Origin of the sequence: Rhizobium sp. L43, assembly GCF_002531725.1 — a bacterium.
GTDB lineage: Bacteria > Pseudomonadota > Alphaproteobacteria > Rhizobiales > Rhizobiaceae > Rhizobium.
Window position 1 is genome coordinate 343,329 of record NZ_NWSQ01000005.1, and the last position, 57,120, is coordinate 400,448.

At 62.0% G+C, this 57,120-nt stretch carries 52 protein-coding genes and 1 riboswitch (2 of these 53 running past the window's edge); of the genes, 36 read left to right on the plus strand and 16 right to left on the minus strand.

The window, feature by feature from the left end; genetic code table 11:
• The 16 genes from sdhA to CO667_RS08825 all read left to right on the plus strand — a co-directional run.
• Nucleotides 1–1,018: the 3' portion of a succinate dehydrogenase flavoprotein subunit gene (gene sdhA, locus CO667_RS08750; RefSeq protein WP_097617993.1), read on the plus strand. Its footprint begins 824 nt before the window's first position; the window shows 1,018 of its 1,842 coding nt (coding positions 825–1,842); its start codon lies off the left edge, out of view; the stop codon is at nt 1,016–1,018.
• Between the two features lie 18 nt (nt 1,019–1,036).
• On the plus strand, nt 1,037–1,816 hold the full coding sequence (locus tag CO667_RS08755) for a succinate dehydrogenase iron-sulfur subunit (protein ID WP_003567268.1): 780 nt from the start codon (nt 1,037–1,039) through the stop codon (nt 1,814–1,816).
• Between the two features lie 5 nt (nt 1,817–1,821).
• On the plus strand, nt 1,822–2,640 hold the full coding sequence (locus CO667_RS08760; protein ID WP_097618104.1) for a nucleotidyltransferase domain-containing protein: 819 nt from the start codon (nt 1,822–1,824) through the stop codon (nt 2,638–2,640).
• 136 nt (nt 2,641–2,776) lie between these two features.
• Nucleotides 2,777–3,292: a protease inhibitor Inh/omp19 family protein gene (locus tag CO667_RS08765; protein WP_097617994.1), complete on the plus strand. Its 516-nt coding sequence runs from the start codon at nt 2,777–2,779 to the stop codon at nt 3,290–3,292.
• Between the two features lie 65 nt (nt 3,293–3,357).
• Nucleotides 3,358–4,521: a cell division protein ZapE gene (zapE, locus tag CO667_RS08770; protein WP_097617995.1), complete on the plus strand. Its 1,164-nt coding sequence runs from the start codon at nt 3,358–3,360 to the stop codon at nt 4,519–4,521.
• A 178-nt stretch (nt 4,522–4,699) separates the two neighbouring features.
• Entirely contained in the window at nt 4,700–5,662 is a 963-nt protein-coding gene (gene mdh, locus CO667_RS08775; RefSeq protein ID WP_003543522.1) for a malate dehydrogenase, read from the plus strand.
• A 35-nt stretch (nt 5,663–5,697) separates the two neighbouring features.
• Nucleotides 5,698–6,891, plus strand: coding sequence for an ADP-forming succinate--CoA ligase subunit beta (sucC, locus tag CO667_RS08780; protein ID WP_097617996.1), 1,194 nt, complete (start codon nt 5,698–5,700; stop codon nt 6,889–6,891).
• 19 nt (nt 6,892–6,910) lie between these two features.
• Nucleotides 6,911–7,813, plus strand: a complete 903-nt coding sequence (sucD, locus tag CO667_RS08785; RefSeq protein WP_097617997.1) for a succinate--CoA ligase subunit alpha — start codon at nt 6,911–6,913, stop codon at nt 7,811–7,813.
• Nucleotides 7,814–7,985: 172 nt separating this feature from the next.
• Nucleotides 7,986–10,970, plus strand: coding sequence for a 2-oxoglutarate dehydrogenase E1 component (locus CO667_RS08790; protein ID WP_097617998.1), 2,985 nt, complete (start codon nt 7,986–7,988; stop codon nt 10,968–10,970).
• 15 nt (nt 10,971–10,985) lie between these two features.
• Complete coding sequence (locus tag CO667_RS08795; RefSeq protein ID WP_097617999.1) at nt 10,986–11,294, plus strand: YciI family protein; 309 nt, start codon at nt 10,986–10,988, stop codon at nt 11,292–11,294.
• 39 nt (nt 11,295–11,333) lie between these two features.
• Nucleotides 11,334–12,596 (plus strand): 2-oxoglutarate dehydrogenase complex dihydrolipoyllysine-residue succinyltransferase, encoded by a 1,263-nt coding sequence (gene odhB, locus CO667_RS08800; RefSeq protein ID WP_097618000.1) that lies wholly within the window; start codon nt 11,334–11,336, stop codon nt 12,594–12,596.
• Between the two features lie 12 nt (nt 12,597–12,608).
• Entirely contained in the window at nt 12,609–13,358 is a 750-nt protein-coding gene (locus tag CO667_RS08805) for a DUF4241 domain-containing protein (protein ID WP_097618001.1), read from the plus strand.
• Nucleotides 13,355–13,885, plus strand: coding sequence for a hypothetical protein (locus CO667_RS08810; protein WP_097618002.1), 531 nt, complete (start codon nt 13,355–13,357; stop codon nt 13,883–13,885). Before CO667_RS08805 ends, CO667_RS08810 begins: the two co-directional genes overlap by 4 nt.
• Complete coding sequence (locus tag CO667_RS08815; protein WP_097618003.1) at nt 13,882–14,634, plus strand: glucose 1-dehydrogenase; 753 nt, start codon at nt 13,882–13,884, stop codon at nt 14,632–14,634. Before CO667_RS08810 ends, CO667_RS08815 begins: the two co-directional genes overlap by 4 nt.
• Nucleotides 14,635–14,731: 97 nt before the next feature.
• Nucleotides 14,732–16,138: a dihydrolipoyl dehydrogenase gene (gene lpdA, locus CO667_RS08820; RefSeq protein ID WP_097618004.1), complete on the plus strand. Its 1,407-nt coding sequence runs from the start codon at nt 14,732–14,734 to the stop codon at nt 16,136–16,138.
• Between the two features lie 103 nt (nt 16,139–16,241).
• The gene (locus CO667_RS08825; RefSeq protein ID WP_097618005.1) at nt 16,242–16,742 is read left to right on the plus strand and encodes a cytochrome b/b6 domain-containing protein; all 501 of its coding nucleotides are present in this window, start codon (nt 16,242–16,244) and stop codon (nt 16,740–16,742) included.
• A gap of 12 nt (nt 16,743–16,754) precedes the next feature.
• Here CO667_RS08825 and CO667_RS08830 read toward each other — a convergent pair whose 3' ends face one another.
• The 3 genes from CO667_RS08830 to CO667_RS08840 all read right to left on the minus strand — a co-directional run bounded on the left by CO667_RS08830 (nt 16,755) and on the right by CO667_RS08840 (nt 20,135).
• The gene (locus CO667_RS08830; RefSeq protein ID WP_097618006.1) at nt 16,755–17,810 is read right to left on the minus strand and encodes a TraB/GumN family protein; all 1,056 of its coding nucleotides are present in this window, start codon (nt 17,808–17,810) and stop codon (nt 16,755–16,757) included.
• A 210-nt stretch (nt 17,811–18,020) separates the two neighbouring features.
• Entirely contained in the window at nt 18,021–19,097 is a 1,077-nt protein-coding gene (locus CO667_RS08835) for a TraB/GumN family protein (RefSeq protein WP_097618007.1), read from the minus strand.
• A gap of 102 nt (nt 19,098–19,199) precedes the next feature.
• A complete protein-coding gene (locus CO667_RS08840) occupies nt 19,200–20,135 on the minus strand; it encodes a tyrosine recombinase XerC (RefSeq protein WP_097618008.1) in 936 nt (311 codons plus the stop codon).
• Nucleotides 20,136–20,275: 140 nt separating this feature from the next.
• Here CO667_RS08840 and CO667_RS08845 point away from each other — a divergent pair, with 140 nt between their 5' ends.
• Together CO667_RS08845 and CO667_RS08850 are read left to right on the plus strand one after the other, a co-directional pair.
• The gene (locus CO667_RS08845) at nt 20,276–21,226 is read left to right on the plus strand and encodes a GNAT family N-acetyltransferase (RefSeq protein ID WP_097618009.1); all 951 of its coding nucleotides are present in this window, start codon (nt 20,276–20,278) and stop codon (nt 21,224–21,226) included.
• A 16-nt stretch (nt 21,227–21,242) separates the two neighbouring features.
• Nucleotides 21,243–21,707 carry a GNAT family N-acetyltransferase gene (locus tag CO667_RS08850; RefSeq protein ID WP_097618010.1) on the plus strand — a complete coding sequence of 155 codons (465 nt, stop codon included), beginning with the start codon at nt 21,243–21,245 and terminating at the stop codon, nt 21,705–21,707.
• Here CO667_RS08850 and CO667_RS08855 read toward each other — a convergent pair.
• On the minus strand, nt 21,688–22,620 hold the full coding sequence (locus CO667_RS08855; protein ID WP_097618011.1) for a dihydrodipicolinate synthase family protein: 933 nt from the start codon (nt 22,618–22,620) through the stop codon (nt 21,688–21,690). The two genes, CO667_RS08850 and CO667_RS08855, sit on opposite strands and share 20 nt — an antisense overlap.
• 211 nt (nt 22,621–22,831) lie before the next feature.
• On the opposite strand from CO667_RS08855, the gene CO667_RS08860 reads away from it, so the two are divergent.
• From CO667_RS08860 to CO667_RS08895, 8 genes are all read left to right on the plus strand, one after another.
• Nucleotides 22,832–25,048: a primosomal protein N' gene (locus CO667_RS08860; RefSeq protein WP_097618012.1), complete on the plus strand. Its 2,217-nt coding sequence runs from the start codon at nt 22,832–22,834 to the stop codon at nt 25,046–25,048.
• Nucleotides 25,049–25,126: 78 nt separating this feature from the next.
• Entirely contained in the window at nt 25,127–25,516 is a 390-nt protein-coding gene (locus CO667_RS08865) for a DUF4345 family protein (RefSeq protein ID WP_097618013.1), read from the plus strand.
• A gap of 255 nt (nt 25,517–25,771) precedes the next feature.
• A complete protein-coding gene (locus CO667_RS08870; RefSeq protein WP_179874103.1) occupies nt 25,772–26,338 on the plus strand; it encodes a F0F1 ATP synthase subunit delta in 567 nt (188 codons plus the stop codon).
• Nucleotides 26,338–27,867 (plus strand): F0F1 ATP synthase subunit alpha, encoded by a 1,530-nt coding sequence (gene atpA / locus CO667_RS08875; protein WP_097618015.1) that lies wholly within the window; start codon nt 26,338–26,340, stop codon nt 27,865–27,867. Before CO667_RS08870 ends, atpA begins: the two co-directional genes overlap by 1 nt.
• Nucleotides 27,868–27,895: 28 nt before the next feature.
• Nucleotides 27,896–28,780, plus strand: coding sequence for a F0F1 ATP synthase subunit gamma (locus CO667_RS08880; protein ID WP_097618016.1), 885 nt, complete (start codon nt 27,896–27,898; stop codon nt 28,778–28,780).
• Nucleotides 28,781–28,803: 23 nt separating this feature from the next.
• Complete coding sequence (gene atpD / locus CO667_RS08885; protein ID WP_017966276.1) at nt 28,804–30,240, plus strand: F0F1 ATP synthase subunit beta; 1,437 nt, start codon at nt 28,804–28,806, stop codon at nt 30,238–30,240.
• A complete protein-coding gene (locus tag CO667_RS08890) occupies nt 30,240–30,479 on the plus strand; it encodes a hypothetical protein (RefSeq protein ID WP_027682592.1) in 240 nt (79 codons plus the stop codon). The genes atpD and CO667_RS08890 overlap by 1 nt, the downstream gene beginning before the upstream one ends.
• A complete protein-coding gene (locus tag CO667_RS08895) occupies nt 30,479–30,886 on the plus strand; it encodes a F0F1 ATP synthase subunit epsilon (protein ID WP_012759246.1) in 408 nt (135 codons plus the stop codon). The genes CO667_RS08890 and CO667_RS08895 overlap by 1 nt, the downstream gene beginning before the upstream one ends.
• A gap of 137 nt (nt 30,887–31,023) precedes the next feature.
• Here the strand turns inward: CO667_RS08895 and CO667_RS08900 are convergent, their stop codons facing one another.
• The 7 genes from CO667_RS08900 to CO667_RS08935 form a co-directional block, all read right to left on the minus strand.
• Nucleotides 31,024–31,761, minus strand: coding sequence for a sugar transferase (locus CO667_RS08900; protein ID WP_097618017.1), 738 nt, complete (start codon nt 31,759–31,761; stop codon nt 31,024–31,026).
• A gap of 167 nt (nt 31,762–31,928) precedes the next feature.
• The gene (locus CO667_RS08905) at nt 31,929–33,149 is read right to left on the minus strand and encodes an acyltransferase (protein ID WP_097618018.1); all 1,221 of its coding nucleotides are present in this window, start codon (nt 33,147–33,149) and stop codon (nt 31,929–31,931) included.
• A 220-nt stretch (nt 33,150–33,369) separates the two neighbouring features.
• On the minus strand, nt 33,370–34,380 hold the full coding sequence (locus CO667_RS08915; RefSeq protein WP_097618020.1) for an ABC transporter substrate-binding protein: 1,011 nt from the start codon (nt 34,378–34,380) through the stop codon (nt 33,370–33,372).
• A gap of 68 nt (nt 34,381–34,448) precedes the next feature.
• Entirely contained in the window at nt 34,449–35,261 is an 813-nt protein-coding gene (locus CO667_RS08920) for an ABC transporter ATP-binding protein (RefSeq protein ID WP_097618021.1), read from the minus strand.
• Nucleotides 35,258–36,064 carry an ABC transporter permease gene (locus CO667_RS08925; protein WP_097618022.1) on the minus strand — a complete coding sequence of 269 codons (807 nt, stop codon included), beginning with the start codon at nt 36,062–36,064 and terminating at the stop codon, nt 35,258–35,260. Before CO667_RS08925 ends, CO667_RS08920 begins: the two co-directional genes overlap by 4 nt.
• Before the next feature lie 10 nt (nt 36,065–36,074).
• The gene (locus CO667_RS08930) at nt 36,075–36,683 is read right to left on the minus strand and encodes a YkoF family thiamine/hydroxymethylpyrimidine-binding protein (RefSeq protein ID WP_097618023.1); all 609 of its coding nucleotides are present in this window, start codon (nt 36,681–36,683) and stop codon (nt 36,075–36,077) included.
• A riboswitch (TPP riboswitch) is annotated at nt 36,674–36,787 on the minus strand. (Overlaps the previous gene by 10 nt.)
• Nucleotides 36,788–36,953: 166 nt before the next feature.
• A complete protein-coding gene (locus tag CO667_RS08935) occupies nt 36,954–37,529 on the minus strand; it encodes an NAD(P)H-dependent oxidoreductase (protein ID WP_097618024.1) in 576 nt (191 codons plus the stop codon).
• Nucleotides 37,530–37,612: 83 nt separating this feature from the next.
• Between CO667_RS08935 and soxR the strand changes: the two genes are divergently transcribed.
• From soxR to CO667_RS08980, 9 genes are all read left to right on the plus strand, one after another.
• The gene (gene soxR / locus CO667_RS08940) at nt 37,613–38,077 is read left to right on the plus strand and encodes a redox-sensitive transcriptional activator SoxR (RefSeq protein ID WP_097618025.1); all 465 of its coding nucleotides are present in this window, start codon (nt 37,613–37,615) and stop codon (nt 38,075–38,077) included.
• 233 nt (nt 38,078–38,310) lie between these two features.
• The gene (locus tag CO667_RS08945; RefSeq protein ID WP_097618026.1) at nt 38,311–39,081 is read left to right on the plus strand and encodes an SDR family oxidoreductase; all 771 of its coding nucleotides are present in this window, start codon (nt 38,311–38,313) and stop codon (nt 39,079–39,081) included.
• A 102-nt stretch (nt 39,082–39,183) separates the two neighbouring features.
• Nucleotides 39,184–39,525: a metalloregulator ArsR/SmtB family transcription factor gene (locus CO667_RS08950; protein WP_097618027.1), complete on the plus strand. Its 342-nt coding sequence runs from the start codon at nt 39,184–39,186 to the stop codon at nt 39,523–39,525.
• A 128-nt stretch (nt 39,526–39,653) separates the two neighbouring features.
• Nucleotides 39,654–40,547, plus strand: a complete 894-nt coding sequence (locus CO667_RS08955) for a LysR family transcriptional regulator (RefSeq protein ID WP_003589869.1) — start codon at nt 39,654–39,656, stop codon at nt 40,545–40,547.
• 135 nt (nt 40,548–40,682) lie between these two features.
• Complete coding sequence (locus tag CO667_RS08960) at nt 40,683–41,162, plus strand: formate dehydrogenase subunit gamma (protein WP_097618028.1); 480 nt, start codon at nt 40,683–40,685, stop codon at nt 41,160–41,162.
• Nucleotides 41,159–42,715, plus strand: a complete 1,557-nt coding sequence (locus tag CO667_RS08965) for an NADH-quinone oxidoreductase subunit NuoF (protein ID WP_097618029.1) — start codon at nt 41,159–41,161, stop codon at nt 42,713–42,715. Before CO667_RS08960 ends, CO667_RS08965 begins: the two co-directional genes overlap by 4 nt.
• A gap of 69 nt (nt 42,716–42,784) precedes the next feature.
• Nucleotides 42,785–45,664 carry a formate dehydrogenase subunit alpha gene (gene fdhF / locus CO667_RS08970; RefSeq protein ID WP_097618030.1) on the plus strand — a complete coding sequence of 960 codons (2,880 nt, stop codon included), beginning with the start codon at nt 42,785–42,787 and terminating at the stop codon, nt 45,662–45,664.
• Nucleotides 45,665–45,887: 223 nt separating this feature from the next.
• Nucleotides 45,888–46,715: a formate dehydrogenase accessory sulfurtransferase FdhD gene (gene fdhD, locus CO667_RS08975; protein WP_097618031.1), complete on the plus strand. Its 828-nt coding sequence runs from the start codon at nt 45,888–45,890 to the stop codon at nt 46,713–46,715.
• Nucleotides 46,705–46,950, plus strand: a complete 246-nt coding sequence (locus tag CO667_RS08980; protein ID WP_097618032.1) for a formate dehydrogenase subunit delta — start codon at nt 46,705–46,707, stop codon at nt 46,948–46,950. Before fdhD ends, CO667_RS08980 begins: the two co-directional genes overlap by 11 nt.
• 33 nt (nt 46,951–46,983) lie before the next feature.
• Here CO667_RS08980 and CO667_RS08985 read toward each other — a convergent pair whose 3' ends face one another.
• From CO667_RS08985 to rocF, 4 genes are all read right to left on the minus strand, one after another.
• Nucleotides 46,984–48,756 (minus strand): PAS domain-containing methyl-accepting chemotaxis protein, encoded by a 1,773-nt coding sequence (locus tag CO667_RS08985; RefSeq protein WP_097618033.1) that lies wholly within the window; start codon nt 48,754–48,756, stop codon nt 46,984–46,986.
• A 279-nt stretch (nt 48,757–49,035) separates the two neighbouring features.
• A complete protein-coding gene (locus tag CO667_RS08990; RefSeq protein ID WP_088677608.1) occupies nt 49,036–49,512 on the minus strand; it encodes a chemotaxis protein CheW in 477 nt (158 codons plus the stop codon).
• A gap of 197 nt (nt 49,513–49,709) precedes the next feature.
• Nucleotides 49,710–50,909 carry an ornithine--oxo-acid transaminase gene (gene rocD, locus CO667_RS08995; RefSeq protein ID WP_097618105.1) on the minus strand — a complete coding sequence of 400 codons (1,200 nt, stop codon included), beginning with the start codon at nt 50,907–50,909 and terminating at the stop codon, nt 49,710–49,712.
• A 27-nt stretch (nt 50,910–50,936) separates the two neighbouring features.
• Nucleotides 50,937–51,872, minus strand: a complete 936-nt coding sequence (gene rocF / locus CO667_RS09000; RefSeq protein WP_097618034.1) for an arginase — start codon at nt 51,870–51,872, stop codon at nt 50,937–50,939.
• Nucleotides 51,873–51,995: 123 nt separating this feature from the next.
• Here rocF and CO667_RS09005 point away from each other — a divergent pair, with 123 nt between their 5' ends.
• Entirely contained in the window at nt 51,996–52,433 is a 438-nt protein-coding gene (locus CO667_RS09005; protein ID WP_179874097.1) for an Lrp/AsnC family transcriptional regulator, read from the plus strand.
• A gap of 47 nt (nt 52,434–52,480) precedes the next feature.
• Here CO667_RS09005 and CO667_RS09010 read toward each other — a convergent pair whose 3' ends face one another.
• Nucleotides 52,481–57,120, minus strand: the 3' portion of a protein-coding gene (locus CO667_RS09010) for a translocation/assembly module TamB domain-containing protein (RefSeq protein ID WP_097618035.1). The gene runs 1,783 nt beyond the window's last position; the window shows 4,640 of its 6,423 coding nt (coding positions 1,784–6,423); the start codon falls outside the window, past its right edge — the gene reads right to left on this strand; it ends in the stop codon at nt 52,481–52,483.

Here is a 57,120-nt window from a genome sequence, read left to right on the forward strand (position 1 = left end):
CGGTTACCTCGTCAACTCCGAGGGCGAACGCTTCATGGAGCGTTACGCGCCTTCGGCCAAGGACCTTGCCTCGCGCGACGTCGTTTCGCGCTGCATGACGCTTGAGATCCGCGAAGGCCGCGGCGTCGGCAAGAACAAGGACCACATCTTCCTGCATCTCGATCACCTCGATCCGGCCGTTCTGCATGAACGGCTGCCGGGCATTTCCGAGAGCGCCAAGATTTTCGCGGGCGTCGACGTCACGCGCGAGCCGATCCCGGTTCTGCCGACCGTTCACTACAATATGGGCGGCATTCCCACGAACTATTGGGGCGAAGTGCTGAACGCCGACAGCGCCAATCCGGAACGGATCATCCCCGGCCTGATGGCCGTGGGCGAGGCCGGCTGCGCCTCGGTGCACGGCGCCAACCGCCTCGGCTCCAACTCGCTGATCGACCTCGTGGTCTTCGGCCGCGCCGCGGCGATCCGCGCCGGCGAGGTGATCGACCGGGCAGCGCCGATCCCGCACCTCAACGTCGCAGCCTGCGACAGGATCATGGACCGCTTCGACGGTCTGCGTCACGCCAGCGGCGGCACGCCGACGGCTGATCTGCGCGAAAAGATGCAGCGCGCCATGCAGGAAGACGCCGCCGTCTTCCGCACGCAGGAATCGCTGGAATCCGGCTGCCGGCGCATCTCGGCAATCTGGGGCGAAATGAAGGATATCAAGGTCACCGACCGTTCGATGGTCTGGAATTCCGACCTCGTGGAAACGCTCGAATTGCAGAACCTGATGGCCAACGCCATCACGACGATCTACGGCGCCGAGGCCCGCAAGGAGAGCCGCGGTTCGCATGCACGCGAGGATTATACCGAGGGTGCATTCGCCGGCCGCGACGACCTCAACTGGCGCAAGCACACGCTTGCCTGGGTGAGCGAAGCGGGCGATGTGAAGCTCGATTACCGGCCGGTTCACACCGAGCTCATCGCGGAAGGCATCGATCCGCATAAGATCGAGCCGAAAGCTCGCGTCTACTGATCTCAAGAGGAACCCGGCATGGTTGAACTCGCTCTCCCCAAGAATTCCCAGATGCGCGAAGGCAAGGTCTGGCCGAAGCCGGCGGGTGCCAAGAACACCCGCGAATTCCGCGTCTACCGCTGGAGCCCGGACGACGGCCAGAACCCGTCGATCGACACCTTCTACATCGATGTCGACGATTGCGGGCCGATGGTGCTCGACGGCCTGCTCTACATCAAGAACAAGATCGACCCGACGCTGACGCTGCGGCGCTCCTGTCGCGAGGGCATCTGCGGCTCCTGCGCGATGAATATCGACGGCACGAATACGCTCGCCTGCACCAAGGGCCTCGACGATATCAAGGGTGCGGTGAAGATCTATCCGCTGCCGCATCTGCCCGTCGTCAAGGATCTGGTGCCAGACCTCACCAACTTCTATGCCCAGCATCGTTCGATCGAGCCATGGCTGAAGACGGTGTCGCCGGCGCCGGCCAAGGAATGGAAGCAGAGCCACGAGGACCGTCAGAAGCTCGACGGTCTCTATGAATGCATCCTCTGCGCCTGCTGCTCGACCTCCTGTCCGAGCTACTGGTGGAACGGCGACCGTTATCTCGGTCCGGCCGTTCTGCTGCAGGCCTATCGCTGGCTGATCGATTCCAGAGACGAGGCGACCGGCGAGCGTCTCGACAATCTCGAGGATCCGTTCCGCCTCTATCGCTGCCACACGATCATGAACTGTGCGCAGACCTGCCCGAAGGGCCTCAACCCGGCCAAGGCGATCGCCGAAATCAAGAAGATGATGGTCGAGCGCCGGGTTTGATCAGCATGCATGCCGACGGCGGAATAGGCGGCTTCGATCCCGAAGCCGTCAAGGAGATCAGGTCGCGGCTCGCCTCGGTGCGCGAGCAGGACATCCGCATCGGTTTTGCAATTGAAAGCGGCAGCCGCGCCTGGGGTTTTCCGTCTCCCGACAGCGACTATGATTGCCGCTTTGTCTATATCCGTCCTGTCGAACATCATCTCTCCCTCGTTCCGGTGCGCGATGTCATCGAGTTTCCGATCGTCGGCGATATCGATACGGGCGGCTGGGATCTGCGAAAGGCGCTGCAGCTTGCGCTGAAGGGCAATGCGGTGGTGGTCGAGTGGTTGAAATCGCCGATCGCCTACGAAGAGGAGGCCGGTTTTCGCTCTCGCCTCGGCGCGCTGCTTGATCTCATCATGGTGCCCGAGAAGGTTGCCGCCCATTATATCGGGCTGATGCGGCAACATTTTCAGAACCAGGGCGACGGCGCGATCAAGCTGAAGAAGCTGCTTTATGCCGTGCGGCCGGCCATCGCGCTCGAATGGATGCGACAGCGTTCGTTTCGTGCGCTGCCGCCGATGAACATGCTGGAATGCCTCGAGGCGATTAACATTGCCGGGGAACTTCGAACGGCGATTCTCGATCTCGTGCAGGTCAAGAAGCAGACGCGCGAGATGGGGCAGGGTCTGCCGCCGATGTTGGTGCAATCCTTTCTGCAGAGTTCGTTCGAGCATTATTCCGAGACATTGCGGGATTTCGGCAGTGATCCGGACAGAGATCAACGCGCGCAACACCTTGCTGACAAATTCTATGTGCAGGAAGTTTTGCAGCGGGACAGTTGAACTGTATCGTTTTTCGGTTAGTTGTTGTCACGGGCAATTTGTGCAGCCCGACTTGATTAACCAAAGCGAATTACGATAATCGGACTTGTCTCACGCCCGTTTCTCTGCGGCGCTAGCCGAATTCAGGAGTATGATGATGCAGTTGCGATATGCGATGACAGGTCTGGTGGTGGCTCTCGCGCTAGCCGGTTGTCAGCGTACGGCATATGATTACAGCTCCAGCCCGAATGCCGGGCCGGCGCCGTTGACGGCGCAGCCGGTTCCCTCGGTGCAGGGCGGGCAGCTCCCGCCGGTCAACAATTCGCAGTTTCCGGCGGCACCGACGGCGACGCCGGCATCGATGCCGGGTGCTCAGGCCGGCGCAATGGCGGCGAATGCGCTTGACGTCACCAAGGAATCGATGGTCGGAAGCTGGCGTGTCAACGGCAGCTGCGACATGTTCCTGACGCTGACCAATCTCGGCAGCGGTTCGCGCGGCGGTACCCGCGGCTGCGTCGGCGAGTTGACGGCGATGGGCTCCTGGGAGGTCTCCGGCAAGCAGGTGCTGCTCAAGGATCGCTCGGGCAACCAGCTCGGCAGCGTCTACAAGACGGCCGACAACCGCTTCGACGGACAGACGAGCACAGGCCAGCAGATCAGCCTCAGCCGTTAAAGGAACTCGGCGCGGTAAACGATCCGGCGGGTCTCCGCCGCTGACTGACAGGCGGACATGCCCTCATGCAACCAATGCCGGATTATGCGCTCAGCGTCTGCGAACAGCTTAAAGCGCTGACCGCATCGGGCGCGCTTCAGGTCGATTCCGCCCAGATGGACGTGGCAAAGAGCCTCGACCGGGTGCTTGCCGGATTGAAACAGCGGCGGCCGGCGGCAAAATCGAGCGCGCTCGGCTGGCTGTTTGCCGCCAAGAAGAAATCCGCCGACGGCACCAAAGGGCTTTACATCCATGGCAGCGTCGGTCGCGGCAAGACCATGCTGATGGACATGTTCTTCTCGATGGCGCCGTGCCGGAAGAAACGCCGGGCGCATTTTCACGAATTCATGGCGGATGTGCACAACCGCATCGCGGCGCACCGGCTGAAGCTCAAGAACGGCGAGACGAAGCAGGCCGATCCGATGCCGCCGGTTGCCGCAGCGCTTTACGAGGAAGCGGAGCTGCTCTGCTTCGACGAATTCACCGTCACCGACATCGCCGATGCGATGATCCTGTCGCGGCTGTTTTCCGAGCTGTTCGCGCGCGGCTGCGTGCTGGTCGCGACCTCGAACGTCGAACCCGACAATCTCTACAGGGATGGTCTCAATCGCGGCCTCTTCCTGCCCTTCGTTGCCCTGCTCAAGCAGCATGTCGATGTCGTCACTCTGGATTCGCCGACCGATTACCGGATGGAGAAGCTGAACAGCCAGCCGGTCTATCTGGTGCCGATCAACGAGCACAACGACATGGCGATGGAAGCGTCGTGGACGCAGGCGCTGCATGGGCGCAAGGCGCAGCCGCTGGATATTCCGATGAAGGGCCGCCACATCCATGTGCCGCTCGCCAGCGACCGGATGGCGCGGTTCTCTTTCGCCGATCTCTGCGACAAGCCGCTCGGGGCGGCCGACTTCCTGGCCATCGCCCGGCGTTTCGATATGGTCTTCGTCGATCACATTCCCTTGCTCGGGCCGGAAAAGCGGAACCAGATCAAACGGTTCATCATTCTGGTCGATACGTTCTACGATCATGCCGTGCGGCTCTACATTTCCGCAGCCGCCATGCCGGAGGAACTGCTGGTGCAGCGCCGGGGCACCGAGGGCTTCGAATTCGACCGCACGGCATCCCGCCTGTTCGAGATGCGCAGTGCCGAATATCTTGCGCTGCACCATGAGAAACGCGCCGCAGAGTAACAAATCGGTGACAGAATATCTTACGTTTACGTAAGAATTTTTGTATCTAAACGATTGAAAACGCTGCATCAAAATTAATGGATTGCCATTTTTTGGCTTTCAGTCTATGCGATTGCGTCATTGGGCGGTGCCTTGCTGCGCGCTGCTCGACGAATTTGATCGCAAAGGAAACAGCGAAATGGCGCGTAACAAGATCGCACTCATTGGTTCTGGCATGATTGGTGGCACGCTGGCGCACCTCGCCGGCCTGAAGGAACTGGGCGACATCGTCCTCTTCGATATTGCGGACGGCATTCCCCAGGGCAAGGGTCTCGACATTTCCCAGTCCTCGCCGGTCGAAGGCTTCGACGTCAACCTGACGGGCGCCAGCGACTATTCCGCGATCGAAGGCGCCGATGTCTGCATCGTCACCGCCGGTGTCGCCCGCAAGCCGGGCATGAGCCGCGACGACCTTCTCGGCATCAACCTCAAGGTCATGGAGCAGGTCGGCGCCGGCATCAAGAAATATGCGCCGAACGCCTTCGTGATCTGCATTACCAATCCGCTCGACGCCATGGTCTGGGCGCTGCAGAAGTTCTCCGGCCTTCCGGCCAACAAGGTCGTCGGCATGGCCGGCGTTCTCGACTCCTCGCGCTTCCGTCTTTTCCTCGCCAAGGAATTCAACGTCTCCGTCCAGGACGTCACGGCCTTCGTGCTCGGCGGCCACGGCGACACGATGGTGCCGCTTGCCCGTTACTCCACCGTCGGCGGCATTCCGCTGACCGACCTCGTCACCATGGGCTGGGTCACCAAGGAACGCCTCGAAGAGATCATTCAGCGCACCCGTGACGGCGGCGCCGAAATCGTCGGCCTGCTGAAAACCGGCTCGGCCTATTACGCTCCGGCCGCCTCGGCGATCGAAATGGCCGAATCCTACCTCAAGGACAAGAAGCGCGTTCTGCCCTGCGCTGCGCATCTTTCCGGCCAGTACGGCGTCAAGGACATGTATGTCGGCGTTCCCACCGTCATCGGTGCCGGCGGCGTCGAGCGCATCATCGAGATCGACCTCAACAAGACCGAGAAGGAAGCCTTCGACAAGTCCGTCGGCGCCGTCGCCGGTCTCTGCGAAGCCTGCATCAACATCGCGCCTGCCCTCAAGTAGTCGTTGGGCTGAACTAATCGAAATAGGATAGACCCATGAACATTCATGAATATCAAGCCAAGGCTCTGCTGAAGGGCTATGGCGCGCCGGTTGCCGAGGGTGTGGCTATTCTCAAGGTCGAAGAGGCCGAGGCTGCCGCCAAATCGCTTCCCGGCCCGCTTTACGTGGTCAAGAGCCAGATCCATGCTGGCGGCCGCGGCAAGGGCAAGTTTAAGGAACTCGGCCCTGACGCCAAGGGCGGTGTGCGTCTCGCCAAGTCGATCGACGAAGTGGTCGCCCATGCCAAGGAAATGCTGGGTCATACGCTGGTGACGGCGCAGACCGGCGACGCCGGCAAGCAGGTCAATCGCCTTTACATCGAAGACGGCGCCGACATTGCCCGCGAACTCTACTGCTCGATCCTTGTCGACCGCTCGGTCGGTCGTGTGGCTTTCGTGGTTTCCACCGAAGGCGGCATGGACATCGAAGCTGTCGCCCACGACACGCCCGAGAAGATCCAGACGATCGCCATCGATCCGGAAGCCGGCGTGACGGCTGCCGACATTGCCGCGATCTCCAAGGCCCTGCAACTCGAGGGTGCTGCCGCCGAAGATGCCAAGTCGCTCTTCCCGGCACTCTATAGGGCCTTCAACGAGAAGGACATGGCGTTGCTCGAGGTCAATCCGCTGATCGTCATGAAGGATGGTCACCTGCGCGTTCTCGACGCCAAGATGTCCTTCGACGGCAATGCACTCTTCCGCCACGACGACGTCAAGCTGCTGCGCGACGAGACCGAAGAAGACGCCAAGGAAATCGAGGCCTCGAAGTGGGACCTCGCCTATGTCGCGCTCGACGGCAATATCGGCTGCATGGTCAACGGTGCCGGTCTTGCCATGGCGACGATGGATATCATCAAGCTCTACGGTAAGGAGCCGGCTAACTTCTGCGACGTCGGCGGCGGCGCCGGCAAGGAGAAGGTGGCTGCGGCTTTCAAGATCATCACCGCGGACCCCAAGGTCGAAGGCATTCTCGTCAACATCTTCGGCGGCATCATGAAGTGCGATGTCATTGCCGAGGGCGTGATTGCCGCGGTCAAGGAAGTCGGCCTCAAGGTTCCGCTCGTCGTGCGCCTTGAAGGCACCAATGTCGAGCTCGGCAAGAAGATCCTGAACGAGTCGGGTCTGGCGATCACGGCGGCTGACGACTTGGACGATGCGGCCAAGAAGATCGTCGCGGCGATCAACGGCTAATTTTGAAGGATCTGAAAGAATGTCTATTCTCGTCAATAAAGACACCAAGATCCTTGTTCAGGGTCTGACCGGCAAGACCGGCACGTTCCACACCGAACAGGCGCTCGCCTACTACGGCACGCAGATGGTCGGCGGTATCCACCCGAAGAAGGGCGGCGAAACCTGGGCCGGCTCGAAGGGCGAAAGCCTGCCGATCTTCGCAACCGTTGCCGAGGGCAAGGAAAAGACCGGCGCCAATGCATCCGTCATCTATGTTCCGCCGGCCGGAGCCGCCGATGCGATCATCGAGGCGATCGACGCCGAGATCCCGTTCATCACCTGCATCACCGAAGGCATCCCGGTCATGGACATGGTGCGCGTCAAGGCCCGCCTCGACCGCTCCAAGTCGCGACTGCTTGGGCCCAACTGCCCGGGCATCATGACGCCGGAAGAGTGCAAGATCGGCATCATGCCGGGCTCGATCTTCCGCAAGGGTTCGGTCGGTATCGTGTCCCGCTCCGGCACGCTGACCTATGAAGCCGTGTTCCAGACATCGAACGAAGGCCTCGGCCAGACGACGGCCGTCGGCATCGGCGGCGACCCGGTCAAGGGCACCGAGTTCATCGACGTGCTGGAATTGTTCCTGGCCGACGAAGCCACGACCTCGATCATCATGATCGGCGAAATCGGCGGTGCGGCTGAAGAAGACGCAGCCCAGTTCCTCAAGGACGAAGCCAAGAAGGGCCGCAAGAAGCCGATGGCCGGCTTCATTGCCGGCCGTACGGCGCCGAAGGGCCGCACCATGGGTCATGCCGGTGCTGTGGTGTCCGGCGGCAAGGGCGATGCGGAATCGAAGATCGCGGCAATGGAATCGGCCGGCATCAAGGTGTCGCCGTCTCCGGCCCGCCTCGGCAAGACGCTGGTTGAAGTCCTCAAGGGCTAAAACCACTTAAAGACCCGGGCGGAGGAACGGCATCTGCGCCTTCCGCCCGGTCTTGACGGTACGAGACGAGCAGATGCGCCGCGGACAGGCGGCAATCGGAATGCGGCAGCCGGCGATCAAGCCGGCAAATTCATCAAAGTCAGGAGGCGGGCGGAAGCGTCCGCGTAAAACCATGGCACGGCAAGAAGCCAACGAGCAATTTCAGATCACCTCGTTTCTGGATGGCGCCAATGCTGCCTATATCGAGCAGCTCCACGCCCGTTATGAAGACGATCCCAACTCGGTCGACGAGCAGTGGCGGTCCTTCTTCAAGGCGCTGGAAGAGGATCCCAGCGATGTGAAGAGGGCGGCCAAGGGCGCTTCCTGGCGCAAGAAGAACTGGCCGCTGCAGGCAAGCGGCGATCTGGTATCGGCGCTGGATGGCGACTGGGGCATCGTCGAGAAGGTCATCGAGACCAAGGTCAAGGCCAAGGCCGAAGCTCAAGGCAAGCCTGCCGACAGCACCGAGGTGTTACAGGCGACGCGCGATTCCGTGCGCGCCATCATGATGATCCGTGCCTACCGCATGCGCGGCCACCTGCATGCCAAGCTCGACCCGCTTGGCATCGCCGCTCCCGTCGACGACTATCGTGAGCTGTCGGCGGAGAATTACGGTTTCACGGCCGCCGACTACGACCGCAAGATCTTCATCGACAACGTGCTCGGCTTGGAATACGCGACCATCCCAGAGATGATCGAAATCCTCGAGCGCACCTATTGCTCGACGCTCGGCGTCGAATTCATGCATATCTCCAATCCTGAAGAGAAGGCCTGGATCCAGGAGCGCATCGAAGGACCGGACAAGGGTGTGGCCTTCACGCCGGAAGGCAAGAAGGCGATCCTTGCCAAGCTCGTCGAAGCCGAAGGCTACGAACAGTTCCTCGACGTCAAATTCAAGGGCACGAAGCGTTTCGGCCTCGACGGTGGCGAATCCCTGATCCCGGCGCTGGAACAGATCCTCAAGCGCGGCGGCCATCTCGGCCTCAAGGAAGCCGTGTTCGGCATGGCCCATCGCGGCCGCCTGAACGTGCTCTCCCAGGTCATGGGCAAGCCGCACCGGGCGATCTTCCACGAATTCAAGGGCGGCTCGGCCGCTCCCGATGAGGTCGAGGGCTCGGGTGACGTCAAGTACCATCTCGGCGCCTCCTCCGACCGCGAATTCGACGGCAACAAGATCCACGTTTCGCTGACGGCGAACCCGTCCCATCTTGAAATCGTCGATCCTGTCGTCATGGGCAAGGCCCGCGCCAAGCAGGACATGAATGCCGCGGTCTGGGACGGCGACATCATCCCGCTTTCCGAACGCGCCAAGGTTCTGCCGCTGCTGATCCATGGCGACGCGGCTTTTGCCGGCCAGGGCGTCATTGCCGAAATCCTCGGCCTTTCCGGTCTGCGCGGCCACCGCGTCGCCGGCACCATGCATGTGATCATCAACAACCAGATCGGCTTCACCACGAACCCGGCCTTCTCGCGCTCGTCGCCCTATCCGTCCGACGTCGCCAAGATGATCGAGGCGCCGATCCTGCACGTCAACGGCGACGATCCGGAAGCGGTCGTTTATGGGGCCAAGATCGCCACCGAATTCCGCATGAAGTTCCACAAGCCTGTGGTGCTCGACCTGTTCTGCTACCGCCGCTACGGCCATAACGAAGGCGATGAACCGTCCTTCACGCAGCCGAAGATGTACAAGGTGATCCGCGCCCACAAGACCGTGCTGCAGCTCTACGCGGCCCGTCTCGTCGCCGAGGGCCTGCTCACCGAAGGTGAGGTCGAGAAGATGAAGGCTGATTGGCGCCTCCACCTCGAGCAGGAGTTCGAAGCCGGCCAGCAGTACAAGCCGAATAAGGCCGACTGGCTTGATGGTGAGTGGTCGGGCCTGCGTACGGCCGACAATGCCGATGAGCAGCGCCGCGGCAAGACCGCCGTGCCGATGAAGACGCTGAAGGAGATCGGCCGCAAGCTGTCGGAGATCCCGGCGGGCTTCAATGCGCATCGCACGATCCAGCGCTTCATGGAAAACCGCGCCAATATGATCGCCACCGGCGAGGGTATCGACTGGGCGATGGCCGAAGCGCTCTCCTTCGGCGCGCTCTGCGTCGAAGGCAGCAAGATCCGTCTGTCCGGCCAGGATTGCGAACGCGGCACCTTCTCGCAGCGCCATTCCGTGCTCTACGATCAGGAAACCGAAGAACGCTACATCCCGCTTGCCAATCTCTCGCCGACGCAGGGACGCTACGAAGTCATCAATTCGATGCTTTCGGAAGAGGCCGTGCTCGGTTTCGAATACGGCTATTCGCTCGCCCGCCCGAATGCGCTGACGCTCTGGGAAGCGCAGTTCGGCGATTTCGCCAACGGCGCGCAGGTGGTCTTCGACCAGTTCATCTCGTCGGGTGAACGCAAGTGGCTGCGCATGTCGGGCCTCGTCTGCCTGCTGCCGCATGGCTATGAAGGTCAGGGTCCGGAACATTCCTCGGCCCGCCTCGAGCGTTTCCTGCAGCTTTGCGCCGAAGACAATATGCAGGTCGCCAACGTCACGACGCCGGCGAACTACTTCCACATCCTGCGCCGGCAGCTGAAGCGCGACTTCCGCAAGCCGCTGATCCTGATGACGCCGAAGTCGCTGCTGCGCCACAAGCGGGCGGTCTCGACGCTTGCCGAAATGGCCGGCGAATCCGCCTTCCATCGCCTGCTCTGGGACGATGCCGAGGTGATCAAGGACGGCCCGATCAAGCTGCAGAAGGACAACAAGATCCGCCGCGTCGTCATGTGTTCCGGCAAGGTCTATTACGATCTTCTGGAAGAGCGCGAAAAGCGCGGCATCGACGACATCTATCTCCTGCGTGTCGAACAGCTGTATCCGTTCCCGGCAAAGGCGCTGATCAACGAGCTGTCGCGCTTCCGCAATGCCGAGATGGTCTGGTGCCAGGAAGAGCCGAAGAACATGGGCGCGTGGTCGTTCATCGACCCCTTCCTCGAATGGGTGCTCGCCCATATCGACGCGAAGTACCAGCGCGTCCGCTATACCGGCCGTCCGGCCGCCGCCTCGCCGGCAACCGGCCTGATGTCCAAGCATCTGTCGCAGCTCGCCGCATTCCTCGAGGATGCATTGGGCGGCTAAAACAAGGGGGGCGCAATGGCTTATTTCTTTCTGAGACTGCTGCCGCCGCGCCCCACTTTCCCGCATGACGGGACCGGGGAGGAAATGGCGGCGATGAAACGCCATGTCGAATACTGGCATCGGCATGCCCTTGCAGGATCGGCTGTTATCGTCGGTCCGGTCTTCGAGGGTGAAGGCGCCTGGGGCATGGCGATCGTCGAAGTCGAGGATCAGGCGGCCGCACAGGCTCTTGCCGACGGCGATCCGATCATCGCTTCCGGGTTCGGTTTCCGTTTCGATATTCTGCCGATGCCCTCGATCATTTTGCGGCCGCCCGCCGTCTGAAACGCATAAACGAAAACACACGAAATCAGGATTTGAACAATGGCCACAGAAATCCGCGTTCCAACTCTCGGTGAATCCGTCAGCGAGGCAACCGTCGGCACCTGGTTCAAGAAGGTCGGCGACGCCATCAAGGCCGATGAGCCGATTCTCGAGCTTGAAACCGACAAGGTGACCATCGAAGTTCCGGCACCGGCCTCCGGCACGCTTTCGGAAATCGTCGTCGCTGCCGGCGAAACCGTCGGTCTCGGCGCGCTGCTCGGCCAGATCGCCGAAGGTGCTGCGGCTGCCGCCGCGCCGGCTGCTGCGGCACCGGCCGCCGCGCCTGCCCGGCCGGCCCCGGCTGCTCCCGCCCCGCCGGCACCGGTTGCCGCTGCGGCGGCATCGTCGGCGAGCGCCTCCGTCTCCACCATGCCGCCGGCTCCGGCGGCTTCGAAGATGCTTGCCGAAAACAACCTATCCGCCGGCCAGGTCGACGGCAGCGGCAAGCGCGGCCAGGTGCTGAAGGGCGATGTCATCGCCGCCGTCGCCAAGGGCATTTCCGCTCCGGCGGCCGCACCCGCCGCTCCTGCCGCTGCGCGTGGCCCGTCGACGGTCGAGGACGCCTCGCGCGAAGAGCGCGTGAAGATGACGCGCCTGCGCCAGACGATCGCCAAGCGCCTCAAGGATGCGCAGAATACCGCCGCCATGCTGACCACCTACAATGAGGTGGACATGAAGGCGGTCATGGATCTGCGCAACAAGTACAAGGACATTTTCGAGAAGAAGCACGGCGTCAAGCTCGGCTTCATGGGCTTCTTCACCAAGGCGGTGACGCATGCGCTGAAGGAATTGCCGGCCGTCAACGCCGAGATCGACGGCACCGACGTCATCTACAAGAACTACTGCCATGTCGGCATGGCCGTCGGCACCGACAAGGGCCTCGTCGTTCCCGTCATCCGCGACGCCGACCAGATGTCGATCGCCGAAATCGAGAAGGAGCTCGGCCGTCTTGCCAAGGCAGCCCGTGATGGCTCGCTCTCCATGGCCGACATGCAGGGCGGCACCTTCACCATCACCAATGGCGGCGTCTACGGTTCGTTGATGTCTTCGCCGATCCTGAACGCGCCGCAGTCCGGCATTCTCGGCATGCACAAGATCCAGGAGCGGCCGGTGGCGATCGGCGGCCAGGTGGTCATCCGTCCGATGATGTATCTGGCGCTGTCCTACGATCACCGCATCGTCGACGGCAAGGAAGCGGTCACCTTCCTCGTGCGCGTCAAGGAGAGCCTCGAAGATCCGGAACGTCTGGTTCTCGATCTCTAAGGAGCGTTTTCGATGCGGAACCGGATCATGCGAGCGGCGCGCCTTCTTCTTTGCGCTGCCGCCGCGCATGTCCCGGTCTCCGCGTCGGCGGCCGGCTTGGATATCGGCAAGGCAAGCAGCAATTTCGAGCTGGCGGCGCTCAGCGATGCCGAGCTTTCCGGACGGTCGATCGGCGTGATCCATATGGGCAATGTCGAGCTGACCTCCGGACGCATCGTCGCGGCCGATCCGCTCGCCCAGCCCGATCGTCCGGCGCTCGCCAGAACGGTTGCGCCGGGCGAATATCCGGTGACGCTCTACCAGGCCTTCGGGCGCATCGCGGCCGCCGGCATGCGGTTTGCCGAGGGCAAGCCGGATCATTGGGAGCTTGCGGTCCTGCCCGGGCAGGATCCGGCGACGCTGAAGGACGGCGAGATCTTCGGCTATCCCGTCGATGCCGGTCTCGGCTGCTACATGGATGCCGAGACGCTTGCTCTGATCGGTGAGCGCGAAGCGCAGGTGCAGGCGCAGAAGCCTGACGCCGACATCAATTACTACGACGATGTGCTGGCCTCTGATCTCGACGCCAACAAGGGCATCTATGCATTGCACCGGCCGGTCGCCGGCAAAAAGGGCAATGTCGCGGTGTTCTGGAGCGGCTGGGGCGACGGTTTCTATCCGGTTTTCTGGGGGCTCGCCAAAGACGGCCGTGCGCTGGTGCTGCTGACGGATTTCGGCGTGATCGAGAATGCCGACGGGCGGAGAGAGCCGACGGGACAATGAGCGCAGGGATCGGCATCATGACGGGACGGAAAGGCGTGGCTGCAATCGCGGTCGCTGCGTTTTTCGCCGTGCCTGCTGCCACATCCGGCGCCGAGTGCAAACAGGAACGGGCCGTCTACGTCGACCGCGACGGCGCCTACGAACTGCGCTTTGCGCCGTTGAATTCTCCATCCGCCGCCGCCAGCAACCAGTTCAAGGTCCGCGCGCTCAAGACGTCGGTGGTGATGGAAGGTTATGTCATGCCATCGGAAGATCCGGTGCGTGCTATCGGCATCCTGATGTTCAATTGCCCCGAAGGCGACGCCACCGGCGCCGATCTCAATGCCTGCACAGTCTGGCAGGGCGCCGTCTACGGCATGGATGCCGAGGGTGAGCTGGACAATCTGCAGCCGGAAGGCGCTGCGGCGGCCGAAAAGCTCGTGCTTCCCGGCCTTGGTCCTGCCATTCGCGAATCCAGCGCCTGGGGCGAGGGCAAGGCTTCCGTGGCGCCTTGGGATGTGCTTGTTTTCAAGGAGTGTGCGACATGAGCGATGCACCTGTTGTTCTCGTGACCGGTGGAAGCCGAGGCATCGGCGCTGCGGTCTGTCGCCTCGCCGCGCGCCAGGGCTGGCGTGTCGCGGTGAATTACGCCTCCAACCGCAAGGCCGCGGATGCCGTCGTTGCGGCGATTGCAAAAGACGGCGGCGAGGCCGTGGCGATTGAGGGCGATGTCGGCAAGGCTGCGGATATCGTCTCGATGTTTGCGGCCGTCGATCGACATTTCGGCCGACTCGACGGGCTCGTCAACAATGCCGGCGTCGTCGACTATCCGCAGCGGGTCGATGAGATGTCGGCGGAGCGGATCGAGCGCATGCTGCGCATCAATGTCACCGGCTCCATGCTCTGCGCCGCGGAGGCGATACGCCGCATGTCGAGCCGGCACGGTGGCCAGGGCGGCGCGATCGTCAACGTCTCGTCGATGGCGGCGATCCTCGGTTCGCCAACGCAGTATGTCGATTATGCCGCCTCGAAGGCGGCGGTCGATACATTCACCGTCGGGCTGGCGCGCGAGGTTGCCGCCGAGGGCATCCGCGTGAATGCGATCAGGCCCGGCATCATCGAAACCGACCTCCATGCGTCGGGCGGCTTGCCTGACCGGGCGCGCGAGATGGCGCCGTCGGTCCCGATGCAGCGCGCAGGTACGCCCGAGGAGGTGGCGGATGCGATCCTCTACCTTCTGTCACCTTCGGCCTCCTATATAACCGGCGCGATCCTCAATGTGAGCGGCGGCCGCTAGAGCGACAGGGTGAAAACAACATGCAGTATATTCTCGAATTCCTCGGCCTGATGTCGCGCGCGGCCGACCAAACCAAAAATCCAAAGGGAAAGAAGCAATGTCCTACGATGTGATCATTATCGGAACCGGCCCGGGCGGCTATGTCTGCGCCGTCAAGGCAGCCCAACTCGGCCTCAAGGTGGCCGTCATCGAAAAGCGGGCGACCTATGGCGGCACCTGCCTGAACGTCGGCTGCATTCCGTCGAAGGCGCTGCTGCATGCCTCCGAAATGTTCCATCAGGCCGGCCACGGCATGAGCGCGCTCGGCATCGACATTCCGGCGCTGACGCTCAACCTCGGCAATATGATGGCGCATAAGGATGCGACGGTGAAGGCGAATGTCGACGGGGTCGCCTTCCTCTTCAAGAAGAACAAGATCGATACCTTCCAGGGCACCGGCAAGATCGTCTCGGCCGGCAAGGTTTCCGTCACCGCCGAAGACGGCACGGTCCAGGAGATCGAGGCCAAGAACATCGTCATCGCCACCGGCTCCGACGTCGCCGGCATTCCGGGCGTCCAGGTCGAGATCGATGAAAAGACCATCATCTCGTCCACCGGCGGCATTGCCCTGGAGAAGGTGCCGGAAACGCTGATCGTCGTCGGCGGCGGCGTCATCGGTCTCGAGCTCGGCTCGGTCTGGTCGCGCCTCGGCGCCAAGGTCACCGTCGTCGAATATCTCGACACCATCCTCGGTGGCATGGACGGCGAAGTCTCCAAGCAGTTCCAGCGCATGCTTGCCAAGCAGGGCATCGATTTCAATCTCAGCGCCAAGGTTACCGGCGTCGAAAAGGGCGACAAGGGCGCCAAGGTCACGTTCGAGCCGGTCAAGGGCGGCGACAAGGTGACGCTCGACGCCGAAGTCGTGCTGATCGCCACCGGCCGCAAGCCCTATACAGCGGGTCTCGGCCTGGAAGAGGCCGGTGTGGCGCTCGACAATCGCGGCCGCGTCGAGATCGACGGCCACTTCAAGACGAATGTCGATGGCATTTATGCGATCGGTGACGTGGTAAAAGGCCCGATGCTGGCGCACAAAGCGGAAGACGAGGGCGTGGCGCTTGCCGAAATCCTCGCCGGCCAGCATGGCCATGTCAATTACGAGGTTATTCCAAGCGTCGTCTATACGCAGCCGGAAATCGCCTCGGTCGGCAAGACCGAGGAAGAGCTGAAGGCGGCAGGCGTCGCCTATAAGGTCGGCAAGTTCCCGTTCACGGCAAACGGCCGGGCGCGTGCGATGCTGGCGACCGACGGCTTCGTCAAGATCCTTGCCGACAAGGAAACCGACCGGGTGCTCGGCGGCCACATCGTCGGCTTCGGCGCCGGCGAGATGATCCACGAGATCGCCGTGCTGATGGAGTTCGGCGGTTCGTCGGAAGATCTCGGCCGCACCTGCCACGCGCATCCGACGATGTCGGAAGCGGTGAAGGAGGCGGCGCTCGCGACCTTCTTCAAGCCGATCCATATGTAATCTTACATCTTCGTAACAATGCATGCAGCCGCTTGCCGCAAGGCAGGCGGCTGTTTTATTTGTGACGCATCGCAGAGTTCGCGCATTTGACGAAAGTGAAGACATGCAGCAGCCGTCCGCCAAGGGATACAGCCTGAGCCAGCGTCTTCTTCACTGGGCGGTGGCGCTGCTGATCTTCTTCAACCTGCTGTTCCCCGACGGCATGAACATCTGGCATCGGCTGATGCGCAGAGGCCAGGTGCCGACGCCCGAGCAGGTTTCGTCGGCGAATATTCATGCCTATGTCGGCATCGCCATCCTGCTGCTTGCCGTCCTCAGGCTCGGGTTGCGTTTTACCAAGGGCGTGCCGGCCGAGGCAACCGAGGAGCCGGCGATCTTCCGCCTTGCCGCAAGGCTTGCTCATGCCGGTCTCTATATCCTGATCTTCGCGATGCCGCTTTCCGGCATCGCCGCCTATTACTTCGGCATCAATCCCGCCGGTTCGTTCCACGCGGATATCCTGAAGATCATTCTCTGGGCGCTGATCGCGGCGCATGTCGCCGGCGCCCTCGTCCATCAGTTCTATTGGAAAAGCAATGTTCTGCGCCGCATGACGCTCGGCTGACCGCTGGCTTGTTCAGTTTGCCGCGGTGACGGTAAAGCCCTGCCGGCGCAGCAGTTCAACCAAACCTTCGTCGCCGGGCAAGTGTGCCGCTCCGACGGCGATCATGGTGCGCCCTTGGTCGAGGTAGGGCTTCGCCCGTTCTGCCATGACCTTGTTTCGATCCGTGATCATGCGGTTTTCGAAAGCTTTTTCCGCAGCGAGATCTGTCGAAACGACCTCCATCAGTGCGAAGATCATGCCAATCTTTCCCTGATCGTAGAGGCCGATCATCGTCTCGGTTATGTCATCCATACCGTTCGGAAACGCCAGCAACTCCCGCAGGTTCTGAAGCATCAAGTCGTCCGGGACATCTGACAGGGCCTTGATTTGTTCGTCCGGCGTTTCCAGACCGACCAGATCGACGCCGTCATTCAGCGCTCCGAGCGCAAGAGATTCGTCTAGTACCTTGAGGCCTCCTGCTCTGCGCTTGATGTCGCAACCACGTGTCTGCAGGCTTGCGTAGATGAACCAAGGCCGCATCTTTGCCATCATGTTCATGTTGATGCCCTTTTTCTTCAAGCCGGCAGCGACTTCGCGGGTCGCGTCAGGAGGCAAGATGCGATCGAGGGTTTTGTCACCTTCAAGCATCGTCAACTCGGGATGCTTCAAGATTTCCAGCGCCAGTTTTTCCGGCTCCGCGACTTCCGCCAACTCGACAGTGAGAGTGTCGATTGCGTTGTATGCTTCGTAAAATCCCTCCGGCATATCCAATACGCGGGAATCGCTCACATGCATTGTGCCGAGCAACCAGGACGGCTCAAGGCCCGGCCTTTCGATTTTCCAGAAGATCGCATTGCCGTTCGGGATCGTCTCGGCTTTCTCAACAGCCTTCCTGAAAAGGGCGGGATCTTCCTTTGCCAGTTGGGTCAAAAGGTTCTGACCAGAGCAAGCCAGTTGGTCATCGCCCAAGGCAGGCGAAAGAGAAAATATCGTCAGTACCGCCACTGCCACAAGGCGCGCGCCGTTGGTGAACGTGAAAAGACCTTTCAAGGCCGCTCTTGAGGTGAAATCCGTATTCAGGCTGAGCATCGAAAAACTCTTTGGGAAGCAAAGGGTTGTAAATGCCGCCATGTGACGTATGCAAACTGCGGTTGTCAATCTCGGCTGGTGGTCGCCACCCCAAATTATGAGGCGGACCTCAACAGCGCCACGTCAAATCGGATTCATGCGACGCGCTTTAAGTCTTTGACTTATGCAGGTCGTTATCCCAAAATCGCTGCGCACTTTGGGCGACATGCATCAGTTTACAGCCGTCACCGTAAAGCCCTGCTTGCGCAGCAGTTCGATGACGCCGTCCTTGCCGGGCAGGTGCAGGGCGCCGACGGCCATGAAGACATTGCCGCCGTCGAGAATGGGGGCGGCGCGCTCGGCCATTACCTTGTTGCGGTCGAGGATGACGCGCTGTTCGAAGGCGGCGTAGTCGTTGCTTTCGTCCTTATTCTCAGGCGTCACGGTCTTCAACATCGGCATGGTCATGCCGATGTCGCCGGAGAGATAGAGGTCGGTCATCGTCTCCACCACATCGCTCATCTTGTCGCCGAGCTCCAGCGTCTCGATCAGCGATTTCAGATGGAATTCGATCGGCAGGTCGGCCATGGCCTGGATCTGTTCGGCGAGCGTTTCCAGCCCCTTGACCTGTTTGCCCTGAGCAACGGCGTCGGTGGCGATCTTCTGGTCGAGGAACTGCACGCCTTTCGCCTTGCGGGCGATTTCGCAGGCCGGCAGGGCGACGGCGCTCGAGATCATCCACGGCCGCATGCGCGAGACGGCACCGAGCGGGATGCCGCGCTGCTTCAAGCCGGCTTCGAGGCGCTTGTAGTCCTCGGGAGAAAGCAGCTTGTCGATCGTCGTACCGTCGGTGAACATCGTCAATTCAGGCTTTGCGAGCAGGGCCGCGGTTGCCTTGCGCTCATCGAGGATCTCGTCGGATTCGATGATGATCGTATCGGCGGCGTCGTGGGCGGCCTGGGCGCGCGGCGGCAGGGCCAGTACACGCGGATCGGTGACATGCATGCTGCCGAGCAACCACGAGGGCGCAAGTCCGGGCTTTTCGATTTTCCAGAAGATGCCCTTGCCGTTCGGCGTTGCGTCGGCTTCCTTCACCGCCTCGGCGTAGCGGGCGGGATCGTTCTGCTGCAGCTCGACCATCAGGTTGCGACCGGTGCAGGCCGCCTCTTCGGCCGCCGCCGGCCTGGCGGCCAGGAAGGCGACAAACAGCGCGGCAAGAAGCAGCATGTGAAAGGCTGCAATCAGCCAGAGCAACAGATTGGCCGGCACTGCGAGGTAAGACGTCCGGCGGCCGATTGATGTCGTCATGATGGGTGTTCCGATCACATGCTCTATAGGCTTCATGCTCTACGCCCGGCTTGCGCATATTCCTTTAAGAGGATGCGTTAACGAAAAGTTACGAACGAAAAGTTACGCGCGCGGATGCGCCCGATCATACACCTCGAGCAGTCGCGATGCATCGACGCCGGTATAGACCTGCGTTGTCGACAGGCTGGCATGGCCGAGCAGTTCCTGAATGGTGCGCAGATCGCCGCCGCCGGCAAGCAGGTGGGTGGCGAAGGAGTGGCGAAGCGCATGCGGCGTCGCCGTCTCCGGCAGGCCGAAGGCGCTGCGCAGCTTCTGCATGGCGCGCTGGATGATCGCCGCCTGCAGCTTGCCGCCGCGGGCGCCGCGAAACAGCGGCTCACCGCTTTCGAGATGATAGGGGCAGAGCGTGCGGTATTTCTCGACCGCGTCGAAAACCACCGAGAGCAGCGGCACCAGCCGCGTCTTGTTGCCCTTGCCGGTGATGCGCAGCGTTGTCGCACCCTTCTGCAGGTCTGATGGAACGAGATCCAGCGCCTCGGAGATGCGCAGGCCGCAACCGTAAAGCAGGGTCATGACAGCCGCATCGCGGGCGGCGATCCAGGGTTCGTCGTGGAGCTGGGCTTCGCCGCTGACGACGGTGATCGCCTGCGTATCCGACAGCGGCTTGGGCAGCGATTTCGGCTGCTTCGGCGAACGGATCGCGGCAGCACCGGCGGCATTGACCAGGCCCTTCTTTTCGAGATGGCGCAGCAGCGAGCGAAGGCCGGCGAGATTGCGGCCGAGCGAGCGGGCGCCGGAACCCTGCTTGCGCCGCGCCGCGAGAAAGGCGCGGAAATCGGCGGGGCGCAATTCCCTGATATCGCCAAGCGTCGCCGGTCCGGCGAGATGGCCGGTCAGAAAGGTCAGGAACTGACGGGTATCGCGTTCATAGGCATCGAGCGTATGCTCGGAAAGCCGGCGCTCGCGGGCGAGATTTTCGAGCCACGCGGCCCGCTCCGCCATCAGGTGCGGATCGGCGATTACAAGCAGTTCATTCACGTCGCTGGCCTTGATTTTGCCTTCAAGTCCGCCAATTTGAAGCAGGAACGGTTATGAAATTGCTAATGCCGGCCAAACCTTTGTCATCCCTGGATCATATTCTACTGCGATAGCTTTATACCCCACAGACAGGATCTTTCATGGCACGGCGCGATTCCATGACGGCTTTCGGACAGCTCGCGGAAGCGATCGCTCTCGTTTCACAGGGAAAGCCCGGTCATATCGTTGACACGCTGATTGCCGAACGCGGCCGGAGGATCGTCAAAAATCCGCTCTGGCCGGTCATGCGGCCGTTCCTCTACACGCTGCTGCGCTACAACAAGGCGCTCGAATTCGCCAATGCGGTCGCCAAAATGCCGGGTTTCCAGTCGTTCGAATATCTGAGCGACGTGCTGAAACTCGACATCGGCATCGTCAATGGCGAACGGATTCCGGAGACCGGCGGCTTCATCCTCGTCAGCAATCATCCCACAGGCATTGCCGACGGTGTTGCGGTGTTCGATCTCCTGAAGGCACGCCGGCCGGATATGATGTTCTTTGCCAATCGCGATGCCATCCGCGTCAATCCGCGCTTTGCCGAGATGATCATTCCCGTCGAATGGCGCGAGGAATATAAGAGCAAGCTGAAGGCGCGCGAGACGCTGCAATTGACCAACCATGCGGTGCGGGAAGGCAAGGCGACGGTGCTCTTTCCCTCGGGCCGCATCGCCTACTGGGCGAATGGCCGGCTGAACGAGCGCCCATGGAAGACCTCTGCCGTTGGGCTGGCGCGCAAATACAATCTGCCGATTCTTCCCGTCCATATGACGGCGCGCAATTCCGGCCTGTTCTACTGGCTGGCGAAATGGTCGACCGAGCTTCGCGACATGACGGTGTTTCACGAGTTGCTGAACAAACGCGGTGACCGCTTCGATTTCGTGATCGGCAACCTCATTCCGGCCGAACAGCTGGACGGTGACCTCAACGAGGTGACGAAGGCGCTGGAGAAACATACGGTGCGCGACATGGCTCACGATGGCGATGCGACCTTCACGCCGGTCAGCCAGCCGGCTGCGGCGGTGCCTCGCGAGCTACCGGTTCCTGCAATCTAAAGAGATCGGCATTGCCGTGATGATCGATGTCCGCATCATCCGCGATCGATTGCCGCGGGAGATCGCAGATCTCGAAAGCGCGGCCCGGCAAGAGGGATATCGCCATATCACCCGTCTTGTCGACGAATGGGCGGCCGGCGACACCAGGTTCGAGCGGGACGGTGAAAGATTGCTTGGCGCCTATGTCGATCAGGCGCTCGCCGGCATCGGCGGTATGACCGTCGAAGCTGCCATGTCAGGGGCGTTGCGGATGCGGCGTTTCTACATCAGTGCTGCGATGCGCAGGCGCGGCATCGGCCGGATGCTGGCCCTGGCGCTGGTCGACCATGCACGATCCCGTTGCAGCATCGTCACCGTTCATGCGGGAAACGATGGCGCGGCGAAATTCTGGGTGTCGCTCGGATTTCAGGCCAATGGGCGGGACGGATACACACATCGTCTCGACCTGCACGGGTCGAGCTTCACGCCCCAATCTCCTTGAGGCGAATGGCCTGGCGCGCCAGCAACCGCTCGATATCGGCAATATCGAGCGCCGAGAGCCTGGCGCCCGGCTTGCGCAAGGCGGCGGACCTGATCACGCCGCGCTTGGCGAGCACATATTTGCGCGAGGCAAGGCCGATGCCCTGCTGCTGTTCGTAGCGGGCGAGCGGCAGATAGGCATCGAAGATTTCATGGGCGCGATCGGGATTTCCGGCGGCATAGGCCGCGACGACGCCGACCATCATCTCCGGATAACAGAAGCCGGTCATGGCGCCATCGGCGCCGCGACCCATCTCTTCGGGCAGGAAAAGCCCACCATTGCCGCAGAGGATGGAGATGCGCCGCATGCCGCCCTTGTCGCTGGCGGCGCGAAGCGCTGATATCTTCGAAAGACCCGGCCAATCCTCGTGCTTGAGCATGACGCAATTCGGCACCTCGTTGACGATGCGCTCGATGACCTGGGGCGCGATCGATACATTGGTGGTCAGCGGATAATCCTGCAGCACAAAGGGCGTATCGCCTAGGGCCTCGCCGACCGACTGGTAGAAGGCGAAGGCCTGGTCGTCGGTCTTGACGGTCCAGGGCGGCGCAACCATGACGCCGGCAGCACCCGCCCCCATGACCGCTTCGGCAAGTTCGCGCATCGGCGCAAGTCCCGGCGCCGAGACACCGACGACGACGGGAAGACGGCCGTCCAGGCGCTTCAACACCCGTTCGACCACGATCCGTGATTCCTCGGCGGTCAGTTTCGGGGCCTCGCCGAGCTGGCCGAGCACCGTCAGGCCGGTGACGCCGGCACCCTCGTAGAAATCGACCATGCTGTCGATGCTTTCGAGATCGAGAGCGCCGTCATCGGTAAACGGGGTTGCGGCGATCACATAGACGCCCTTGGCATCTTCGGTCAGTCTGGCCATTGGGCTCTCCGCTTCAGTGGCCGAAGAACAGCGCTTCGGCAGTTCGAATAAGATCTTCCGGCAATCTATGCGGCCAATCGCTGGCCCGGCAACCATTTCGTTGGGGATACGGGCGATCTCCGCAGACCTTCGTCATCGCCATTTCGTGCTAGAGACGCCGCCTCGTCTTTGCGGTTCCAATTCCATCGATTTGCGGGCATGGTCTCGCCCGATGAGCACAGATTCGTCCGATCTCTTTGGCGCGCTTTTCGAGGCACCGCCCGCGAACCGAACGGTTCCCGTGCTGGTGCCGATGCCGGCGCCGAAACCCTATTCCTATTCGGTGCCGGATGGCATGGCGGTTGAACCCGGCTCGGTCGTGCAGGTGCCGCTCGGCCCGCGGCAGGTGATCGGCGTCGTCTGGGACGGCGGCGAGGACGGTGTCGATCCAAAGAAGCTCCGGCCGATCAGCCATGTCTTCGACTGCCCGCCACTCTCCCGGGAAATGCGCGATTTCATCGACTGGGTCGCGACCTATACGCTCTCGCCGCCCGGCCTCGTCGCCCGCATGGCGCTGCGGGCGCCGAACGCCTTCGAGCCGGAGCCGATGGTGGAGGGGCTGAAGCTCGTCGGCGGTGAACCGGAGCGGATGACGCCGGCGCGCGCCCGGGTGCTCGACACGGCCTCCGACGGCCTTTCCTGGACGCGCAGCGGCCTGGCGCATGCGGCGGGTGTCTCGACGAGCGTCGTCGACGGGCTGATCACGCTCGGCATTTTCGAGACGATATTCCTGCCACCGCCGCCTGTTGTGGCGATGCCTGATCCCAATTTTGCCGCCGCGCGCCTCGAAGGGCCGCAGAAGGCGGCGGCCGAAGAGATCGTTGCCGACGTCCGCAAGGGCGAATTTTCGGTGTCGCTGATCGACGGGGTGACCGGCTCCGGCAAGACCGAGGTTTATTTCGAGGCGATTGCCGAGACGCTGAAGCGCGGCAAGCAAGTGCTGATCCTGCTGCCGGAAATTGCGCTGACGGCAAGTTTCATGGAGCGTTTCCAGGACCGTTTCGGGGCAAAGCCGGCCGAATGGCATTCCGATCTTGCGCCGCGTATGCGCGAGAAGGTCTGGCGCCAGGCGGTGACCGGCGAGGTGCGCGTCGTGGCCGGCGCCCGCTCGGCGCTCTTCCTGCCCTTCGAGGATCTCGGTCTGATCATCGTCGATGAGGAGCACGATCCCGCCTACAAGCAGGAGGATCGCGTCTTCTACAATGCCCGCGACATGGCTGTGGTGCGCGGCCGCATCGGCGATTTTCCCGTCATTTTGGTGTCGGCGACGCCGTCGGTCGAAAGCCAGGTCAACGGGCAGAGTGGCCGCTACAGCACCGTCCATCTGCCGACGCGTTTCGGCGATGCGGCGCTGCCGGATCTGCATCTCGTCGATATGCGCCGGCATGCGCCGGAGCGCGGCGGCTTCCTGTCGCCGGTGTTGATCCGCGCGATCGGCAAGACGGTGGAGAAGCGGGAACAGGCGCTGCTCTTTCTCAACCGGCGCGGTTATGCGCCGCTGACGCTCTGCCGGGTCTGCGGCCACAGGTTCCAATGCCCGCAATGTTCGAGCTGGCTGGTGGAGCATCGCTTCCGCAAGCAGCTGCAATGCCATCAATGCGGCCATGCCGAGCGCACGCCGGAAGCGTGCCCGGAATGCGGCACGCTCGACCATCTCGTTGCCTGCGGGCCAGGCGTCGAGCGCATCGCCGAGGAGGTGGAGCGGCATTTTCCGGAGGCACGGACGATCGTTCTCTCTTCCGATATCATGGGCGGGGTGAAGCGGCTGCGGCTGGAGCTGGACGCGATCGCCAAGGGCGAGGCGGATATCGTCATCGGCACCCAGCTCGTCGCCAAGGGGCATAATTTTCCGCTGATGACGCTGGTCGGCATTGTCGATGCCGATCTTGGGCTCGCCAATGGCGACCCGCGCGCGGCCGAGCGCACCTTCCAGCTTTTGTCGCAGGTGACGGGCCGGGCCGGGCGCACCGGCCTGAAGAGCCATGGGCTGCTGCAGACTTATCAGCCGCAGCATCCTGTCATGCAGGCGATCGTATCAGGCGATTCCGACGCCTTCTATGAGCGCGAGATCACCGAACGCGAACGCGCCGTATTGCCGCCCTTCGGCCGGCTCGCCTCGATCATCGTTTCTGCCGAAACCCGCCATGACGCTGAAAACCATGCGCGCGGCATGCGCAATGCGGCACCGCAGGTGTCGGGCATTTCGGTGCTCGGCCCGGCCGAGGCGCCGCTTGCGCTGGTGCGCGGCCGCCACCGCTTCCGCCTCCTGGTGCACGGCCGGCGGAATTCTGACATGCAGGGTTTCCTGCGGGCGATGCTGTCGCAATCGCCCAAGGAGCGCGGATCGGTGCAGGTGCAGCTGGATATCGATCCGCAGAGTTTTCTCTAAAACAGAACGCCGCCATTTCCTCCTTTTCCGGCGCATGCCATAAAACACTGATTCATCCGGGTGATTTGGGGCTGACGCATGGAGTTTTATTTTCCGACCGAGCTTGGCGAGCAGCTTGCCTTTTGCTCTGCCGCTTTCACGGCGCTCGCCGGCTTCATCATGATGTTTGCGCCGGGGCAGACCTTCCGTCTTCTCGGCCTGCAGGTGCAGGAGGGGCGGCCGGAAGGTTTTGGCGAGGGACGCTCGATGGGCGGTTTCTATCTCGGCTTCGGCCTGTCGGCGATCATGCTGGCCCAGAACTGGATCTATATGGCGCTCGGCGCCTCTTTCGCGATGGCGGCCTTTGCCCGTATCATCTCGATCCTGTCCGATAAGGGGAGTAATCTCGTCAACTATTTACTCCTGGTTGTACAGATCGCTTTGGCCGCGCTACCGCTGCTCTACGTTTTCGGCTTCACCCAGACGTGACTCTTGCTGCCGGCAGGCGGCTTCTGTGGCCTGCTTTCAGGCCATTGCGCAATTTTGCGAACAGAAATTCATGTGAAAGGCGTATTCGGGCATTACGCGTGTTGCGAGTCCGAACATCCTATGTTAGACGGACCCCGAATTTCGGAAGAAGCAAGAGGCTTCTCTTGTGATTTCTGGGGGAAATCAAAACGAATTCAAGATCATAGGTTCGGCGTCCGCCGAGAGCCGGATTTTGGGTTAAAATCAGGGAAATTTGTGCCAGTGGCAGACACGTCCCAGCTTACATCTGGTGTTGCCGAGCGCTATGCCTCGTCGCTTTTTGATCTGGCGATCGAGCAGGGCGCCGTCGACAGCGTAACCGCCGATCTTGACCGTTTCCAGGCAATGCTGGATGAGAGCGCCGATCTGAAGCGCTTCGTCGCAAGCCCGGTTTTCTCCGCTGAAGACCAGCTGAAGGCGATCGTCGCCATCAGCGAGAAGGCCGGCATCAGCGGCTTCTTCGCCAATTTCCTGAAGGTCGTGGCGCGCAACCGCCGCCTGTTTGCCCTGCCGGGCATGATCAAGGCCTTCCGCATCATCGCCGCGAACCATCGCGGTGAAGTCTCCGCCGAGGTCACCTCGGCGCATGCGCTTTCGCAAGCGCAGGAAACCGAATTGAAGGTGGCACTCAAGAGCGTTACCGGCAAAGACGTGACGCTTGCCGTCACGGTTGATCCGTCAATTCTTGGTGGTCTGATCGTGAAGGTCGGGTCCCGTCAGATTGATACGTCTCTTCGTACCAAACTCTCTACCCTTAAGCTCGCATTGAAAGAGGTTGGCTGATGGATATCCGCGCCGCGGAAATTTCCGCAATTCTCAAAGACCAGATCAAAAATTTCGGCAAAGAGGCAGAAGTCTCGGAAGTCGGCCAGGTTCTCTCCGTCGGTGACGGTATCGCTCGTGTCTACGGTCTGGACAATGTCCAGGCCGGTGAAATGGTCGAGTTCCCGGGCGGTATCCGCGGCATGGCTCTGAACCTCGAATCCGACAATGTCGGCGTCGTCATCTTCGGCTCCGACCGCGACATCAAGGAAGGCGACACCGTTAAGCGGACCGGCGCCATCGTTGACGTTCCGGTTGGTCCGGAACTGCTCGGCCGCGTCGTCGACGCGCTCGGCAATCCGATCGACGGCAAGGGCCCGATCAACGCGACGCGCCGTTCGCGCGTCGACGTCAAGGCTCCGGGCATCATTCCGCGCAAGTCGGTTCATGAGCCGATGTCGACCGGCCTCAAGGCCATCGACGCGCTGATCCCGGTCGGCCGCGGCCAGCGCGAGCTTGTTATCGGTGACCGCCAGACCGGCAAGACCGCGATCCTTCTCGATGCCTTCCTCAACCAGAAGGCCATTCACGACAACGGTCCGGAAGGCGAAAAGCTTTACTGCGTCTACGTCGCCGTCGGCCAGAAGCGTTCGACCGTTGCCCAGTTCGTCAAGGTGCTCGAAGAGCGCGGCGCACTGAAGTATTCGATCATCGTCGCCGCTACCGCGTCCGACCCGGCGCCGATGCAGTTCCTGGCTCCGTTTGCCGGTTGCGCCATGGGCGAATATTTCCGCGACAACGGCATGCACGCGCTGATCGGTTACGACGACCTGTCCAAGCAGGCTGTGTCCTACCGCCAGATGTCGCTGCTGCTGCGCCGCCCGCCGGGCCGCGAAGCCTATCCGGGCGACGTTTTCTACCTGCACTCGCGTCTGCTCGAGCGCGCTGCAAAGATGAACGACGACAAGGGCGCCGGTTCGCTGACCGCTCTGCCGGTTATCGAAACGCAGGGCAACGACGTGTCGGCCTTCATTCCGACCAACGTCATCTCGATCACCGACGGTCAGATCTTCCTTGAAACCGACCTGTTCTATCAGGGTATCCGTCCGGCCGTAAACGTCGGCCTGTCGGTTTCCCGCGTCGGCTCGTCGGCACAGATCAAGGCGATGAAGCAGGTTGCCGGTTCGATCAAGGGCGAACTTGCCCAGTATCGCGAAATGGCCGCCTTCGCCCAGTTCGGTTCGGACCTTGACGCTGCGACGCAGCGCCTCCTGAACCGCGGCGCACGCCTGACCGAACTCCTGAAGCAGCCGCAGTTCTCGCCGCTGAAGACGGAAGAGCAGGTCGCCGTGATTTTCGCCGGTGTCAACGGCTATCTCGACAAGCTGCCGGTCGCTTCGGTCGGCAAGTTCGAGCAGGGCTTCCTCTCATATCTGCGTTCGGAAGGCTCCGCCATCCTCGACGCGATCCGCACGGAAAAGGCAATCAGCGACGGTACCAAGGGCCAGCTCACCGCTGCTCTCGATAGCTTCGCAAAGTCTTTCTCGTAATCAGGCCCTAAGTTAGGACGGATCACGGATGCCTTCACTTAAGGATCTGAAAAACCGGATCGCCTCCGTCAAGGCGACGCAGAAGATCACCAAGGCGATGAAAATGGTCGCCGCGGCGAAGCTTCGGCGTGCGCAGGAGGCGGCCGAGGCCGCACGGCCCTACTCGCAGCGCATGGGTGCGGTTCTGGCGAACATCGCCAAGGCTGTCACCGATGCGGATGGCGCGCCGACGCTGATGACCGGCACTGGCCAGGACAAGGTCCATCTGCTGGTGGTCTGCACGGCCGAACGTGGTCTTTGTGGCGGTTTCAACTCGCAGATCGCCCGTTTTGCCCGCGAACATGTCCGCAAGCTGCTTGCCGAAGGCAAGACGGTGAAGATTTTCACCGTCGGCAAGAAGGGTCACGACATCCTTCGCCGCGAATTTGCGTCGCTGATCATCGAGCGCAAGGAATTGCGCGACGTCAAGCGCGTCGGCTTCGAGAATGCGGACCAGATCGGCAAGCGCATCATCGAGATGTATGCTGCCGGCGAGTTCGACGTCTGCACGCTGTTCTATTCCGAGTTCAAGTCGGTGATCAGCCAGATTCCGACGGCGCAGCAGCTCATCCCGGCTTCAACGGGGGCTGTGCAGGCCGAAGATGCCGCCCATGCCGGCGCCGTCTACGAATACGAGCCGGATCCGGCATCGATCCTTGAAGATCTGATCCCGCGCAACATCTCCGTCCAGATCTTCCGCGCGCTCCTTGAGAACGTCGCAGGCGAGATGGGTGCCAAGATGAGCGCTATGGACAATGCGACGCGTAATGCCGGTGAGATGATCAACAAGTTGACGCTGAGCTACAACCGCCAGCGTCAGGCGCAGATCACCAAGGAACTCATTGAAATCATTTCGGGCGCGGAAGCGCTCTGAGGCTAGGAAAAGAGGGTCAGAAAATGGCTGAGGCAGCTACCCCCAAGATCGGCTCTGTCGGCAGAGTCACCCAGGTTATCGGCGCCGTCGTCGACGTTGCTTTCGAAGGCGAACTGCCGAAGATCCTGAACGCGCTGGAAACCACCAACAACGGCAACCGCCTGGTTCTCGAAGTTGCACAGCACCTTGGCGAAAACGTCGTCCGTACCATCGCGATGGACTCGAGCGAAGGTCTCGTCCGCGGCCAGGAAGTCGCCGATACCGGCGCTCCGATCATGGTTCCGGTCGGCAACGAGACGCTCGGCCGCATCATGAACGTCATCGGTGAGCCGGTCGACGAAGCCGGTCCGCTGGTCACCGCTCACAAGCGCGCCATCCACCAGGATGCACCGTCCTATGTCGAGCAGTCGACGGAATCGCAGATTCTGGTCACCGGCATCAAGGTCGTCGATCTTCTGGCTCCTTACGCACGCGGCGGCAAGATCGGCCTCTTCGGCGGCGCCGGCGTCGGCAAGACGGTTCTGATCATGGAACTGATCAACAACGTCGCCAAGGCGCATGGTGGTTACTCGGTTTTTGCAGGCGTCGGTGAACGCACCCGCGAAGGCAACGACCTCTACCACGAAATGATCGAATCGAACGTCAACAAGCATGGCGGCGGCGAAGGCTCGAAGGCTGCGCTTGTTTACGGTCAGATGAACGAGCCGCCGGGCGCGCGCGCCCGCGTCGCCCTGACCGGCCTGACGGTCGCCGAGCACTTCCGCGACCAGGGCCAGGACGTTCTGTTCTTCGTCGACAACATCTTCCGCTTCACGCAGGCAGGTTCCGAAGTGTCGGCTCTGCTCGGCCGCATCCCGTCGGCCGTCGGTTATCAGCCGACGCTCGCAACCGACATGGGCCAGATGCAGGAGCGCATCACCACGACGACGACAGGCTCGATCACCTCGGTCCAGGCGATTTACGTTCCGGCCGACGACTTGACCGACCCGGCGCCGGCAACCTCGTTTGCTCACCTTGACGCAACGACCGTTCTGTCGCGCTCGATCGCTGAAAAGGGCATCTACCCGGCCGTCGATCCGCTCGACTCCACCTCGCGCATGCTCGACCCGATGGTCGTCGGCGAAGAACATTACGACGTCGCCCGCAAGGTCCAGTCGACGCTGCAGCGCTACAAGGCCCTGCAGGACATCATCGCGATCCTTGGCATGGACGAACTGTCCGAAGAGGACAAGATTGCTGTCGCCCGCGCCCGCAAGATCGAGCGTTTCCTGTCGCAGCCGTTCTTCGTCGCCGAAGTCTTCACCGGCTCGCCGGGCAAGCTGGTTGCTCTCGAAGACACGATCAAGGGCTTCAAGGGTCTCGTCAACGGCGAATACGATCACCTGCCGGAAGCTGCCTTCTACATGGTCGGCTCGATGGAAGAAGCGGTCGAAAAGGCCAAGAAGCTCGCAGCTGCTTAATGAGCGACGCGCTGGACGAGATATTCTGCTGCGACTCCCTGAAAGGGGTCGTGGCGGATCTTCCGGAACCAGCCGCGCCGACCATTTATCGCGCCGATAACGGTGTGCTGATGATGGTGGTGGGGCTGGTCCAGAGCGAGGAAGGCCTCGGTTATCTCGACCAAGCGATAATGCACTGCCCGTTCTGCGGGACTAAATTGCAAGATGCGAAAGCCATAGCCGAGAAGGTAAGTCACTGATGGCTGACAATTTCAACTTTGAGCTCGTTTCGCCGGAGCGTCTGCTGCTGTCGGAGATGGTGACCGAGGTCGTCATCCCCGCGACGGAAGGCGAGATGACGGTCATGGCAAACCATGCGCCGACGATGACGACGATCAAGCCGGGTGTCGTGAGCGTGCGTTCGGCCTCCGGCAAAAAGCAGGACTACGTGGTGTTCGGCGGTTTCGCCGATATCCTGCCGACCGGCTGCACTCTGCTTGCCGAATCCGCGGTTCCGGTCGAGGAACTGCACAAGGACGAGCTGACCCGCCGCATCGAGGCCGCCCGCAAGGAGCTCGAACATGCCGAGCTGCACGAGCACAAGTCGAAGCTCGAGCACTTCATCATGGAACTGACGCATCTGCGCGGCGTCGTCCAACAGGATTGATCGCAACCGACCGCGACGATCAAAGGCGGCTGCAACAGCCGCCTTTTTTGTGTCTGTTCACCTGTGGGATAGGGCAGAGGGCGGCCATCGGGCGGGCGCCATGAACCGCCTACCTCTGGCAGCGATAGCGGATCATCTCAGAAGCCGGTGCCGCCGCGCAGCTCGATGACGATCGTCTTGAACAATATCTTCAAGTCGAGCAGCAGGCTGAAATTCCTGACATAATAAATATCGCAGGCGATGCGGGCGCGGGCTTGAAGCGGTCGCGCCGTCGGGCCGCGCCATCCGCGTGTCTGCGCAAGACCGGTAATGCCGGGACGCATGATGTGGCGGTGATGATAGTCGGGCACCAGTTCTTCGTAGAGCCGGCCGGCTGCCCGCATGTTGATGGCGTGGCAGCGCGGGCCGACCAGCGACATGTCGCCCCTGAGGACGTTCAGAAGCTGCGGCAGTTCGTCGATATTGGTCTTGCGGAGCATCGCGCCGATGCCTGTCACCCGGCTGTCGCCCTTGACCGTCTGTTGGATGCCGCTCGGATCGCAAGCTTCGGCGCGCATCGTTCGGAACTTGAAGACCGTGATCTTCTGGCCGTTCAGTCCCCAGCGGATCTGGCGGAAAAACACTGGTCCGCCGTCGTCGAGCTTGATGAAGAGCGCGATCGCCAGAAAAAACGGCAACAGGACGATGAGGGCGCTGACCGAGGCGACGATGTCGATCAAACGCTTCACGCTGAGCTGCCCAGCCATCTTTCTTTCAACAAGGGAAAAGCTCTCGGGCTGGCGAATGTTGGAATTCGCGATAACCAGGGACCCGATTTTGTCCTGACGCCGAGACGCATCGAAGCGTGAATTCGTCTTCGAAGTAAAAGCATTCATTACGCAAGGCCCACAAGTTTAGATGCGATACTGAACGGCACAGAGACAGATACATGGTCACGTATCGTTTGTCATCGGTATAATTAAGAATTCCGTAACCCTAAAGAAGCCAAAAATGGGAGTATTGCCCGTTAACCTTAATGCCTGTAGTTGAAGTCGCGGGAGATTTATACTTTGAAAGGAGTAGCCCGATTGGATTGACGGGATGTCAGGCGGTTTCCAAAATCGATCGCCGGTTTTTCCAGCAGGGTGTAGCTGAGGCTTGCAACCAGGAGCACCAGCCCTGCCGCCAGACCGCAAGACTGCAGCCAGCCGGTGACGACATTTTCCGAGGCAGCGCCGAACGAGCCGGGGTCGAGCCTCTGGATCAATATCAGGATGATCTCCTGCCAGATATAGATGCCGAAGGAGATCTTGGCGATATAGCGGACAGGAGCGTTGTCGAGCAGCCGGCCCAGATATTGCGAATGGCACAGCGAAACGAGCGCCGTTGCGATTGCCAGCGGAAAAACCGGGAAGCCATAGGGGATTTCGAGCCAGCCATAAGCTTCGGGGGTGCCGCCGGGCGATATGACGAGGCGGTAGCCGGCAATGGCGAGGGCCAGCAGCGCTGCGGCATCGAACCGGGAGGACGGCCTTCTTGGGAGCATGACCTCGACGCCGGCGGCCAGCGCGCCGAGCGCGAAGACGGCGAAGAAGCCGATCGGATTATAGCGCGGCATCCACTCCTTCGCCCCGCCCTGCAGGCCGTATTGCCAGCCGCGTCCGATGTCGTCGAGCGGAAACAAGGTGAGGATCAGCAGATGGGCGAGGAGCACTCCCGTGACGACGCATAGCCAGGCGAAGCGGGCAAGCAGCGGGCGCTGTCTGAGGACGGGCAAACGAAACAGCAGGAGAAAGCAGAGCGGCAGCAGCACATAGCTGGTGACCTCGAAGGGAATCGACCAAAGCGGGCCGTCGGTCTCGACAGGAAAGAGCGTGCGCCAATGCCACTGGCTCATGAACAGCAGCCCGGAGAGGTAGCGGAGCACCAGCTCCGGCGTCAGCGGCAGGGCAAGCAGCGTCAGGCTGAGGGCGAAGCCGATGGTGGCAGCGAACCAGAAGCCCGGAGCGATGCGCGCCGCCCTACGGATCGTGTAGTGACGGAGGCTCGGCATGTTGCTGCCGTCGTCGAGCGCGCGCCAGAAGGGGTGGGCAAGAAGAAAGCCGCTGAGCACGAAGAAGATGGCGACGCCGAAATTGCCGAAGCGGAGGATGTTTGCGGTCGGCGCCAGTTCGTCGGGAATTCTGCGCATATCCAGCCGCAGCGCGAAGTGGTGGGCGAGCACCAGCAGACAGGCCGTCGCGCGCAGAAAGTCCGCTCCGGCCAGTCTCTCCTGTTGTCGCATCTGATCTCCCGCCCTGCCCTAAAGCGCGTCGCGATCTTTCAGATTCGCGTAGCCCGCACTTTAGGTCTTTGTTTTTCGCATGTCGTTGGCGCAAAACCGCTGCACACTTTTGCGCGACATGCTTTGGAGCATGATGCCGAAAAGTGTGAGCGGTTTTCGGGCGGCATCATGCTCCGGACTTTGCAGCGGAAAGCTGCGACGGGCAAGGCAGGCGTTGGGCTCAGTCGAGAAGTTCGTTGGTATAATAGGTGGAAAAGTCCGGCTTCTCCTTAAGTGCGGCGCCATTCGCATCGACCAGAATGCCATTCTCGAGCAGGAAGCCGCCCAGGGCCTCGGCCTTTGCCGGGTCGAGCTTACCGATCACGCCGGCCTCGGATTTCAGGAAGTGCCCCTCGATCAGTGCCTTCTGCGAGGCCTTGACCAGGTCCGTATTCATCAGTGCGCCGTTGCTTCCCGAGATCAGCAGGTCGCAGGCTTCATCGGGATGGTCGACGGAGTAGGCATAGCCCTTTCGGGTGGCCTGGATGAAGGCGCGGGCGTGTTCCCGGTTTGCCGAGAGATAGGCGTCGCTGGAGACGATGACCGTCGTCTGCTCGTCGGGAATGCCATAATCGGAATAGTGGAAGCGGCCGATCTTCCGGTTTTCCAACTCGGCGGCGATGCCTTCCCAGGTGTAGATCTCCAGCGTGAAATCGATCGAGCCATTGTCCAGCGCCTCGTAGGCGGAGGTGCCGAGGGTGACGGTCTTGACGTCGCCCTTGCCGCCGTCATTGCGGATCATCGCGGAGATCAGCGCGCTCTCCCAGGTGCCGCCGAAGCCGCCATAGGTCTTGCCGTCGAGATCCTTAGGGCTCTTGATGTCGTCGCGTCCGCCCTTGAAGATCAGCCGCGCAGTTTCCGTCTGAACGACGCCATAGACCATCTTCACGTCACCGCCGCCGGCGCGCTGGGTGAGGGTCTCGATTTCGCTGCTGATGCCGAAATCGGCAACGCCGTTCGACACCAGCGTTCCGGCGCTGGTATCGGTGAAGGGAAGGATTTCGACATCGAGGCCGGCATCGGCATAGAAGCCCTTGGCCTTGGCGACATAGAGGCCGATATGGTTGGTGTTGGGCGTCCAGTCGAGCGCGATGCGGACCTTTGCGGGCGCCGATTGGGCGAAGGCGGCGCGGCCGGCAAGGCTTGCCGCGAGGGCGGCGAAGATCGTCTGGCGGCGGGTGAGAAGCAGCATAGTGACCTCCTCAGGTCTCTAGAGCATGATGCCGAAAAGTGTGAGCGGTTTTCTCATGACATCATGCTCTAACTCTTTAAATTAGAACAGGATTCAGATTTTGGGCCGACCGGCCTAAAATCATCCTGTTCTAGCGGATGAAGCAGGGTTTGCAGGATTTCGGTTTCGATCGCCTGGGCCGCCGGCGAGCCGAGGTCGGCAATGCTTCTCGGGCGCGGCAGGGGAACGCGGAATTCGCGGATGATACGCGCCGGGCGGGCCGAAAGCACGTAGATCCGGTCGGAGAGGAACACCGCCTCGCGAACGTCGTGGGTGATCAGCAACGCCGTCCAGCGGTGTTCGGTCCACATGCCCTGCAGCCATTCCTGGATCTGCGTGCGCGTCAGCGCGTCGAGCGCGCCGAAGGGCTCGTCGAGCAGCAGCATGTCCTGGGTCTGGACGACGGTGCGCAGCAGCGCGGCCCGCTGGCGCATGCCGCCGGAGAGTTCGGCGGGATAGTGGTGTTCGAAGCCGGCAAGACCGAAGCTCTCGAACAAAGGCGCCACAGTGGCGCGGGCCGCGCGACGGCTCATGCCTTTCACCTCGAGGCCGAGTGCCGCATTGTCGATGATCCGGCGCCAGGGCATCAGCGCATCGCGCTGCGGCATGAAGGCGAAGGAATGGGGCGCCTGTTCCAGCGGCGCGCCGTTGAACAGCATGGTGCCGGAATCGGGGCGCAGCGCCTGGGTCAGCAATCGCAGCACCGTCGATTTTCCGGAGCCGGACGGGCCGACGATCGAAACGAATTCGCCGTCTGCGACCGTCAGCGAAATATCGCCCAGCACCTTCATACCGTCGAAGGACTTCGAGATATTGTTGAGTTCAACCATTGTGTCGGTCATCGCCGCCGCTCCCCGGATGGCTGCCAGGGCATGACGAGGCGCTGGATCAAGAGCGTCAGCCCGAAGAGGCAAAGTGTCAACACGGCGCTGACGACGACGGCGGCGAGAACGAGATCGGGGCGGAAATTGTTCTTGGCGTTGAGGATATAGATGCCGAGGCCGCGGGCGGCGCCGGCATATTCGGCAAAGATCGCGCCGACGACGGCATAGGTGATCGAGATCCTGAGGCCGGCGAAGAAATAGGGCAACGAGGAAGGAAGCCGTGCCAGGCGGAAAATGCGCCAGCGGCTCGCCTTCATTGAATTCAGCAATTCGGCGATGTCGCGGTCGGTCGATTCATAGCCCTGCAGCAAGGCCACGAGCAGCGGAAAGAAGGTGACGAGCGCCACCAGCAGGACCTTCGGCAACAGACCGAAACCGAACCAGAGGACGACGAGGGGGGCGATCGCCACCAGCGGCAGGGTCTGGCTGGCGATGAAGATCGGCAGCAATGCCCGGCGCATGAAGGGCATGAAATCCATCAGGATCGATGAGACGAAGGCGAAGGCAAGCGACAGCGCGAAACCGCCGAGTGTCGCGCCAAGCGTCGGCCAGGTGTTTGATATCAGCGCCTCGCGGTTCAGCCAGCCCTGGATGACGATGCGCGACGGCGCCGGCAGGATGGACGGCTTGATTCCGGAAAGATCGACATAGAGTTCCCAGGCCGCCAGAAAAGCGCAGCCGGCGAGCAGAGCGGGTATGCCCCGGCAGAGAGCGGTGCGGAGCGTGGCAAGACGCGAATCCGGTGGTGGTAGCGTTGTCATCAGCGTTCGATCAGGCTTTCGTCGGGCTGTTGGCCGACACCGTGATGTCGAGGGTTACATGACCCTCGGGGTCGCCGAAGCAATAGAAGGCCTCACGAATGGTTGCGAAGACGGGGCCGGCATCGCCAGAGAGCCTGGTGCAGAAATTCTTGGCGCGGTCGAAGGTGCCGGAGCGTTTCAGGAAGTCGATGCAACCATAGATCTCGTCCATATGGGTCCCGGTTCCCATGACATAGAGCGAGAATTGCGCAGCCGTCGGCTGTCCGGTTTCGGCGGTGATCTCAACGGCGGCAAGTGCTGCCGCTATACGATCGGCAAGCGGTTCGGCCTGACCAAGGGAGGGATTGACGCCGCAGATGGCGTCGTCGGGCTCGCCGGGGCAGCCACGTGAAACGGCGGCGGACAGGACGCAGTGCTCGCCGGTTTTTGCGGCAGCGACGAAAAGATCGTGCATGGCGGCGAAGAGAATGTCAGGCGGGCCGACCAGCAGCGTGGAGATGTCGTCGGTCTCGATGCGCAGCCGGTCGCGATAGGGATCGAGCGCCTTGACGGCATCGAGAATGATGCCGACGAAATTGCCGGACATCGGATAGAGTGACACTTGTGCGCCTGAAAACATCTGAACCTCGCTCCGCTGGCATTACCCAGATCAGCTTTGAAGGGTCCGGACGCTTGCGCCTCGCATCTCAGCCCCGGCGATACGGAGCTCCCCTGTTAATCGGCGCGGAAACTACCACCGGGGTTTTCTTCCCGCAACCGCAAAAATTGCCGACCCGTCCGCGTGGTCGGGATGCTGCCGGCATGATCGGAAAACACCCGGACGGAGGTTCCTGTCCGGGTGTTCCCAAAGGTTCCGTACCTGCCGGGAACGGAACCGGAGCCCTTCGTCTCAGGCGGCGATATCGGCGTAGGGATGATTGCCGCGCGCGGTAATCAGCGCCCGTGTCCACCACTCCAGCCGCGCCATCATCCGGTCGAGCGCGTGCAGAGCGTCGCTCGGATCGTCGAGCCGTCCGGCGACGTCGAAGCGGCTCCATGGCGCGGAAAAGCTGACCGAATCGCGGACGGTGACGGCGTGGAGTTCCGCAAAGACGAGCCGCAGCTGCTCGACCGCGCGCAGGCCCCCTGATATGCCGCCATAGGAAACAAAGGCGACCGGCTTGCCCTGCCAGGGCTCGAAAAAGAGATCGATGAGCGACTTCAACGCGGCGGTGAAGCTGTGATTGTATTCCGGCGTGACGATGATGAAGGCGTCGGCCATGTCGAGCCGCCCGGCGAGCCTGTCGATTTCGGGGTGCGCCATGTCACGGTTGGGCGGCAGCGCAAAATCCAGCGGGTCGATGATGTCGATATCGAATTGCGGGAAGCGGACGAGTTCCTGCGTCAGCCATTTGACCACCCGGTCACAGATGCGGCCCTTTCTGGTGCTGCCGTAGATCACCGCCAGCCTGATGGGTGTTTTCATGCGTCGCTCCTTCTCGCGATTGGACTTTACGATTGCTGGAGCAAGGCTTATAAAACCTCAACTAATATTGAGGTCAAGAGGCGATGAATACGATTCCCGCAACGCCGCTCGGCAAGCTCCTGACAGTCGGCGACGTGGCGGAACGCAGCGGCCTTGCCGTCTCGGCATTGCATTTTTACGAAACCAAGGGACTGATCTCGAGCATCCGCTCCCGCGGCAACCAGCGGCGCTATGGGCGCGACGTGTTGCGCCGGCTCGGGATCATCAAGGTGGCGCAGCGCGTCGGCATTCCGCTTTCGGAAATCCAGGCGGCGTTCGAATCACTGCCGCAGGGACGCACGCCGACCGCCGCCGACTGGCAGACGCTGTCGGCGCGCTGGAAGGATGATCTCGACGCGCGAATCAGGCGGCTGAGCCTGCTGCGCGACCGTCTGACCGGCTGCATCGGCTGCGGCTGCCTGTCGGTCGAAAGCTGTCCGTTGCGCAATCCCTGTGATCGGCTCGGCAAGGAGGGGCCGGGTGCGCGGCTTCTGGAGACGGAAAGCTAGTCTCCCCGGAAGAGACTCTCTCCCGGGAAAGATCGATGCCTGCCTTTCTTTCGGTCGGCGCGCTCATATGTTAAGGGCGAGTGGCGCAACCGGCGGCACTGTCCGCTAGAACAGGATGATTTTAGGCCCGACGGCCTAAAATCTGAATCCTGTTCTAAATTATATGGTTAGAGCATGATATTGTCCGAAAACCGCTCACACTTTTCGGTATCATGCTCTAGGAGGACGGCTTCGTGTTTCATCCCAGATTGTTTGAAAATCGCAATGTCGTCGTGACCGGCGCCGGCCGCGGCATCGGCCTCGAAGTCGCCCGGCAGTTTCTCGACTGCGGCGCGAAGGTGATCGTCCATACCGGGCGTAAGCCGGGACGGGACCTGCCGGATTTTCTGCTAACGGCTGAATCCGAAAGACGGGCGCTGCTGCTGCATGCCGATTTCTCTGCCGTCGGTGGGGCGGCGCAATTTGCAGAAGATGTTCTCGCTTTCTTCGACAGAGTGCATGTGCTCGTCAACAATGCCGGCACCATGCTCGGCCGTTTTCCCGCCGCCACGCTGACTGACGCGGAATATGAGGCGGTCATACGGCTCAATCAGACATCGGTGGTGGCGCTGACGCGCGCATTGCTGCCGGCATTGAAGGCGGCCGAAGGCGCCGCCATCGTCAACACCGTCTCGATTTCGGCGCTGACCGGCGGCAGTCCCGGCTCCTCGATCTATTCGGCCTCGAAAGCCTTCGTTGCGACCTATTCCAAGGCGCTTGCCCGCGAGCTTGCCCCGGATGCAATCCGCGTCAACTGCGTCTCGCCGGGAACGATCGAGACGGATTTCCACGAGCGCTATTCCTCCCGCGAAAAGCTGGAGCAGACCAGAAAATCCATCCCCCTGCAGCGGCTCGGCACGGCGGAAGATTGCGCTCCCGCCTATCTGTTCCTGGCGGCTCCCTCGCTTTCGGGATACATCACCGGCCAAGTGATGGAGATCAATGGCGGACAGCTTATCTGCTGATTTACTTAGACCTTTTTTGGTATTTCATCACTATTGACCAATTTGCTTCTGCGAATATGCTATTGTTCTGATCTACATCACGCCTCCCTTCCGAGATATCGAATGCCGTTGCCTAAACCGGAGCCGGGAATGACCGGCCAGGAATTGCACACACTCGCTGGAAAAGCCCATGAAGCGAGCGATCTGCTGAAAGCTCTGGCGCATCACACCCGACTTCTGATCCTCTGCATACTGGCGAAAGAGGAGCGGACGGTCGGAGAGATCGAAAATATTCTCGGCATACAGCAGGCGATGGTCTCGCAGCAGCTTGCGCGTTTGAGGCTCGAAGGCCTGGTCAATACGCGCCGCCAGGGCAGGCTGGTTTATTACAGCATCGGCAATGTCAGCGTGCTTGCTTTCCTCGAATCGCTGTTCGATCTTTTTCCGGTTACAGAAAACTTTTAAAGCACGTCGCGCAAAACTGCGTGGCGGTTTGCGATAACGAACATGCGAGACAATAAGGACTTCGCCCTTGCGGAGCACAGCGGCTATGTCGAAGATAAGGCCGGACGCGAAATGTCGCGGGAGACCGGATGATCGACAAGCTGGAATTCTTCATCGCCCTTGCCAATGAAAAGCATTTCGGCCGCGCCGCCGAGGAGTGCGGGATTTCGCAGCCGACGCTGTCGGCCGCGATCCGGCAGTTGGAGGATCAATTGGGCGTCATGCTGGTGCAGCGCGGCTCGCGGTTCCAGGGGCTGACGCCGGAGGGGCAGCGCGTGCTCGAATGGGCCCGACGCATCGTCGGCGACGCCCGCACCATGCGCGAGGAAATGCGCGCCGCCCGCCGCGGCCTTTCCGGTCACATCCGCCTCGCCGCCATTCCGACGGCGCTCGCCATGCTGTCGCGCATCACCACGCCCTTTCAGGAACGGCATCCCGGCGTGACCTTCTCGATCGTCTCGCGTAATTCGCTGCAGGTGCTGAGCATGCTCGAAAATCTCGAAATCGATGCCGGCATCACCTATCTCGAAAACGAGCCGCTCGGCCGTGTCACGAGCGTTCCGCTCTATGCCGAGCGCTATCATCTGATCACGGCTGCAGGCAGCCCGCTGTCGGATCGCGACAATGTGACCTGGAAGGAGGTCGGCGATCTTCGGCTTTGTCTATTGACGGCCGACATGCAGAACCGCCGCATCATCAATCGGCACCTGACGGAGGCAGGCGCGACCGTGCATCCGACGCTCGAATCCAATTCGATGATCGTGCTGTTCTCGCATGTTCGAACCGGACGCTGGGCGAGCATCATGCCGCGCAACGTCGCCAAATCTTTTGGATTTCCGGTGGAAATTCGTATGATCCCGATCGTCGAACCGGAAGCGCATCATCTGGTCGGCCTTGTTGCTCCTTATCGCGAGCCCTTCACGCCGCTCGTGTCGGCCTTGCTGCATGAAGCCAGAGTGCTCGTGCAGGACGAGGAACTTTGATAGGAAAAATCTATCAATCGACGTGATAGCGTTATTGATCGCCAGCGGCTTCCTTGAGATGCTGACAGAGGAATAGCACTCAGGCTGGAGGAGGCCGCCATTCCGCAACGAGCAAGCCGTCGGGAGGGCTGCCTTATGACCATTCATATCGCCGAAGGCGATATTGCCGCGCGCACTCGTGCCATCATCGCCGATCTTCGCTTCCTCGAAGGGCCGCTGCTTCCCATTCTGCACGAGGTTCAGGAAGAATTCGGCTATGTGCCGCAGGAAGCCGTGCCTGTGATCGCGGAGGAACTGAACCTCTCCCGCGCCGAAGTGCATGGCGTGGTGACTTTCTATCATGATTACCGCGACCATGCGGCCGGCCGGCATGTGCTGAAGCTCTGTCGTGCCGAGGCCTGTCAGTCGATGGGCGGCGATGCTGTGGCCGAGCGAGTCAAGACGCTGCTCGGCATCGATTTTCACCAGACGACGCTCGACGGCAGCGTTACGCTGGAACCGGTCTACTGTCTCGGGCTCTGCGCCTGCGCCCCGTCGGCGATGCTCGACGGCGAGGTCTATGGCCGGATCGACGATCAGATGGCGGCGGAACTCGTTGCGGAGGCACGCCGATGACAGTCAGGATATATGTTCCGCGCGATGCCGCAGCGCTGGCGCTCGGGGCCGAAAAGGTGGCAAAGGCGATTGCCCAGGAGATCGCCGCCCGCGGCCTCGATGCCGAGATCGTGCGCAACGGCTCGCGCGGAATGTTCTGGCTGGAGCCGCTTGTCGAGGTCGAGCTTGCCGGCAAGCGCATCGGCTACGGACCGGTGAAGGCCAGGGATGTGCCTGCTCTGTTCGACGCCGGGATCGTCAATGGGGGCGATCACCCGCTCTGTCTCGGGGAGGTTGAAGACCTCCCGTTCCTGAAGGAACAGACCCGCCTGACCTTCGCCCGCTGCGGCGTCATCGATCCGCTCTCGCTGGCGGATTACGAGGCGCATGGCGGCCTTGCCGGCCTTCGCCGCGCCGTTTCGCTGACGCCAGCCGATATCGTCAAGGAAGTCACTGATTCCGGCCTGCGCGGACGCGGCGGTGCCGGCTTCCCCACGGGCATCAAGTGGAAGACCGTCCTCGATGCGGCTGGCGACCGCAAATATATCGTCTGCAACGCCGATGAGGGCGACAGCGGCACCTTTGCCGACCGGATGATCATGGAGGGCGATCCCTTCGTATTGATCGAGGGCATGGCGATCGCGGGACTTGCCACCGGCGCCACAAAGGGCTTCGTCTACACGCGTTCGGAATATCCGCATGCGATCGCTGTCATGACCGCGGCCATCGGCATCGCCCGGCAGGCCGGGATACTCGGACTATCGGTGCTCGGCTCCGGCCGCGCCTTCGATATGGAGGTGCGCATGGGCGCCGGCGCCTATGTTTGCGGCGAGGAGACGGCCCTGCTGAACAGCCTTGAAGGCAAGCGCGGTGTCGTGCGCGCCAAGCCGCCGCTGCCGGCGCATAAGGGGCTGTTTAACTGTCCGACTGTCATCAACAACGTGATTTCGCTCGCCTCCGTACCTGTGATCATGGAGAAGGGCGCCGCCTTCTATCGCGATTTCGGCATGGGCCGCTCACGCGGCACCATCCCGCTGCAGATCGCCGGCAATGTCCGGTACGGCGGTCTTTACGAAACAGCCTTCGGTCTTTCGCTCGGCGATATCGTCGACCGGATCGGCGGTGGCACGGCGACAGGACGACCGGTCAAAGCCGTGCAGGTCGGCGGACCGCTCGGCGCCTATTTCCCGCGGGCGCTGTTCGACACGCCGTTTGATTACGAAGCTTTCGCCGCCAAAGACGGGCTCATCGGCCATGCCGGCATCGTCGTCTTCGACGATACCGCCGACATGCTGAAGCAGGCGCGGTTCGCCATGGAATTCTGCGCCGTCGAAAGCTGCGGCAAGTGCACGCCCTGCCGCATCGGCTCGACGCGCGGCGTGGAGACGGCTGACAAGATTGCCCAAGGCATCGAGCCGGAGAAGAACCGGGCGCTGCTCACCGATCTCTGCAACACGATGAAATTCGGCTCGCTCTGCGCACTCGGCGGCTTTACCCCCTATCCCGTCATGAGCGCCATGACGCATTTCCCGGAAGATTTTTCGCCGGCGCCGATGGTGGAGGCGGCTGAGTGATGACTTTCCAAGCTGCAGCCGCCCGCTGGCCCGAATTGCTCGTTTCCACTTCCATACAGGAGGCCGACCATGTCTCTCATCCATGAAATAGACTACGGCACTCCCGCTTCGACCTCCGAGGTGATGGTGACGCTCACCATCGACGGGCAGCAGATCAGCGTGCCGGAAGGCACATCGATCATGCGCGCCTCGATGGAGGCCGGCATCCAAGTGCCGAAGCTCTGCGCCACCGACATGGTCGATGCCTTCGGCTCCTGCCGGCTCTGTCTGGTCGAGATCGAGGGCCGTGCCGGCACGCCCGCCTCCTGCACGACGCCGGTGGCGGCCAATATGGTGGTGCACACCCAGACGGGACGGTTGAAGGATATCCGCCGCGGCGTGATGGAGCTTTATATCTCCGACCATCCGCTCGACTGTCTGACCTGCGCCGCCAATGGCGATTGCCAATTGCAGGACATGGCGGGCGCCGTCGGCTTACGCGATGTGCGCTATGGCTATGACGGCGACAACCACGTCAAGGCGCGCAACAATGGCGATATCAATCTGAAATGGATGCCGAAGGACGAGTCCAATCCCTATTTCACCTATGATCCCTCCAAGTGCATCGTCTGTTCGCTCTGCGTGCGCGCCTGCGAGGAAGTGCAGGGCACCTTTGCGCTGACGATCGAGGGACGTGGTTTCGGCTCGCGCGTTGCATCGGGAGCGCACGAAAACTTCATCGAATCCGAATGCGTCTCCTGCGGCGCCTGTGTCCAGGCCTGCCCGACGGCGACGCTGACCGAGAAGTCGGTGATAGAGATCGGCCAGCCCGAGCATTCGGCCGTCACCACCTGCGCCTATTGCGGCGTCGGCTGTTCCTTCAAGGCTGAGATGCGCGGCGAGGAACTGGTGCGCATGGTGCCGTGGAAAGACGGCCAGGCCAATCGCGGCCATTCCTGCGTCAAGGGCCGCTTCGCCTACGGCTATTCCACCCACAAGGACCGCATCCTCAACCCGATGATCCGCGAAAAAGTCAGCGATCCCTGGCGGGAGGTGAGCTGGGACGAGGCCTTGGCGCATGTGGCGACGGAGTTCCGCCGCATCCAGTATCAATATGGCCGTGATGCGATCGGCGGCATCACCTCCTCACGCTGCACCAATGAGGAAACCTATCTGGTGCAGAAGCTGGTTCGCGCCGGCTTCGGCAACAACAATGTCGATACCTGCGCCCGCGTCTGCCATTCGCCGACCGGCTACGGTCTCGGCCAGACCTTCGGCACGTCGGCCGGCACGCAGAATTTCGACAGCATCGAACATTCGGATGTCGTCGTCATCATCGGCGCCAATCCGACCGACGGGCATCCGGTCTTCGCCTCGCGGCTGAAGAAGCGGCTGCGCCAAGGGGCCAAGCTCATCGTCATCGACCCGCGCCGCACCGATATCGTCCGGTCGCCGCATATCGAGGCTTCCTACCACCTGCCGCTGAAACCCGGCACCAATGTCGCGGTTATGACCGCGCTGGCGCATGTGATCGTCACCGAAGGGCTTTATGACGAGAGCTTCATCCGCGAGCGCTGCGACTGGTCGGAATTCGAGGACTGGGCCGCTTTCGTCGCCGAACCGGCGCACAGCCCGGAACAGACCGAGATCTTCACCGGCGTGCCGGCGGCGGATCTGCGTGGTGCGGCAAGACTCTATGCCAAGGGCGGCAATGGCGCGCTCTACTATGGTCTCGGCGTCACCGAACACAGCCAGGGCTCGACCACGGTCATCGCGATCGCCAACCTGGCGATGGCGACCGGCAATATCGGCCGTCCCGGCGTCGGCGTGAACCCGCTGCGCGGCCAGAACAACGTGCAGGGCTCCTGCGACATGGGCTCCTTCCCGCACGAACTGCCGGGCTACCGGCACATTTCCGACGATGCGACGCGCGATATCTTCGAAAAGCTCTGGGGCGTGAAAATCAACAATGAGCCCGGCCTGCGCATTCCGAACATGCTGGATGCGGCGGTCGACGGCTCCTTCAAGGGACTCTACGTCCAGGGCGAGGACATTCTTCAGTCCGATCCCGATACCAAACATGTCGCAGCCGGGCTCGCGGCGATGGAATGCGTCGTCGTGCAGGACCTCTTCCTCAACGAGACCGCCAATTACGCCCATGTCTTCCTGCCGGGCTCGACCTTCCTCGAGAAGGACGGAACCTTCACCAATGCCGAGCGCCGCATCAACCGCGTGCGCAAGGTGATGTCGCCGCGCAACGGCTATGGCGACTGGGAGGTAACCCAGAAGCTTGCCCAGGCGATGGGGCTCGACTGGAATTATGCCCATCCATCGGAGATCATGGACGAGATTGCCGCGACGACGCCGAGTTTCGCCCTGGTGTCCTACGACTACCTCGAGAAGATGGGCTCGGTGCAGTGGCCCTGCAACGAGAAGAACCCGCTCGGCTCGCCGATCATGCATGTCAACGGCTTCGTCCGTGGCAAGGGCAAGTTCATCCGCACCGAATATGTGGCGACCGACGAGCGCACCGGCCCGCGTTTCCCGCTGCTGCTCACCACCGGCCGTATCCTCAGCCAGTATAATGTCGGGGCGCAGACGCGGCGGACCGAGAATGTCGTCTGGCATGCGGAAGACCGGCTGGAAATCCATCCGCACGACGCCGAGCAGCGCGGCGTTCGCGACGGCGACTGGGTGAAGCTCGGCAGCCGTTCCGGTGACACCACGCTCCGGGCGCTGATAACCGATCGTGTGGCGCCCGGTGTTGTCTATACGACCTTCCATCATCCCAATACGCAGGCAAACGTCATCACCACCGATTTCTCCGACTGGGCGACGAACTGCCCGGAATATAAGGTGACGGCGGTGCAGGTCTCGCCTTCCAACGGGCCGAGCGAATGGCAGCTGGAATATGACGAGCAGGCGCGGCAAGCCCGCCGCATCGCCGGCAAGCTCGAGGCGGCGGAGTGACGATGGGGAGACGGTTCGGCGTTGTCGATGAGGCTTCCCCTTCTCCCCTCGGGGGTCCGAAGGACGGGTCGAGACCTGTGGCTCGACCCCGGTTGGTGCCCGAAGGGCGGATGAGGGGGCGGTTCGGCAAAAGCGAACTTGCTTTGGCTCGATCGTTGGCGGCTCACGTTTACGTACCCACACACCGAACTGCGGAGGAGGGTATCTTTCATCCTGTTGCCGCATGGTAGATTTCCCCACCACCGCCCATGCCCCGGAAACCGCCCGCCGCAATGGCCTGATGCACAGCGGTTCACGCATCGTGCCGGAAGAAGTGCCGATTGCCTTTTCCTATGGCGGCAGCTCTCATGCGGTGATGATGGCGACGCCCGCAGATCTTGAAGATTTTGCCGTCGGCTTCAGCCTGACCGAAGGGATCATCACCGAGCGGGCAGAGATATCGGGCATCGAGGTCGTCGCGGGTGAGCAGGGGATCGATGTGCAGGTAAGCCTTGTCGACGATGTCGCCGATCGGCTGCGGGCACGCCGCCGCAGCATGGCGGGGCCGGTCGGCTGCGGGCTCTGCGGCATCGAATCGATCGAGCAGGCGGTGCGGCCGGTGCCCGATGTCTCGGCATCGCCGCTCTCGCTGTCGCATGCGGATATCGTGCGGGCCGTTTCGCTTTTGAACGAGGCGCAGCCGCTGCATCGCGAGACGCGGGCGGTGCATGGCGCCGGGTTCTATCTTCCCGGCGGAGGATTGATGGCCGTGCGCGAAGATGTCGGCCGGCACAATGCGCTGGACAAGCTCTGCGGCGCCGTCATCGTTTCCGGCGAAACAGGCGAGGACGGCGCCGTCGTCGTCACCAGCCGGCTTTCGGTCGAGATGGTGCAGAAGGCAGCGATCCTCGGCAGCCCGGTGCTCATCGCCATTTCAGCGCCGACGGCGCTGGCCATCCGCACGGCCGAAGAGGCCGGCATGACGCTCGTCGCTTTGGTGCGCGGCGAGGATTTCGAGATTTTCACCCACCCGCACCGCATCTCGCCCGGAAACATCGCCGATGTCGCATGATACCAAGACCAAGCTCGTCTACATGGCAAACCAGATCGCCACCTTCTTCAAGAGCCAGCCGGCAAGCGAGGCCGTGGAGGGGGTTGCCAACCATATCAACAAATTCTGGGAGCCGCGCATGCGGCGGCAATTGTTCGAAATTCTGGAGACGGAGGAGAACGGCCTGGATGCGCTGGTGCTGCAGGCCGCTCCTCTGATCCGAAAGCCGGAGCCGGCAACAAACCAAGTCCGGTAATCAGGATCGGCGCATGCGGGGGGAAGACGGAGATCAGAACTCTTCCCAGCTCTGGACTGTCGCTGCCGCAGCGCCATGCGCCTTTGCGACACGTGAGACGAGGTGCAGCGCCGGGGAGCCAGCCTGTCTCGTCTCATGTCGCGCCTCCGACCGGCCAGCGGTCTGAGGTTGGCCCGGCAGCCGGAACCTCGTCAGCAGCACACGCAGCGTCTCGGCTTCCCTGGCAAGACTGTGGCTGGCGGCGGTGCTCTCCTCGACCATGGCGGCATTCTGCTGGGTTGCCTGATCCAGCGTGTTGACCGCCTGGTTGATTTCCTTGAGGCCGGTTGCCTGTTCCCTGGAGGCTTCGACGATGGCAGCGACGTTGCCGTCGATATCGCCGACCTGTGCGACGATCTCCTTGAGCGCCTTGCCGGTCTGGCCGACGAGGCCGACGCCATTCTTGACGAGGTTGCTCGACGTATTGATCAGTGCCTTGATTTCCTTGGCCGCCTTGGCGGAACGCTGGGCAAGCTCTCTGACCTCCTGGGCGACCACGGCGAAACCCTTGCCGGCTTCGCCGGCGCGGGCCGCTTCGACGCCGGCATTCAGCGCCAGAAGGTTGGTCTGGAAGGCAATTTCGTCGATGACGCCGATAATATTGGTGATCTCGAGCGAGGACTGCTCGATCTGGTCCATGGCGGCGACGGCGTTGCGGACCACGACACCGGACTGTTCGGCGCCCAGCTTGGTCATGGCGACGAGGCGGCCCGCCTCATCGGCCCGGCGGCCGGAATCGTTGACGGTGGTGGTGATTTCCTCCAGCGCGGCTGCGGTCTCCTCGATCGATGCGGCCTGCTGTTCGGTCCGCTTGGAGAAGGAATCGGCCGATCCGCCGATCTCGCTCGAGCCGGCGGCGATCGCACTGGCATTCTCGCCGATCGTCTTCATCGTCTCGGCGAGACCTTTGACCGCGGTGTTGAAATCGTGGCGCAACTGTTCCATCGACGGGACGAAGGACGTATCCACCGTCCTCGTCAGATCACCTTCGGAAAGCTGCCGCAGTGCGCCGCCGAGCAGGGAAATCGCGCTCATGCGCTGGGTGACGTCGGTTGCGAACTTCACGACCTTGTAGACCTTCCCGTCGGCATCGACGATCGGGTTGTAAGCCGCCTGAATCCAGATTTCGCGGCCGCCCTTGCCGAAACGGACGAATTCGTTGGCGATGAATTCGCCATCGGCGAGGCGCCGCCAGAAGCCGCCATAATCCTCGGTGCTGACATATGCCGGATCGCAGAAGATGCTGTGATGCTTGCCGGTAATCTCGACCAGGGAATATCCCATGGCGTGGCAGAAATTTTCGTTTGCGGTCAGGATCTCGCCCTTCGGGGTGAATTCGATCACCGCCTGCGAACGCGAGATCGCCTCCAGCTTGCCGGAATCCTCGACCGCCTGCTTCTTGGCGGCGGTGATATCGGCGGCGAATTTCACTACCTTGAACGGCTTTCCGCCCTTTGAAACGGGATTGTAGGACGCCTGGATCCATATCTCCCGGTTGCCCTTGGCGAAACGTTTATAAGCGCCGGCATCATATTCGCCGCGGCCGAGGCGGGCCCAGAAGGCGCGATATTGCGGGGTCGCCGTATAGGCCGGCTCGCAGAACATGCTGTGATGTTTGCCGATGATCTCGTTCAGGCGATAACCCAGCGCGTTACAGAAATTCGCGTTCGCAGTGAGGATATTTCCATCGAGATCGAATTCGATGATCGCCTGCGATTTGGAGATGGCGTCAAGAATGTATTTCGAATCGGAGGTTAGACCAAACATTCCTGTCCCCTTGAGATACACAGCGTTTGCCGTTTCGGCTGGAGAAGCGAGAGGGCGGGCGAGGTATGCCGGTGCCGGGAAGAACCGGTGGCCGGTTATCGTTCCCTCTGCGCCGGATTTGTCATCCGTATGCTTCCCCACCATGCTGAGGGAACGTGGTTAATATTACGTATAAAAGCGATTGCTAATAATATGGTGTTGATACAGCAAGTTTGCTTGAGGCGACAATAAAAAACCGCCCGGTGGGGCGGCTTTGAAGTTGCGAATGATAACGGCCGATCAGGCCGCCAGTTCATCCGTCTCGTTTTCCTTGAACATCTTGGCAAGGTTCAGGAAGCAGATCATGCCGTTTTCGGAAGCGATGATGCCTTCGCAATAGGCGCGGTCGAAGGAGGCGGTCACTTCAGGCACCGGCTGGACCTGGCTGGACGAAATGGTGAGAATATCGGAGACGCGGTCGACGAGCATGCCGATGACCATGCTATGAACTTCGGCGACGACAATGGCGCTGCGCTCGTTGGCGACGGTGCTCTTCATGCCGAGCTTGTAGGCGAGGTCGATGATCGGGATCACTGAGCCGCGCAGGTTCATGACGCCGATGACGTCAGCCGGCGAATGCGGGATCGGCGTCGAGGGCGCCCAGCCGCGGATTTCGCGGATGGTCGTGGTCTTGACGCAGAATTCCTGATCATGCAGGCGGAAGGCAATGATTTCGAGCGTATCGCCGCTGAAGCTAGTGGAATTGATCGTGGCCATAGAATTCTTCCCAACTGTCGTAAGCCAAAGCAGAAGCGGGTGCGCCACCATTGGCGCTGACGAGCCTTGCCTTCACACCACGCCGATGGCTTTGCGCTCGGCGAAGCATCGTTACGGTTACGACGACATTAGCGAAAGAGTGTTGCCCAAATCTAAATCGGAAGCGGGATTGCGAAGGTTTTCAGCCCCGTTTTACTTCAGCCTATGGTCTTTTCGATCTGCGAGACGGCCCAGTCCACCTGTTCTCTCGTGATGACCAATGGCGGAGCGAGGCGAATCGTGTGGTCGTGGGTATCCTTGGCGAGAAGGCCGCGCTCCTTCAGGCCATGGCAATATTGCCGCGCGCCGCCGGCTTCGGGCTCCAGCTCGATCGCCATCATCAGGCCGCGGCCGCGCACCTCCCTGACGATATTGGAGCGGATCGACCTCAAGCCTTCGAGGAAATAGTCGCCCATGACGGCGGCGTTCTCGATCATTCCCTCCTCAACGAGCACCTTGAGGGCCGCGCGCGCCACCGCGCAGGCGAGCGGATTGCCGCCGAAGGTCGAGCCGTGCTGGCCGGGCTTCAGCACGCCGAGGACCTCGGAATTGGAAAGCACGGCCGATACGGGGTAGAAGCCGCCTGATAGTGCCTTGCCGATCAGTGTCACATCGGCCTCGATGCCTTCGTGCTCCTCGGCGAGCAGCTTGCCGGTGCGGCCGAGGCCGGTCTGGATCTCGTCGAGGATCAGGGTGACGTTGTTATCAGTGCAGAGTTCGCGGATGCGGGTGAAATAGCCCGCCGGCGGGATGACGACGCCGGCTTCGCCCTGGATCGGCTCGATCAGGGCAGCCACCGTATTGCCGTTGATCGCTGCTTCGAATGCCTCGGCATCGCCGAAGGGAACGGTGAGGAAACCCGGCGTATAGGGGCCGAAGCCGGTGCAAGCGTCGGGATCGGTGGAGAAGCTGATGATGCTCAGCGTCCGGCCGTGGAAATTGTCGGCGCAGACGATGATCTCCGCCTTGCCTTCCGGCACGCCCTTGACCTCATATCCCCATTTGCGCACCGCCTTGATGGCGGTCTCCACCGCTTCGGCGCCTGAGTTCATCGGCAGGATCTTGTGCGAGCCGGTGAGCGCCGCGAGCTCTTCATAGAGATAGGCGAGCTGATCGTTGCGGAAGGCGCGCGAGGTGAGCGTCAGCCTGCCCGCCTGCTCGACCATGGCGGCAAGGATCTTCGGATGACAATGGCCCTGGTTGACGGCGGAATAGGCCGAGAGGCAATCAAGATAACGATTGCCGTCGGTATCCCAGACATGAACACCTTCGCCGCGCGTCAGCACCACGTCGAGCGGCTTGTAATTGTTGGCGCCGAGCCGCTGTTCCGTGGCGATCAGTTTTTCCGAAGTGTTCATGGCCATTCTCTCCCTTTATGTCGCCTTTTATGCCGCGCGTGTCGGACGATCGAAGATGCGGCGGCCGAAGAGGCTTGCCGTCAGCTCCACCAGGATACGGGCGCTCTTGCCGCGATCGTCGAGAAACGGATTGAGCTCGACGAGATCGAGCGACGAGACCAGGCCGCTGTCCGAAAGCATTTCCATCACCAGATGTGCCTCGCGGAAGGTCGCGCCGCCAGGCACCGTCGTGCCGACACCGGGGGCAATCTCGGGGTCGAGGAAATCAAGGTCGAGGCTGACATGCAGCAACCCGTTCGCCTTGGTGACGACATCGAGGATCTCACGCATGATGGCGCCGATGCCCTGCTCGTCGATCGCGCGCATATCGAAGACGTTGACGCCGTGTTCATGGATTTCCTCACGCTCGCGCGCATCGACCGAGCGAATGCCGACCTGGAAGACATTCTTCGGATCGACGAACGGACGGTCTTTCGGCAGGATCTCGGCGAACTCAGCCTCGCCGCAGAAGAAGGCGACGGGCATGCCGTGAATATTGCCGGAGGGCGAGGTGGCCGGGGAATTGAAATCGGCATGGGCGTCGAGCCAGAGCACGAAAAGCGGGCGGTCTTTGCTGGCGGCATAGCGGGCCATGCCGGAGACGCTGCCCATGGAAAGGCTGTGGTCGCCGCCAAGAATCAGCGGGAAACGGCCGGAGGCGGCGACATCATGGACGCTGTTTTCGAGGGCGCGCGTGAAGGCGCCGACGATCCTCAGATTATGGGCTTTCGGATGGTTCGGCAGGTCCATTGCCGGCACGATCCTGAGATCGCCGAGATCGGCGACGTCATGGCCAAGCTCGATCAACGTCTGGTCGACGCCGGCGATACGCAGCGCCGCCGGACCCATGGCGGCCCCTCTGCGGCCGGAGCCTTCTTCCAGCGGCGCGCCGATGAGGGTGACAGATCGCGATTGGGCATTCATGTGGAGGGCTCCGTGTTGAGGCCTGTTTCGGCCGATAGTGGGATAAAGGGCTGGCGGCAAAAAGATGGAAAAGTGCCAGAAATGGATTATGATTGCGCAAATTGATAAACCTATTTTGACAAAGTGATCGGCGTGGATGATCTCGATACCGAACTTCTGAGTGCACTTCGCCACAATGCCCGGATATCCGTCTCCTCGCTGGCGGCGCTGACGGGCGCGTCGCGGGCAACGGTTGCCGCCCGGATCGACCGGCTGGTCGCCAGCGGCACCATCGTCGGCTTCACCATCCGCACCAGCCATGAGACACGGTCGGCCGGCGTGCGCGCCATCGTCATGATCGAAGTGCTCGGTAAGCTCGCCGACCGGGTGGCCGACCAGCTGCGGGGCCTGCCGCAGGTGCGCGCGCTCCACAGCACCAACGGCAAATGGGATTTCGTCGCCGAGCTCGAGGATCGCGACCTTGCCTCCTTCGACGAGACGCTGCGCCGCATCCGGCTGATCAACGGCATCAATTCGACCGAGACCAATATCCTTCTCAAGACAAGCAAGACAGGTTTCTAAGCCGGCTCAAGGTTGATGCCGATCGTTCAAAGCCGCTGCGACGGGTATCAGTATTCCCGCTCGTAAACGATGCCCGCTTCGCCCTCACCGTTACCCCCGGCCGCACCGCGCAGCTTGACGCCGCGGCCGACGTCGAGGTTGATCACCGCCTTGGCGCCGGCTGAGCCGCCCTGCTGCAATTCGAAATAGGTGCGGTCGTTGAGATAGCGGCCGACGCTGACGCTCGTCTGGCCCTTGGAATCTGTGCTGATGTCGAGATCGTCGACGCCGAGCTGGTTGCGCAGGCCTTCGAAAAGCGAGGTGGAGCGGTTGCCCGCCAGCTGGCTGACGGCATCGGCGAGCTGAGCGATCTGCACCGGCGAGAGCTTCGACATCGACTGGCCGAAGATCAGTTGCGCTAGCACCTCGTCCTGCGGCAGTTGCGGCGAGGAGGAGAAGGTGATGGCGGGGTCGGTGGCGAGGCCCGCGACATCGACGGTCAGCGTCGTCGAGCCGGAGGCTGAGGTCGCTTCCATGTCGAGCGCCGGCGTCAGGTCGCCGGCAAAGGTGATCCGGCTCTTGTCGGTGAAATCCATACGGCGGTTGAGAATGGTCAGGCGCCCGCGACGCATGGTGAAACCGCCGGTCACGATGGGTGCCGCCGCCGTTCCGCGGATCGTCACACGGCCGCCGAGCTCGGCATCGATGCCGCGGCCGCGCACGAAGATATGCGAGGGCGCGTCGATTTCGAGATCGAGCGTGATCGTCGAGGACTTCTCGCCGGGTTTCCGCTCGCCGTCGTCTCGGAGCTGCGCAAGCACCGCTCGCGGCGCATTCTTGTGCCGAATGTCGATTTCACTGAGCGAGGTCGGCAATTTTTCCGGCACGGTAATCGAGGTCTTGTCCAGCCGAAGCTTGCCGCTCAGCGTCGCGCTCATGATCGGCCCGCGCAGGCCCAGCGTTCCGTTGACTGTGGAAACGACAAGGGTTCCGTCGACATAGACCGCCTTGTCGAGCTTGAGCGAAATGTCGGCGGGAAAGCCGCCGGCCGGCTGGATGCCGATGGTGCCGCTCGCCGAGATCGTGCCGCCGCCGCCGAGAGTGCCGTTGAGGCGCGATATCACGGCCTGGCTGCCATTGAAGGTCACTGCCGCGGTAAGATTGTTGACGGCAAGATTGCGCCGGACGTCGACGAGCTTCGCGCCTGAGGTCGAGACAGTGCCGTTGATGACGGGGACTGCGGCCGTTCCGCCGATCTGCAGGTTGACGGTGGCGACGCCGTCGGCGACGAGGCCCTGTTCGGCAAGCGGGGCGCCGAGCACGGCGAAGGGAAGATTGCCGTTGAAGCGCATGTCGATGGCGCGGTTGCCTGTGATCACCACGCTGCCGCCGCCCTTCAGCGACATGCCGGCGTCGCCGGCAAGGCTGGTATCGACGGTCAGTTTGTTGCCGGCAAGCTTGCCCGAGGCGCCGATGGTGAGCGGCGAAAGGCCGGCGCCCTTCGTCTGGCTCGTCGCCGCATTCTTCCAGTCGACCTTGAAGTCGACGGACGGCGCCGATAGCGCGCCAGTGGCCTTTGCGGTCGCCGAGACCGCGCCCTCGGCGCCAAGACCGGGAACAAAGCCATTGGCGAGGCTGGCCGGGACGTTGGTGGCGTTCGCCGTGACGTCGACCGAGCGGATCGAGGTGCCGGCGATCGAAAGATTGCCGGCGGCTTTCAGCGCAATGCCGCCGCCACCGCTGAGATCGGCATCGAAATCGAGCCTGTCGCCGGCGTATTTTCCCGTCGCCGCCAGTGCCAGCCGGGAAAGGCCGGCCGCCTTGGTGTGGCTGGTCGCGGCATCCTTCCAGTCGAGCTTGAAATCGACGATCGGATTTGCCGGTGTTCCCGACGTCACGGCGTTTGCCGAAAGCGTGCCCTCGGCACCGAGACCGGGAACGAAGGCATTGGCGATATTGGCCGGCAGCGCCGGGATATCGGCATTGATCGAAAGGTCCCGGATCGCCGTTCCCGCGATGGTGACGCCGCCCTTCGCCTTGGCTAATACGCCGTCCTTGCCGGCGAGATTGGCGTCGAAATCGACCCGGTCATTGGCGAACTTGCCGGATGCCGCGGCACTCAGACCCGAAAGGCCGCTGCTCCTGGTCTGGGCGGTGGCGGCATTCCTCCAGTCGAGCTTGAAATCGACGGCCGGCTTTGGAAGCGCTCCAGACGCGGATGCCGTTCCCGAGACGGTGCCCTCTGCGGCAAGACCGGGGACGAAGCCGTTGGCGAGGCCGGCGGGCAAATTGGAAAGATCGGCCTTGACGTCAAGGGTTTTAACCGAGGTGCCCGATATCGCAACGTTGCCGGCGGCCTTCAGCGACAGACCGTCCTTGCCGGCGAGATTGCCGTCGAAGTCGAGCCGGTTGTCGGCGAAGCGGCCGGATGCGGCAAGCGCCAGACCTGAGAGATGGGCGCTTCTGGTCTGGCTGGTTGCAGCATCCGTCCAGTCGAGCTTGAAGTCGGCTTTCGGTGCGGCGGGTGTTCCGGCGGCCGACACAGTGCCCGATATCGTGCCGCCGGCCGCCAGATCCGGAACGAAGGCATTGGCGAGCGCGGCCGGAACCTTGGCGATCTCGGCATCGACCTTGATGTTTTCGATCGTCGTGCCGGCGAGGGCGACATTGCCCGTGCCCTTCAGCGAGAGGCCTTCGTCGCCGCTGGCCGCCGCGTTGAAATCAAGCTTGTTGTCGGCAAATTTTCCCGATGCGGTCAGACCGAGAGCGGCAAGGCCGGCACGTTTCGTATGGCTGGTCGCAGCGTTTTTCCAATCGAGGTCGAAATTGGCGGTCGGAGCGGCAAGCGAGCCTGTGGCCGAGACCGTTCCGGAGATCGCGCCTTCGGCGGCGAGATCGGCGACGAAGCTGTTTGCGATATTCGCCGGGATATTTGCCAGCGTGGCATCGACGGTGACATTGCCGATCGTCGTGCCGGTGATGGCGACATTGCCGTTTGTTTTCAGCGACAGGCTGTTGGCGCCTGATATCGCCGTGTCGAAATCGAGCTTGTTGTCGGCGAATTTTCCTGATGCCTTGACGGCGAGGCCGGCAAGGCCGGCGCGTTTCGTCTGGCTCGTCGCAGCGTTTTTCCAATCCAGATCGAAATTGGCAGTGGGAACAGCGAGCGAGCCGGAGGCCGCTACCCTTCCTGAGATCGCGCCTTCGGCGGCGAGATCGGGGACGAAGCTGTTTGCGATGCTTGCCGGAACATTTGCCAGCGCGGCGTCGACCTTGACGTTGCCGATCATCGTGCCGGTGATGGCGACATTGCCGTTTGCTTTCAGCGAGAGGCTGTTGGCGCCTGATATGGCCGTGTCGAAATCGAGCTTGTTGTCGGTGAATTTTCCGGATGCCTTCAGGCCAAGATTCGCAAGGCCGGCGCGTTTCGTCTGACCCGTCGCGGCATTCTTCCAATCGAGATCGAAATTGGCCGTGGGCGCAGTGAGAGAACCGGAGGCCACCACTTTTCCTGTAATCGTGCCTTCGGCAGCGAGATCGGCAACGAAACCATTGGCGATGCGGGCGGGCAGGTTGAGGATATCGGCATCGACATCCAGCACCGGTGCCTTGGGGTCGGCAAGCGCGACATTGCCGGCGGCCTTCAGCGACAGGCCGTCCTCACTGGCGACCGTGGTGTCGAAATCGAGTTTGTTGTCGGCAAATTTGCCGCCGGCGGCAATACCGAGCGGCGCCAGCCCGGCGCCCTTGGTCTGGCCGGTTGTCGCATCCTTCCAGTCGAGCTTGAAGTCGGCCACGGGTGCCGCCGGCGTTCCGGTCACGGCAATCGTTCCGGAGATCGTGCCGCCGGCGGAAAGGTTCGGCACGAAACCATTGGCGAGGGCTGCCGGCAGTTCGTGGATGTCGGCATTAAGCCTCAGCGTCTCGCCGGCGGAACCGGTGACGCTCACCGAGCCGGTGCCGGTCTTCAGCGTCAATCCGTTCAGGGTGGCGGCACCGCCGCTGATCGTGACCTCAGTTGGTGCGGCCAGTTCGACCGGGATGTTGCGGGGGCTTGCCGAGAAGCGGTCGAGGTTTACCGCGATCGTGCCGCCTGGCGCCTGGATATTGCCGGCGGCCAGCACCGGATGGCCGTCATAGGCGGCACTAAGATCGAAATCGGTCTGGTTCTGCTGCTTGGTGAAACCGAGCGAAAGGCCGGCGAGCCTGTTTTCTCCGGCAGTCACCTCGTCGGCCTTGACCGTGCCGTTTGCCGCAAGGGCGCTGAGATCGCTGACCGTGACATCGAAATCCGGCTTGACGATCGCAAGCCTATCGCGGCGGATCGAGCCGCCCGATGCAAGCAGCTTGAGTGCAATCCTGCCGCTGTCGCTCTCGACACCCAGCGAACCCTTGAGATCGCCCTCAATCTTTTGTCCGCCGAGTGCGGCGAGGAGGCCGACATTGGGGAAGTCGAAGGTCAGTGCGCCTGTCGGTTCCAGGGCGGGTGAGAATTCCAGATTGCCGGTCAGCCGGTTGCCGCCGATATCGGCGGTCAGCGCCGGAATGCTCGTCTTGCCGTCCTCGGAGCGGATGTCGCCGTTGATGCCGATCGGCTGGCCGTCGATCGTGCCGGTGGCGGCGATCCTGCCTTGCGGCGCCTTGGGGTCGGCGACACCCGACAGGTCGATATTGAGGTTGCCGAGCACGCGGTCGGCCATCTCAAGGC

Excerpts from the sequence above, each read along its gene's own strand:
- CO667_RS08915 (WP_097618020.1), bottom strand. The coding sequence starts at position 34,380 with ATGCTGCTTCTCACCCGCCGCCAGACGATCTTCGCCGCCCTCGCGGCA.
- CO667_RS08830 (WP_097618006.1), bottom strand. The coding sequence starts at position 17,810 with ATGCTCAGCCTGAATACGGATTTCACCTCAAGAGCGGCCTTGAAAGGT.
- CO667_RS08985 (WP_097618033.1), bottom strand. The coding sequence starts at position 48,756 with ATGTTTGGTCTAACCTCCGATTCGAAATACATTCTTGACGCCATCTCC.
- CO667_RS08845 (WP_097618009.1), top strand. The coding sequence starts at position 20,276 with ATGGCACGGCGCGATTCCATGACGGCTTTCGGACAGCTCGCGGAAGCG.
- CO667_RS08825 (WP_097618005.1), top strand. The coding sequence starts at position 16,242 with ATGCAGCAGCCGTCCGCCAAGGGATACAGCCTGAGCCAGCGTCTTCTT.
- CO667_RS08760 (WP_097618104.1), top strand. The coding sequence starts at position 1,822 with ATGCATGCCGACGGCGGAATAGGCGGCTTCGATCCCGAAGCCGTCAAG.
- CO667_RS08890 (WP_027682592.1), top strand. The coding sequence starts at position 30,240 with ATGAGCGACGCGCTGGACGAGATATTCTGCTGCGACTCCCTGAAAGGG.
- CO667_RS08900 (WP_097618017.1), bottom strand. The coding sequence starts at position 31,761 with ATGAATGCTTTTACTTCGAAGACGAATTCACGCTTCGATGCGTCTCGG.
- CO667_RS08930 (WP_097618023.1), bottom strand. The coding sequence starts at position 36,683 with ATGTTTTCAGGCGCACAAGTGTCACTCTATCCGATGTCCGGCAATTTC.
- lpdA (WP_097618004.1), top strand. The coding sequence starts at position 14,732 with ATGTCCTACGATGTGATCATTATCGGAACCGGCCCGGGCGGCTATGTC.
- CO667_RS08810 (WP_097618002.1), top strand. The coding sequence starts at position 13,355 with ATGAGCGCAGGGATCGGCATCATGACGGGACGGAAAGGCGTGGCTGCA.
- CO667_RS08950 (WP_097618027.1), top strand. The coding sequence starts at position 39,184 with ATGCCGTTGCCTAAACCGGAGCCGGGAATGACCGGCCAGGAATTGCAC.
- CO667_RS08980 (WP_097618032.1), top strand. The coding sequence starts at position 46,705 with ATGTCGCATGATACCAAGACCAAGCTCGTCTACATGGCAAACCAGATC.
- CO667_RS08935 (WP_097618024.1), bottom strand. The coding sequence starts at position 37,529 with ATGAAAACACCCATCAGGCTGGCGGTGATCTACGGCAGCACCAGAAAG.
- mdh (WP_003543522.1), top strand. The coding sequence starts at position 4,700 with ATGGCGCGTAACAAGATCGCACTCATTGGTTCTGGCATGATTGGTGGC.
- CO667_RS08860 (WP_097618012.1), top strand. The coding sequence starts at position 22,832 with ATGAGCACAGATTCGTCCGATCTCTTTGGCGCGCTTTTCGAGGCACCG.
- rocF (WP_097618034.1), bottom strand. The coding sequence starts at position 51,872 with ATGAATGCCCAATCGCGATCTGTCACCCTCATCGGCGCGCCGCTGGAA.
- CO667_RS08865 (WP_097618013.1), top strand. The coding sequence starts at position 25,127 with ATGGAGTTTTATTTTCCGACCGAGCTTGGCGAGCAGCTTGCCTTTTGC.
- CO667_RS08835 (WP_097618007.1), bottom strand. The coding sequence starts at position 19,097 with ATGACGACATCAATCGGCCGCCGGACGTCTTACCTCGCAGTGCCGGCC.
- CO667_RS08855 (WP_097618011.1), bottom strand. The coding sequence starts at position 22,620 with ATGGCCAGACTGACCGAAGATGCCAAGGGCGTCTATGTGATCGCCGCA.
- fdhD (WP_097618031.1), top strand. The coding sequence starts at position 45,888 with ATGGTAGATTTCCCCACCACCGCCCATGCCCCGGAAACCGCCCGCCGC.
- rocD (WP_097618105.1), bottom strand. The coding sequence starts at position 50,909 with ATGAACACTTCGGAAAAACTGATCGCCACGGAACAGCGGCTCGGCGCC.
- CO667_RS08755 (WP_003567268.1), top strand. The coding sequence starts at position 1,037 with ATGGTTGAACTCGCTCTCCCCAAGAATTCCCAGATGCGCGAAGGCAAG.
- CO667_RS08765 (WP_097617994.1), top strand. The coding sequence starts at position 2,777 with ATGCAGTTGCGATATGCGATGACAGGTCTGGTGGTGGCTCTCGCGCTA.
- CO667_RS08795 (WP_097617999.1), top strand. The coding sequence starts at position 10,986 with ATGGCTTATTTCTTTCTGAGACTGCTGCCGCCGCGCCCCACTTTCCCG.
- fdhF (WP_097618030.1), top strand. The coding sequence starts at position 42,785 with ATGTCTCTCATCCATGAAATAGACTACGGCACTCCCGCTTCGACCTCC.
- sucD (WP_097617997.1), top strand. The coding sequence starts at position 6,911 with ATGTCTATTCTCGTCAATAAAGACACCAAGATCCTTGTTCAGGGTCTG.
- CO667_RS08960 (WP_097618028.1), top strand. The coding sequence starts at position 40,683 with ATGACCATTCATATCGCCGAAGGCGATATTGCCGCGCGCACTCGTGCC.
- zapE (WP_097617995.1), top strand. The coding sequence starts at position 3,358 with ATGCAACCAATGCCGGATTATGCGCTCAGCGTCTGCGAACAGCTTAAA.
- CO667_RS08955 (WP_003589869.1), top strand. The coding sequence starts at position 39,654 with ATGATCGACAAGCTGGAATTCTTCATCGCCCTTGCCAATGAAAAGCAT.
- soxR (WP_097618025.1), top strand. The coding sequence starts at position 37,613 with ATGAATACGATTCCCGCAACGCCGCTCGGCAAGCTCCTGACAGTCGGC.
- sucC (WP_097617996.1), top strand. The coding sequence starts at position 5,698 with ATGAACATTCATGAATATCAAGCCAAGGCTCTGCTGAAGGGCTATGGC.
- CO667_RS08925 (WP_097618022.1), bottom strand. The coding sequence starts at position 36,064 with ATGACAACGCTACCACCACCGGATTCGCGTCTTGCCACGCTCCGCACC.
- CO667_RS08805 (WP_097618001.1), top strand. The coding sequence starts at position 12,609 with ATGCGGAACCGGATCATGCGAGCGGCGCGCCTTCTTCTTTGCGCTGCC.
- atpD (WP_017966276.1), top strand. The coding sequence starts at position 28,804 with ATGGCTGAGGCAGCTACCCCCAAGATCGGCTCTGTCGGCAGAGTCACC.
- CO667_RS08905 (WP_097618018.1), bottom strand. The coding sequence starts at position 33,149 with ATGCGACAACAGGAGAGACTGGCCGGAGCGGACTTTCTGCGCGCGACG.
- CO667_RS08815 (WP_097618003.1), top strand. The coding sequence starts at position 13,882 with ATGAGCGATGCACCTGTTGTTCTCGTGACCGGTGGAAGCCGAGGCATC.
- CO667_RS08990 (WP_088677608.1), bottom strand. The coding sequence starts at position 49,512 with ATGGCCACGATCAATTCCACTAGCTTCAGCGGCGATACGCTCGAAATC.
- CO667_RS08790 (WP_097617998.1), top strand. The coding sequence starts at position 7,986 with ATGGCACGGCAAGAAGCCAACGAGCAATTTCAGATCACCTCGTTTCTG.
- odhB (WP_097618000.1), top strand. The coding sequence starts at position 11,334 with ATGGCCACAGAAATCCGCGTTCCAACTCTCGGTGAATCCGTCAGCGAG.
- CO667_RS08965 (WP_097618029.1), top strand. The coding sequence starts at position 41,159 with ATGACAGTCAGGATATATGTTCCGCGCGATGCCGCAGCGCTGGCGCTC.
- CO667_RS08920 (WP_097618021.1), bottom strand. The coding sequence starts at position 35,261 with ATGACCGACACAATGGTTGAACTCAACAATATCTCGAAGTCCTTCGAC.
- CO667_RS08895 (WP_012759246.1), top strand. The coding sequence starts at position 30,479 with ATGGCTGACAATTTCAACTTTGAGCTCGTTTCGCCGGAGCGTCTGCTG.
- CO667_RS08880 (WP_097618016.1), top strand. The coding sequence starts at position 27,896 with ATGCCTTCACTTAAGGATCTGAAAAACCGGATCGCCTCCGTCAAGGCG.
- atpA (WP_097618015.1), top strand. The coding sequence starts at position 26,338 with ATGGATATCCGCGCCGCGGAAATTTCCGCAATTCTCAAAGACCAGATC.